A 56,756-nucleotide genomic window follows, 5' to 3' on the forward strand; every position below is an offset into this window, starting at 1 on the left:
TTCGCCAAGTACTCCGGGTTGTCCTCTGTGATCGGAGACTTTCAGAAGTCGATGGTTCCGAAGGGGTTCGACTTCGCCAAGTACTCCGGGTTGTCCTCTGTGATCGGAGACTTTCAGAAGTCGATGGTTCCGAAGGGGTTCGACTTCGCCAAGTACTCCGGGTTGTCTTCCGTGATCGGAGACTTTCAGAAGTCAACACTCCTGGGTTCGAACAGCACGTTCGGGATGAACGTTCCGAACCTGTCGATCTTCCAGCCCTCGGCAACTGCGTCGAAGATCGCCGAACTGTACGCGCCCCTGGCAGCTAGGGCCGAGGCGCTCCGCAAGGCGTATCTCCCATCCGCAAATCTTTACGGCGTCGAGGGGCTTTCGATGACGCAGACGGCGGAACTCGCAAGGAACGAGGGCATCTGCCTGCTCCATGTGCCGCGCGCTGAAATCGTCAAGGAACTCATTGATGCGGAAGACCTCCTCGCTCGCCGCCAGGTGCTTAGGGACCGTGCTGTCGATATCTTCGACGACTGCACGGCCCAGCTCGACGTATGTGTGAGTCTTGAGCTGAGCGGTTTTGTACCGGCAATGCGCGAATCGATCGATGCGGCGCGAGCCGGATTTATGATGCCCGCACAAGCGCTCGCCACCAGTGTGTTCGACTCGGTCCTCAACCTCGTGTACGACAAAGAGACATACACGATGGTCAAGTCGTTTAGCAGGCGCAAGGAGCCGACGGCTAGCCTGGACGATTTGGATCTTCGCAGCCGCCTGGTCTTCTCGGCACTCTGGCAGGTCTACATGCGGTTTATGCCACACAAGGGCGACCCCATCCCAGAGTCGCTCGCGCGGCACGGTAGTGCCCACGCCGTCGATCCGTTGCAATACACGCCGACTAATACCGTGCACGCGATCATGCTCGGCACTTCGCTACTCCGATACACCAACGATCTCCAAGTCAACGAGGAACTGGAGACTGCGTAAGCCGTGTGACCGGATTGCTACCGGTCGCGCAGCGATGAAGCCGCGCCGGGAGACGACCCGAAAGAGCCCGTCTGACCGGGGCATATGCTTCGGTCAAACGGGCTCTTTATCGCTCACGCGTTGCTACCAGCTACGCCTGCATCCCTGGTGCGTCCTGCATCCTCGTTAAGGCGATCCAGGCCTGCTCGATCGGCTCCGGTCCCGAGGAAGTGCAGATACCGGTTCGTGGTCGCGATCGACTCGTGACCGCACCACGCTTGCACCGTTCCGGGGTCCACACCGCGAGCCAGCCAGAGGCACGCGGCAGTGTGCCGCAGATCGTGCAAGCGTCGCTCCTGCCCGGTCTTCTCCCAACCGAGAGTACGGAGCGTGTTCGACCGCCAGAGTTGCGCGCCGGTCGACGCCGTGAACAGCAGGTCATGCGGAGCCTTGTCCTTGGCCAGCTCGCGCACGATGGGCAGCACACGATTCGCCAGCGGTACCCGGCGCAGCCTGCGACCCTTGGTCGCCTTCACCGGCACCCCCTCGGGCTGGTTGCGCCGGACCATGAGGCCGGGCGTCGGAACCTCCATGAGGTTCGCCACCTGCATGGCGCGCAGCTCGCCCCAGCGCAGCCCGGTCCAGCCCTTGACGAGCAGGATGTCGGCAAGGCGCTCGTCCTTCATCTTCCACGTGAGATACGCGGCCTCAAGCCCGTTCTCCGTGAACGGGTCCATCTCGTCAATCTCGTCGGACCCCTTGGGCACCTTGACCCCAGTGACGGGGTTCGTCGCGATCAACTTCTCCCGCACGCACCAGGAGAAGAACACCGACAGGCTTGCCCGGTACCGCACAACTGAGGACTCCTTGAGCCCACCCGCCAGCAGCTTCTCGAAGGATCGGGCGACTTCGCGATCCTTGACGGACGAGAGGTGCACGTTCTGCATGCTGGCGGGCATCAGGCGTGTCAGGTCGGCGTCCGCCGTGTACGTCTTTTGGGCGACGGTCACGCGGCGGATCTTGAGCCAGCGGTCGAGCGCGGACCGGACCCGCTCCTTTCCGGCCCGAGGGTCGATGCCGCCCGCGAGTGCGGCTTTCTCCCGACGCAGCCAGTCCTGGGCCTCGGTCTTGGTGTCGAAGACTTGAGACGCGACGTCGATTCGGCCGTCCTTCAGCTTGGCGCGCCACCGCTTGCCGTGCTTCGCGACGCTCATGCCGCCACCTTCTCCAGCCAGGCCGCGACGTCGGCGCGGCGGTAGCGCGGCAGCGTGGGAGAGAGCCACGTCACGCGGGGTCCCTTGCTGGCCATGCGCCAGCGGCAGACGGTTGAGGGGGCGACCTTCAGCCAGGCGGCGACCTCTTCGGTCGTCAGGTACTCGTCGGGATCCATGTGGACTCCAATCCCCGTGACGGGCGCAAGACTCTTCTTTCGGGTCCGAACCTCGGTGGTGATGCTCACGGTGGTTGCTCCTTGCTCGCAGCGTCCGGTGGCTACTTCGATAGGTGCTCTGAGGGGGTTAGCCCTGGCATGTGCCAGGGCTAACCCGCCATGGCTAAATCTGGTGTCTGACCTGCGGTTTTAGGCCTGGTGGTTTAGCCCTGGTAGCCCTGGCAAATGCCAGGGCTAAGGCTCACTGGCGGCGACGGAGCATCACCTTGCTCTGGCCTCGGTACTCGTCGTCCGTGCGCTCGATCAGCCCACGGGCGATGAGCGTGTCGGCGGCGGCCTCGAAGTAGTCACGGAGGTTCTTGCCCAGGGCCGACCGGACCGCACTGGCGGGCGTGGGCTCGACGTCGAGGCGGGCAAGGATCTTCTGCGCGGTGCGCCGGACGACGGCGTCGTCCTGGTGCTCGTCGAACGCGGCCCGGGCCTCGGCCCGCTCACGTACGGCTTGGACGGCGTCGGCGCGCAGGGCGTCACGCATCCTTGTGCGGGTGCGGTCCGAGACATCCATGACGTAGTCGGCGAGCTGCCAGTCACCCTCGGTGACGTCGAGGCGTCGGGCCAGGAGCGCGAGCAGGGCGGCGACCTTGAGCCGCACGAGGGACTGCTGTCCGTTGTCGTCGGTCAGCTCCTCGCGCAGCCGCTTGCGGCGCTCGTCCTGGAGTAGCGCCTTGATCGGCGCGGCCACGTTCAGGAGGATGCGGCGGTGCTCGGTCGCCAGCACGGGCGAGGTCCAGGTGAGCGGTTCCGGTGTGGGCGGCAGCTCGTCGGGTGCTCCGGGGTCGGTGGCGGGCATCCACAGGAACCGCTGAGGCGTGCCGCCTGCCGCGTCGTCCAGCAGCGGCCCCGCCTTGCGGGGCTGTACTCCGGCGACGAGGGCCGCGCGGTAGGAGTGCGCGGGGACGATCTTGCGGCGGGTGGCGTCGGCGTTCTGGAAGCCCAGGCCCTCCCCGGTGAACATCTTGCGGACCTCACTGGCGAGGGTGGATGCCTTGCGGCCGACGAGGGCGGTGAGGGTGTCCACCTCGGGCACGTCGAACCACACGGAGTGCACGGCGGGTGTGTCTTCGCCGTCGTCGTCGGTGTCGGTGAACACGTGCGCCATACCCTCACCCGAACCGAGCGGACGCTCGACGATCAGGCGGCCTCCGCCCGGCGGGACGTTCAGCACACCCTCGGCGGCGCGGGTCGCGACGCCCTTGCCGACGCCGGACGGGGCGACGAGGCCGACGAACAGGTTGAGCGAGGCGACGGCGCTGGAGTCGTTGCCCAGGGGCGGCAGGACGACCACGGGCGGCACCGACAGCGCCACGCGGGCCAGGGTGCAGCCCAGGACGGCCCAGGGTGAGGCCATGGCGGCGCGGGCGTACTGGCGCACGGCGGCCAGCTCGGGGCGCGCCTCCCAGAACACCGACTCGGGGTCCAGGTCCTCGGTTCCGGTGTGGAGCTCGGGGGTCGTGGCGGTCATCGGGCTACCTCCTCGGTGTCGAGGCGACGCCAGGTCGCCAGGGGCGTGCCGTCGTCGTCGGTCATCGCGGCGGCGCCGTCGGCTACCTCGTCGGTGAGCCACGCGACGTCGGACACGGTCCGGGCGTAGAGCCGCTCGACCTTGGGGAAGATCCACCGCCAGGTGATGCGGCGCATGACGAACGTGTCCAGGTCCACCACGGCGAGCAGGTCGCCCACGGGGCTGGTCTCGACGCGCACGGGGTAGGTCCCTGCCTGGGCCTCGGAGAGCTCGAGCCGTCGGCGCTGTCCGTCCTGGGCGGGCCAGTAGCACCAGCTCGTGTGGGTGCGGTGGACGTCGAGAACGAACTCCTCGACGCGGCGGGCGGGCAGTGCCGGCACGGCGGCCAGGTGGTGGGTGGTGTGCTTCATGGTCGTGTCTCCCTCGGGGTCAGGCGGCGGCGTGGACGGAGTACAGGGCGGGCGGTGTGGGCCAGGTGGCCAGGCAATCGGCGGGCGTCGGCAGCGGCTTGGCCTCGCCCCAGGGCCGGGGGCGGGCGAGGTTGGGGCGGACGGCGTCGGACATGGCGCGGAAGTGGCGGAACCTGGCGGCGGCCTCGTCGTCGGCCAGGCGGCGGCCCTCGGGGATGCCGTCGGCGTGCCCGGCGTCGTACCCCTCGGCGTGCCCGGCGGCGCGGCCGTCGTGCCAGCCGACGTTGTGGCCGGTGGTGTAGCCGTGCAGCCATGCGGCGATGACCTGGCGGGAGTAGGCGCGACCGGCGGGCGGGGTGCTGGTCATGGCGGGTCTCCGTTCCTGTTCTGCTGCCTGTTTTTGGCATGGGTGGGGTAGGGGCACGGCGGGTAGCGGTAGCGGCCCGCCGTGCCCTCAGAACTGCGTGAGGTGGGGGTTTCGGGGTGCGCCGGGAGGGGGTGCTACCCCGCTACTTCGTTGGAATCACGCCGTTTTCGGCGGTAGCGGAGCCGCTACCGGTAGCGGGGCCTCCGCTACCGTTCGCCGGGTGCTCGACCAGTGCGGCGGGGGTGGGGTGGGCTACCTCGGCGGGCATCGGCCCGACGGCGATCCGGGCCATGAGCGAGACCAGCGCGGCGGCGAACGCGATGACCGCGACCACAGCGGCGAGCGACGCGACCACGTCCAGCCCGAGGGCCGTGGCGGCGATGGTGAGGCCCATCGCCACGACGAACACGGTGCCGGTGCGGCGTACGGCTCGCTCGACGGCGGCCACGAGCTGGCGAGCGTCGCGCACGAGTTCGGCGTACTCGGTCGGGCTGAGGTTGTCGTTGCGGTTCACGGTTCCTCCTGCGGGGTGGCGGGTGGTGCGGGTCAGGCGGCGGTGTGCCAGTGCTCGGGCAGCTCCTCTCCCTCGGCGGTGTAGAGCCGTTCGGCCCATGCGGTCTCGAATGCCTCGACGGTGAGCCGGGGGTGAGCCGCCCAGAACTCGCGCAGCTCGGGCGAGGCGTACGCGGCGGCGAACGATCCTCCGGCGAGGAACAGGCGCTCCTCACTGACTCCGGCGGCCCGGCCGCGCGCGTTGAGCAGGACACCGTTGGTGGCGCGGTAGGCGGCGGCGATGTGGGCTTCCAGGTAGTCGCCGTACTCGGACCGCATCGCGGCCCACTCCCGGGCGGCGCGCTGGAAGATCGGGGACATGTCACGCCGCCTCGGTGTCCGTGTCGGTGGCGCTGTCCGTGCCCGGGCGGGCGTCGGACAGCAGGCGGCGGGCGGTCCGGTCGGTCACATGGTGGCCCTCGGCTGCCAGGGCGGACAGCGCGTCACGGGCGGTGGCGTCCGGGTTGGCGGAGAGCAGCCCGGACACGATGTCCAGACGGGCGGCCCGGTCACCGTTCGACACCGGGCGGACGGTCCGGGGCTTGCTCGGGCGGACAGCGGCCCGGACGGTGGCCCGGACACGGGGCGTGTCCTGTCCGGCCGCCGGGGTGGCGGACAGCCGGTCAGCGTCCGCCTCGGTGTCCGTGATGATGTCCGCCAGTTCTGCCCGGACAGCGTCGGCGGCGCGGTCGGTGTAGTCCGGCCCGGACACGACCGGCCCGGCCAGGTGCCCGGCCACGCGGTTGTTCGCCTCGACGTGTAGGCGGGCCACGTCGGTGACCGCGTCCGCGACGGCGGACAGGGAGTCCATCCACTCGGCGGTCTGTGTCCGCATCTGGGCGGGCGGTACGGACTTGAGTGCGACCGCGCGGGCGGTCCGGCGGCGGGCCTCGGCGCGCTCGATGGCGCGGCGGGCGGCGGGGGTGCCGTCGTCGGCGGCGTGCGCCCGGACAGCGTCCTCGGTGGTGAGGAACAGGGCGTGCATCCGCATGGACTGGCGCATGCCGGACCAGGTCGCGCCGGTCGCGAGGTGGCGGTCACCGATCAGGGCGAGGTGCCACATGAGGGCGGCGAGCAGCGGCACGATGAACCGGAACAGGACCGCGCCGACCGGGTGGCCCATGTAGAGCTCGTGCCACGCGGCGAACACGCCGGACGCGGACGACAGCGCCCACGTGAGCGTGAGCAGGGTGCCGCCGGGCCGGTTGTCCCGGGCTGCCTCACGCGCCAGGAGAGCGACGGTGACGAGCGAGAGCTCGAACACTCCGGCGGTGGTGTACGCGGTGCCCTGGTCCATGCCCAGCACGTCGCGGCCGAACCCGACCATCGCGAGGTAGGCGGACAGCGTCGAGATGACGGCGACGGAGACGGCTCCGCCCAGGACTAGGCGGCGCGACCCGCGCCGCGGTGCATCGGTGGTGGTGTGCGTGGTGCTCATGGTCAGTCCTCCTCGGTGGTGGTGTCGGGCAGTGCGATGACGTCGCCAGCGGCCTTGACGACCTCGGCGCGCACGAGGCCCTTGCGGACGTTGTTCGCGCCGGTGCCGTGCTTGACGTTCTTGGCGGTGACGCCGTGGCGCTTGGCGGCGGCGTTGACCTGGGCGGCGTCCCAGCCCGCGTAGAGGGTGGGCTTGTGCTCGGCCAGGCGGGCGGCGAGCTCGTCGGACCAGATCTTCCCGTTGGCCCACTCGGGGTCGTTCTCGGGCCAGACGGCGAGCAGGTGGTCGAGCACGGTGGAGTGGTCCAGGTCGGCGGGGATGTCCCCGGCGGCCATGCCGGTCAGGAGGCCCTTGGCCTCGCGGATGGCGCGGGAGCGCTCGACGATCTTGTCCGAGGACGCCCCGTCCACATTGGCACCCCGTACGAGCTGCGGGTCAGCCTTCTCGCCCGCCAGCAGGGCTACGCCCTTGGCCTCGGGGTCGAGGTCGGTGGCGCGGTGCCCGGCCTTGTACATGCTCGTGCCGAGGACCATGTCGTTGGTGGTCTGGTCACCGACCCGCAGGCAGATACGGATGCTGATCAGCGCCGAGATGGCCGTGGGGATCGCGTCCTTGTTCGGGCGCTGCGTGGCCAGGATGAGGATGATGCCCAGGGCGCGGCCCAGGCGGGTGATGTCCTCGACCAGCGAGGCAATCTCACTGCCGTAGGTCGGGTCCTTGAACGCGAGCTGCGACTCGTCGATGACGAACAGCAGCGGCTTGATGCCGTACCGGTTGGCGAGCTCGTCGGTGACCTTGGACTCGGGTACCTGGTCACGCGGCAGGGACCGGATGAACGCGGAGCGGCGGCGCACCTCCTCGCGGACGTTGCGCAGGTCGTCCCGCAGTGCCTTGAAGTCGTCCGGGTCGTCACCGGACTGGCACACGTGGGCTACGGGCTTGAGCGCCAGCAGGTCGCCGGTGCCCTTGAGCTCGTGAATGTGCAGCTCGGTGCGCGGGTCGAGCATCGCCCCGAGGATCAGGACGCGGAGCAGGTAGGTCTTGCCCATGCCGGGCAGGCCACCGACGACGACGTTGTTGTACATGAGGTTCACCGAGACCTGGCGGCCGCGCTGGTCCTCACCGATCGGGAAGGGCTCGAACACGTTGGTCTCGCCCTTGTTGCGGAGCTTCCACTCGACGTCACGCCGCTCGGAGAGCGCCTTGTCTGCGATGTAGAGGTTCAGGCGGCCCGGGTTCGCTTTGTGGTTGTTCTCCGGCCACACCGTGTCCAGCGGGCGGCGCAGCGCGGAGGCCAGGCGGTCCTTGCGCTCGATCACCATGGCCGTGGTCGCCCCCGGCACCAGGTCAACGTGAATCTCGACCCCGCCCGTGGTGGGGAAGATCCGCAGGACCTTGTTCTCAGCGCGGCCCGCCTTGACCTCGCCCATGGAACCCAGACCGAGGGTGAGCAGGGCGTCAGTGACGACGTCCACCGTCAGCTTGGGCACCTCGCCCTCGTGCGCCTCCACGATGGGCTTGGTGACGTTCTTCGTGCCGACGACGCCGAACGCGGTCAGAGCGGCGGTACCGGCCGTGATCGCGGCGGCGGTCAGGGTCTCGGGACCGCCGTAGCTGTACAGGGTCACGCCGCCGACGCCGGAGACCATCCCGGCGGCGGCGAGGCCAGCCAGGCGGGCGCGGACGCCGTCGGCGTGCTCCTTGCGGAGTGTCTTCCACTCGCTCGTGCCGCGCACACCGGCCATGAGGGCGGCGCGGGTGGCCTTGTTCTCGGCGTCGGTCACCCACCGCGACAGGCCACGCACGCACAGCCCGAACCCGACACCGGCCCGGACCAGGAACTTGGGCAGGTACACGAACGGCAGGCGCACTCCGTGGTGGCCGACCCACGAGGCCACGAACTTGGACTCACGCTGGACAGCGGCGAGGAACACCTCGGGCGAGGTGGCCCACTGCGGCAGAACCTGTAGCGGCTCGTGGTCCCCACGGTGCTCCAGGACATGCGGCGCGCGCTCGGCGGCGTCGGACGCCGGGGCGGGCGGGGCGTCGATGACCTCACCCGTGAGGGTGTTGTCCTCGTCGGCCGACGTCGTGCCGGCACTCTGGTCCAGCCCACGAGCGCGGCGCGCGTCGGTGAGGCTGACGACCTCGCCCGGGCCGTTGACGATGGCATCGAGCTCGGCGTCATCGGGGACGTGGTTGCCCGGCGTGGGCTCGTCGTTGGGGGTGGTCATGTTCAGGCCCCCGCCATCTCGTTGGCACCAGAGAACAGGTTGTTGAGCAGGTCGTTGAGGGCCTCGACGCCCCACATGCCGAACGAGGTGGAGGCCAGCGCCAGCCCGAGGCAGACGCCGAGGGTGAGGGTGCCGACCTTGGCGGAGCCGTACTTGACGGCGATGAACGAGACGATCAGCAGGAAGACCAGCAGGGAAACGGTGATCATGTCGGAGCTCCTTGTCAGGCGGTGCGGGTGGCGGGACGGATGACGACCCGGCGGGCCGTCGAGAGCGGGCCACCGGCGGCGTACGCCGGGGCCGTGGACGTGGCGCGGTTGGCGCTGGTCTCGACCGCCGTGCGGAGCGCGACGCCGAGAGCGGCGACGGCGCGGCGGTGAGCCTTGACCGCCACCTCGTCGTGCGACATCGCCAGGCGGCACTCCGCGTCCACCACGGCGACCTCAGCGGCGATGACCGGTTCCTCGGCGGCAATGGCCGCGAGGTCGGTGAACGACGGCTCGACCTCCAACGCGTCGTAAGCGGTGTAGAGGTTCATCGGTTCTCCCCGGTGGTTTCGACACCCTGGACCTCGGCGGCGTCCGCTGCGTCGTGCGCGGCGCGGACGGTGGCCTTCAGTTCCTCGGCACGGACCGACATCTCCAGCGCTTCCCGCCCGACCTCAGCGGTTCCGTCGTCCTCCCGGCCGTGGCCGTGAGTGACGAGCATGCGGGCGGCCCCGGCCAGGTTCAGGCCCGCGTCAAACAGGTAGCGGCGGGCTGAGTCCAGCGCCCCGCTGCGGTACTTCGACATGTCTCACCTCTCGATTGGGCTAGGTTGGCTAGCCATTTGGTCGAACAAGAGGAGGCTTGCACAGCCTGGCTAGCCATGTCAACAGATGAACGGAAGTTGGCTGACTTGGCTGTCCAAGCGGGTATCGTGGAGCGCATGAGCCTTCTCGACCCTGATGACCCGCGCCCGCCCTACCAGCAGGTCGCGGCCGCACTCCGCGCCGCGATCCTCACGCGCACCATCGCGCCAGGCGACAAGTTGCCGTCTCAGAAGGAGCTGGGAGAGCGCTACGGCGTAGCCCGTATGACCGTTCAGCAGGCACTACGCATCCTCAAAGACGATGGGCTCGTGACGTCGCGGCAGGGGAGCGGGATGTACGCACGCGAGCGAACCGAGCGACCCGTCGGGCTCCGGCCACATCTCGAAAAGGCCTTCGAAGTGGACGACGTCCGGATCGACTTCGTGGGCTACACCGCTGAGACGCTCCACGGCGCAATCGCGGAACCGCTCGACAAGATCCGAACCGGCCGCCTCACGCCCAAGTCGATCCACCTCCGCCTCCTGGTGTCCGACATGACCGCCCGCCTGGCGCTACCGGCCGCAACCAGCGGAGACGACGAAGCGAGCACCCACACCCGACAGCGCATGGCGGATATCGGCGCCCGACACATCAGCGCCGTCAGGGACTCCGTGCTCGAACTCGCAGACCTCGAACTCGTCCCCACGGTCACCGTCGAGACCCGCTCGTTCGGTTCCGCGCCGGTCTTCAAGGCGTACGTCATCAACGGCGATGTCGCCTTCTTCGGCTTCTACCCCGTGGTCACACACGAGGTCCGGGTCAACGGAGAGAAGGTCAGCATCTTCGACCCGATGGGCAAGGACGCTGTCCTCTTCCACTACACCGACGATGGCGACCCCGAGTCCATCGAATCAACCTTCGTCACACAGATACGCCAGTGGTTCGACAGCGTCTGGAACAGCGTGGCGACCGAGGTGACCCGGTGACCGATGCCGCGCAGCTCCTCAACGAGTCGGACGCCGTACTCCTCGACTTCGACGGCCCAGTCACCCCGCTCATGCCCGCGCCGGCGAACATGCACGCCGCCGACGCAGCCCGGCAGGCGGTCACCGCCCACGGTGTCGCCTTGCCCGACGACATCGCCGCGACGTCGGACCATCTCGCCATCATCCGCTGGGCTGGAACGCACGCGCCGGAAGCTCTCGCCGACGTCGAGAAGGTGTGCACAGCAGCCGAGCTCGACTCCGCCCGAACCTGCACACCCACCCCCGGTGCACACGCGCTCCTTGCCGCTCTCCACGCCGCTGGAAAGCCGGTCGTCATCGTCAGCAACAACGCCGCAGCACCGATCCGCGCCTACCTCGAACGCCATGGCCTGACGACGTACGTGCGCGACGTTGTCGGACGACCGCACCTCCGGCCGGAACTCATGAAGCCGCATCCGCACACTGTCGAGCGTGCCCTGAAGATCGCGGAAGCCCGCGCCCAGAGGGCCGTCCTTATCGGGGATTCCGTATCTGACATTGAGGTAGCAAGAACAACAAGCGTCGGCTCGATCGGCTACGCCAAGACGCGACAGCGAGGCGTTGAACTACGGGAGGCGGGCGCCGACGCGGTGACCGACGCGATCACCAGCCTCATCGATCGTGGGCATCTGGCCTGATCGAGCGCAGGGTGAACGTTGGTCGGTGCGCATCCGAACGCTGGGATCACACTCCGTCATGGTGGTTCCCTGAGGCATGAACACTCCAACGCCCCATAACGGGCGCCGGGCGCCGATGACCTCGATCCGGCGCGGCGATGCGATCTCGGCTGACGACTACTACCTCTCAAGTTGTGTGAACCAGGCGCGTCTTGCGCTCTACCACCTTGATCGACTGTGGGCCATCGAGGGGACGCCAGCTGACCTCACGGTCTGGCACGAGCGACGAACGCTTGGGGACTTGCCCGTCTGGGCCGAGCTCCAAGGTTTCGTCACGGCCGCGATCATCCTCAACCGGTTCCTCAAGCCCAAGCCGATCCCCCCAAAGGGCGCAACTGGGCCTCGAAAGGCTGAACTAAAGAGCCAGGCCAGCAAGCGCGCCAAGAGACTGAGAGAGCTGCTTGAGGTCGAGGACGACTCGCCGCTGTTCACCATCGAGGCCGTAAGGCACAGCTACGAGCACATCGATGAGCGGATCGACGCCCTCGTGACCGCTGGCGACGTCTGGTCACTCAGCGACTGGTACATCTCCGAAGATCTCTACCTCCTGTCGGTAAGTGAGATCGAGGCCAGGAGCCAGGGGCAGGAGGGCAGGCACGAGAACGTCCGGTACTTTGCGCCGTTCGTTGGCCTGCTCGTGTTCGGCGAGGACGAAATAGACCTGTTCCAAGTGGAGGCTGCCCTGCACGAGCTGCTTGCTGTAAGCGTCGGAGCTACGCAGAAGATCGTGGGGGAGTACCCACCGGGACGCGCGGCGATAGGTACGTTCAAGCCGCAACTGTGGCAGCCTGACCTCTGGCAAAGACGACGCCAGCAGGTCGAGGAGATGCGTGAGATCTACCGCCAGGACGGAAGATCTCGAATGGTCCTGAAGACTGAGCTGAGCACAGTCGACATTCTCGTGCCCAGGATCACCGCGGCCGCGGACGAACAGGACGCCGTGCCGCGGTAGCGGTGTGGATCGATGGTGCACGCCATCCCGGAATCATCGGCGCTGCACCGCATTGGCCCCGGCCGCCCGAAGGATCGACGGCAGACGGCTGAGAGACCTCATGAGTCGTAGTTGCGGACCTCAACCATTCCGGCGTCAATCAACGTAGTGCCGTTCCAGTACCACCGATTGAACGAGTAGGTCGGGTTGTAGGTCAGATTCACGGCCGGGTGAACCTCGGGCGGGCGAACTGGTTCCCAGTCCCGCTCGCCTGTGATTACCGCGCGGACTCCCTGGCTGATGTCCAGGCACGGTTCCTCCACGTTCTCGGGGTAGCAGAACCGCCATTCCCGTTCGTGAGTCCAGTCGCTACGGCCGGGCTGAGGGCCGAGGCTCGTCCGAACCATGAGAGCCTGCCAACCGTCACCGCGAATTGCGCCGGACGCGTCCTGGAATTTCGGTGCGTCGGTGTCGTCCACATAGAGAACCGGCCGCATGCCGGCCTGCCACATCACCGATCGATCGAGAACGACCGCCCAAGGGCTGTAAGTCCCGCGTGTGTTCAAGCCCTGCTTGAAGGCCCACTGGAGTTCGGCAGGGGAGATGTCTGAAGCGCTCACTACGCGATTGGATCCCGACCCCGGCACTTGAAACCCGCGAATCAGGGCGTTGATCGCGATGTTGCTCAGCTTCTCACTGACGGAGAGCTCCTTGACCTGCGCTGGTTCCGGCCCGAATAAGGAACTCCCTCGTGGTCGACCGACGAAGTGGATCAGGAGCGGTTGGATCGGCAGCCAGACCTTCCGATCCGGCACGGCCGGTTCAGTGATGGACACCGCCAGTTGCATGGGCATATGCACATCGTGCCGCCAGCCATTGCCTGGCGCTTGGGAACAGCGCGGTGCAACGCCGTCCGATAGCACGAGATGAGCTCACCGCTATGACGCGCCAGACGCGTTCCGTTTCTGTCGCAGTACAGCGGGAGTGATGATGGGCTGGTGCTTGTGAAGTACCCGGTGACAGGTAGGGCAGACCAGCGCTAGATCCTTCATGGTGGTGACGCTCTCGCCGATCTCGTGCAGAGGGACGACGTGGTGAACGTCGATGACTCCCTCGACGCCGTACGCCTCGGAGGACTCGAAGTCGCAGACCTCGCAGGCGAGGCGGCCGGTCTTCTTGAGTACGCTCTGCTTCTTCTTGGCGACGAGCGCCCGGTCGCGTTCGCGGCGACGGTGCTCACGGAACAGGATCCGGCCCTCTAGTGCCCCGTACTCCTCGTCCTCACCGGTCTCCTCGGGCGCGTCGTCAGACTCGCCGCGGGAGCGGATCAGGGCGACGGCCTGCGCAAGCTCGCCGGGGCGGTGCGCCCACGCGTCCCACACCCTGGCGTCTCCTGCCCCTCCGTGATCCATACCCTGGCCCTCGTGTGCCGGGTCGATCGACGAGAAGTTGTCGAGCTTGAGCGACACGCTCGAAGGGTTGCGGAAAGCGGGGTTCGACCGAACAGCCTCCTGAAAGATCCGGAGCGACCGCAGCTCCTCGCTGAGGGCTGCGACCTTCGCACTGAAGCCCTGGCGGCCCTGTCCCCGGATGTGCAGGTAGAGGTCGAGGGCCAGCATCAACTCATCCACGGACCAGTTAGGCGGCATCGTGGGACGGGTGACCTCGAAGCCGAGCTTGTTGAGGCGGTTCGCGACCGTGCTCTCACCGCCGGAGAACATGTCAGGCGACATGAGAGTGCCGGTCTGGTACAGGTGAGCCACGCCTGTAATTGCCTTCGAGTCGTACCGCTTTCCATCGATCACGATGAAGTAGTCCCTGGCGGGCTTGAAGCCGTACTTGCCGAGGAACGCCTCGCGTCCGCTGGCCTCGAACTCGGCAATCGCCTTGTTCACGGCTTCGGGGTCTGTCAGATCTGCGAGGCTCATATGGCGAACGTATCCGCAGGGTGTGACATCCGCGCTGCAGCACTTCCGCCCAGCCCTGTTGGCGTGCCCCCCGGGTGCCCCCCGAGAGCGCATCTACCCGCATCCGATGCACTCGATGCACCCGGAGAATCGGGCCTGAAATAGCAGGGAATTCGAGCCCCCATCGTTCGCAATGAGAAGGTCGGGGGTTCGAATCCCCCTAGCTCCACCCTTGGAAGGGCCGCTGACCTGCTGTGTTAGCGGCCCTTCGTATTGCCCGGATGCGGGTTCCGAGGACTGCGGACACGGTTCGTGACACGGTTGCGCGGGCGCCGTCTCGGGTGCGTGTGCAGGTGAGACTTGAACCCCTATGACGGCGTAGACGGTACGGGTCGAGACCCTTGTGGCGGCGGTGACTGAGGTGTCGCTGGTGGACACGATCGAGACACGGTTGACTCGGAGGGCAGTGATGCGCCTGGGTTCATCGCATGGGAAAGCGACGTTTGGAGCCAGGGCAACATGGCGTGGTCTTTGTCGAGCGGACCCGGGACGAAGAGATGGGCGGCGCGGGCTCGGTTACGTCTGTTCGACGGCGGCGCGGTGTGGGTAGCGCGGGCCGCGGACTCGAAGGACGCGGCTCGGCTGCTGGTCGAAGCGGATTGTGGGGACCTGCAGGGCTAGAGGACGGCCTCCTTGGCGCTAGGCCGAGGGCTGGTGAGCGGTCGGTCAGCTGTTCAGACGGCCCTCAACGCCGCATGTGCTGACAGTCCGGCGGCCCGACCGGCTCCGTAATGACGAACCCCGAGCTGTGGTTCATCCGCCTGCTCATCCCGAACGCGTCGCCACGTTCGGGTTCGGTCTCGAGGTTCGGCGGCGCCAAGGCAGGGAACCTTCGAGTTCGATTTCGAGCGAGAAACTAAGAAATGTTCGGACCAGCACGATGACTCCGAGCGCGACGGCGCTGTTGAGTGTGGGATCGACCGTGATTGTCATGACAATGTCGGCGATAATGAGGAATTCCAGGCCCAAGAGAATGGCGCGCCCGACGTTACGACGCGCTCCCTCGTAGGCGCGGCGTCCCCCGACCCGCCGGTACGAGACGGCGGCCGAGACGAACGCAGCCACTGACCCCACGACCAAGACCGCAACGCCGCCCACTTCGAATCCGCGCACGACTGCTTCCATCAGGTCGTCCAAGCTGATATCCGCCATCTGCCGAGCGTTTCACGTCAGGGTCGAATCTCCACGGCGACTTGCGGCTACAAGGCGATTCCGTGAGTCGACGACTGCCTCAGCATGGCCGAGGGCGCCTTGCGGTTGCGGCCCGGAACCTTAACGGGGAGTGTGTGGAGCACGTGGTGCAGGTCCCACCCAGGGAAGGGGTCGATCAAATTCGTCCCGATTCTGTAGATGTCGACCGATAACGATTACGAGGGCCGGTTGATGGTCGAGGCCGAACAGGCCCGTCCAGGCGAACCCGCTGGCTCGTGCGGATCAAGGCCTACGCCTACCTGCGTGACAAGTTTTCGGCTTCTAGCCGGCGACTTAAGACATCAAGGGAGCGAGTATGACGACGACGTCCACGTCCGCCCGGGACATTTACTTTAGCTTCTTCATGTTCACTGCCGACCTGCGTCCGGATGACGAGGCCTACAGCCGGATCCTGATCGAACACTGCCGAGCGCTCAAGGACATGGGCTACACCGGCTTCGATGTGCATATCGCGCCGCAGCCGGTCGGCGGCGATCACGCGCTGGAGGTCGCGAGCTACGTCAAGCTGAAGAATCGGTTCGACCTCGCCGGCGTGGGCGACGTTCCGTTCACCATCAACGTCGGGACGACGCAGCGGTTTGACATCACCTCGCCCTATCAGGAGCAACGTGCGCAGGCGCTCGCGTATCTCAAGTCCCGGGTCGACATCGCCGCCATCATGGGCGGTGACTCCGCCATCATGTCAGGGCCGTTCCTTTACCCCTACGGGGTCTTCCCGGACACCGACGACGGTGAGCCGATCTGGAGCGATGCGCTGCAGGACTGGATGGCACAACGGTATGTGACGGCGCGGTCCAGCTTTGCGGAGCTGGTCGAGCATGCCGGCACGAAGAACGTCACGCTCGCGATCGAGCCGGTCAAGAGCTGGGAGACACCTGGGCCGAACATGGTCTCCGAGGTGCTGGACTTCCTCGACAGCTTCGAGAGCCGGCCGGCCGGCGTGGCCCTCGACACCGCGCAGGTCGTCATGGAAAGCCAGGGCCCGCAGAGCTTCCAGCGCAATGTCGCGCGCGCGTCCGCGCAGCACCGACTGCACTTCGTGCACGTCTCAGCGCCCGACCGGGGCGCCGTGGGGGACGCCTGGATCCCGTGGGACCTGCTGCTGCGGGAGCTCGAACCGGTGTTCCGCGGCCCGTACCTCGTTGAGGTCTTCAACGCGATCCCGCCCTTCGACAGTTCCATGCGGATGTCGCGCCGTCGGTTCTGGCGGCCGGGCGAGGACGACCCGACGCCCTATGGCAGCGCCTATGACGTCGCCGCGACCGCGTTGGCCACGTTGCAGAAACAGCTGGCCGCGGCCGCCCAGTACGCGTGACTGTCCATCTCTCCCCAACGCAGGCTCGGAGATCCACCCATGTCGCACTCCCTGTCGGATCCCATCATCGTGGTGGCGAGACGCTCCGCTGATGTCCGCGTGCACACCTTCATCTCCTCGTTCCTGGACAACAACATTGCCAACGCCACGCACATCATCGAGGGCCCGTCCAAGCTGGTCCTGGTCGACGGCCAGTTCCTCGCGCCGTACGCCCGACGCTTCCGCGAGTATGCCGACACCCTGGGCAAGCCGATCGAGAGGCTGTATCTCTCGCATCGCCACCCGGACCACTGGTTCGGGCTGGGAACGGCCTTTCGCGACGTGCCCATCTTCGCGTTGGCCGAGACCGTCGACTTCCTCAAAGCGCACGGCGAAGAATCTCTGGGCGACCACTGGAAGATGGGCGGCTTCGCTCCAGAGATCGTTGTCGTGCCCGACGGGATCGTGCAGCCAGGTGAGGAAACCATCGACGGGATCCGCTACCTCTTCGACGTGGTGACCGACACCGAGATCGACTATCACCTGACCATCAAGCTCCCCGAGCTGGGCGTGTGTATCGCACAGGACCTGCTGTACAGCGGAACTCACCTCTACCTGAGTTCTGGCATGCACCGATGGATCCGTGTCCTGAGCCAGTTGCTGACGGAGGATCATGACTTGTTCCTCGCCGGTCATGGTCTCCCGGCGGACAAGAACGAGGTCGCTCGGAACATCGAATATCTGTCCGCGGCCGCTGCGGCAGTCGCCGACGGAATGACTGGCGCTGATTTCAAGAACTTCATGCTCGCGCGCTATCCCGAACGCCGGTGTCCCGGAATCTTCGACATCTATCTGCCACGCCTGTTCGGCGGCGCGGCTAGTTACTGATCCTTGGCCACCTTCGATGGAGGTTCCGAAGCATGAGTGATCCCTACACGGTCGGGCAGTACATGGTCGACCGACTCCACCAGGTGGGGTTGGGCCATCTCTTCTCCATCGCCGGCGATTATTCCATCCGGTGGGTGAACGGGTACGTGGGCCCTAGCCCGATCACAGTCATCGAAGAGGTCAACGAGCTCAATGCCGGTTATGCCGCCGACGGCTATGCCCGCATCAACGGAATAGGGGCGCTCTGCGTCACCTATTCCGCCGGCGCGTTGAGCGCGGCGAACGCCATCGCCGGGGCCTACGCCGAGAGAGTGCCCGTGGTCCTGATCAATGGCACGCCCGACATCAAGAAGACTCTTGCGTTTGAACAGACCGGTTTCAGCGCGCATCACTTCATCAGCGGGCGCGAGACCGACATGCAGGCCTTTGAGCATCTGACCGCTGCTGCGGTGCGAGTCGACAATCCCGACCTGGCCGGCATGCTGATCGATTACGCACTCACGCAGTGCATCACGGAACGACGTCCGGTCTACATCGAGCTCCTCCAGGACATGATCGACATGGAGTGCGAACCGCCGCGCGGCGAGCTCAGGCCGGCACGGACGATGTCCGACGATGCCAGCCTCGAGGAGTCCATCGCGACGATCACGGCGATGCTCGAGAAGGCGAGCAACCCGCTGATCTGGGTGGGCATCGAGGTCGACCGCTTCGGCCTGCACGAACAGGCCGCGATGCTGCTGCGACAGCTGAACATTCCCTATGTCACCGAGCTCTTGAGCAAGTCGGTCCTCGCCGAGGAGGACGCCCTGTTCGCCGGTGTCTTCGACGGGCAGGCGTCCTCCGCAGAGGTCCAGAGCCTGGTGGAGGGGGCCGACTTCGTCCTGGCACTGGGCGTCTGGCTGACAGATCTCAACACCCTGGGCTGGAGTCCAGAGTTCGAGAAGACGGCCTTCGTGTCGTTCGACACCGTCAAGTACGGCACCTCCTTCTGGGCCCAGGTCGCGCTGGCCCACGCCATCGACGCCCTGATCAAGAGTGGCGTCTCACGGAAGGCGGCGCCGTTCCCAGCAGTGACGCCACCGACCACCGCCCCACCGGATCCTGCTGCCCCGATCACGTATACCGGGTTCTACGACTTCATCCCGCGCTACGTCGACGAGAACACGATCGTCGGCAGCGACGCGAGCCTGAACTACTTCGGCAGTCTGCTGTTGAGGGTCCCCACCGCCAGAGCGTTCTTCGCTCAGCCGTCGTACTCGTCGATCGGCTACATCTCGCCGGCGGCGACGGGCGTCTGCCTGGCCAAGCGCAGGGAGCAACGGGTGATGGTCTTCGCCGGTGACGGCGGCTTCCAGATGAGCGCCCAATGCCTTTCGACGCAGACGCGCTTCGGCCTCGACCCGATCATCTTCGTCATCGACAACGGTGTGTATGGCGTCGAGCAGTGGCTCGCCGACCCGACCGTCTTCCGCACCGACGACCCCTTCTACGACTCCTGTTACCTGCATCCCTGGGAATACAGCAAACTGGCCGCGGTCTTCGGCTGCCAAGGCTGGAAGGCCGCGACCTACGGCGAGCTCGACGACGCCGTCCAGGGGGCACTGGCCAACACGAGCGGCCCGTCCATCATTCAGGTCGTCATCAATGAAAAGTCCCTTCCGGTCAATGCCGAGTGGAAGAAGACATGATGGGATCTGAGGTTGAAGACGACTCGCGGCTGAAGGGGGACGCCCTCGTCGAGGGGCAGTTCAAGCCTGAGCGGATGAACGCTCTGACCGACGGCGTGTTCGCGATCGTGCTGACCCTCCTCGTGCTGGACCTGAAGCTGCCGGAGACAGACGAGTCCATCCTCGCGCTCATGAGCAACGACCGACGGGTGTTCATCGCATGGCTGATCAGTTTCCTGCTGATCGCTCGTTTCTGGCTCGTGCACCACGCGGTGACGGCGCGGCTCCAGCAGTGTCACGTCGGGACCTTGGCCCTGAACTTCGGCGTGCTTGGCTCGGTGTCCCTCGTGCCCTTCTCGGCCGACCTCATCGGGACCGAGCGGATCGCCGAGCCCTGGTCCACGATCGTCTTCGCAGGCAACGTCGGGTTGATGTCGCTCAGCGTCGGCCTGCTGGCCAGGCACGCGCTGCGCGAACCGTACTTGCTTCACCCCGACCAGTCCAGAACGGTGCTGAGCCGTCACCGGTCGCACCACCTCTACGTGCTGCCGACAGTCGCGATGGCCTCGGTCCTGCTCGCCTTCGTGCATCCGTACCTCGCGGTCGGCGTTCTCCTGGCGGAGTTCGTGGTCGTCACCGTCTGGGGTGGCTGGCACTTCCGGACTCGCTCACGTCTCGACCGCACCAGGCCGCACGCCTTCGCGGAAGGATCGTCATGAAGGTCGAGGTCGGCATGTAGCTCTGTTAGCTGGGTGATCGCTCACTTCTCCCCTCCTTCGAAAGGCACCCATGTTTGCCTCCGGAACCGTTCGCCTCGCCGCTGTGCCCAACGCCTGGGTCAACGACGACCTCCCAGAGCTCGGCGCGGGCACCTCCTTCGACCAGATCATCAGCGAGATGGCGCTCGCGGGCTACGAGGGCACCGAGCTGGGCAGCACCTATCCCAACGACGCCGCGACCCTCAGGGCCGCTCTCGACGTGCGGGGGTTGGCTCCTTCGGGGGGCTGGGTCTCCACGTGGTTCGCCTCGAAGGGGGGCGCGTACGAGCAGACCCTGCAGACCTTCCGCGATCAGATCCCGTTCTTCACCGCGATCGGCCTGCAGGACGTCTATGTCGCCGAGGTGACCGGGGCCGTCCACCAGCAGCCCGTCCCGGCCCTGGCGAACCGGCCTGTCTTCGACGACGCGCAGTGGGACGACATGATCCGCGGACTGGGCGAGATGGGCCGGATCGCCGCCGATCACGGCCTGCGCATCAACTACCACCACCACACGGGCACGGGAGTGCAGTCGTCCGAGGACATCGACCGCCTGATGACCGACACCGTGGCCGGCGAGACCTGGCTGCTCCTGGACACGGCCCACCTGCTGGTCGGGGGAGGTGACCCCATGAACGTCCTGGCTCGGCACGAGGGACGCATCGGTCACGTCCACCTCAAGAACCTCCGCCAGCCGGTGCTGGACCGGATGCACAAGGAGGCGTTGAGCTTCTGGGAAGCCCTGCGCCAGGGCATCTTCACCGTCCCGGGCGACATGGAGGGCTGCATCGACTTTGCCCCGCTTCTGCAGAGGCTGGCCGACGACGGCTGGACGGGTTGGCTGGTGGTGGAGGCGGAACAAGACCCGGCCACCGCGCACCCGCTGGAGGCGTTCCGTCTCGCGCGCCGCCACATCGCAGACCTGACAGGGCTCTGACGTGGCCACTGTCGAGAACGATCGGTTGACAGCGACCAACGCCGACGGGGTCCCGTGGCGTCGGTGGGGGCCCTACCTGTCCGACCGACAGTGGGGCACGGTGCGCGAGGACACCTCCCCGGGCGGCGACGCCTGGGACTCCTTCCCGCACGACCAGGCGCGATCGCGCGCCTACGCATGGGGCGAGGACGGCCTGCTCGGCATCAGCGACGACACCCAGCGGCTGTGCTTCGGCCTGGCCGTGTGGAACGAGGCCGATCCCATCATCAAGGAGAGGCTCTTCGGCCTCACCAACAGCGAGGGCAACCACGGCGAGGACGTCAAGGAGTACTACTTCTACCAGGACTCGACTCCGACGCACTCGTTCATGCGTGGGCTGTACAAGTACCCGCACGCCGCGTACCCCTACGACGACCTGCTGCGCACCAATGCCGCACGTGACAAGCAGGCCCCGGAGTACGAGCTCGTCGACACCGGGATCTTCTCCGAGCAGCGCTACTTCGACGTCGAGGTCGTCTATGCGAAGGCGGGTCCTGAGGACGTCCTGGTCACGATCACCGCCACCAACCGCGGACCGGACCCGGCGGTGCTCCACCTGCTTCCGACCCTGTGGCTGCGCAACACCTGGGGCGACGATCCCGATGCGCCGCGGCCCCGGCTGAGAGCTGACGCAGACGCGCGACGCATCGCCGTCGACTGTCCCGAGCTGGGGACCTACGCGCTCGCCTGGGAGGACGACGTCGACGTCCTCGTCACCGAGAACGAGACCAACTGGGCAAGGATCGCCGGCGGCACGAACGCGACGGCGTACGTCAAGGACGGCATCAACGACGCGGTCGTTACGGGCCGGTCCGACTCGGTGAACCCCGACCTGACGGGGACCAAGGTGGCGCTCCGTCGGCGCGACGTCATCGAAGCCGGCAGGTCGGTGACCATGCGTCTGCGTCTGTCGAACGCGATGCCCGAGCAACCGCTCGGCAAGGACACGGACCGGTTGCTGGAGAAGCGCCGCGCCGAGGCCGACGACTTCTACGCCTCCATTACCCCGCCATCGGTCACCGCGGACGGCGCGATGGTCATGCGGCAGGCTCTCGCAGGGATGCTGTGGTCGAAGCAGTTCTACTGCTATGACTTGGATCGGTGGCTCAGCGAGCGTGAAGTGCACCCGCTGCGCGACGAGGCCGGCCTCGACCACCGCAACGCCCGCTGGTTCCACATGGTGTGCGGTGACATCATCTCCATGCCTGACTGCTGGGAGTATCCCTGGTTCGCGGCGTGGGACCTGGCGTTCCACACCATGACGCTGGCGATGGTCGACACGGCCTTCGCTCGTGACCAGCTCCAGCTGCTGCTGGGCGAGCGCTACCTCCACCCGTCGGGTCAGATTCCGGCATACGAGTGGAACTTCTCGGACGTCAATCCACCCGTGCACGCACTGGCGACCCTCTTCAGCCACGTGGAGGCCGCCGGAGACAGCATCGACGACGACCATGACTTCCTCACCGACATGTTCGGCAAGCTCATGCTCAACTTCACCTGGTGGGTCAACCGGAAGGACGTCAACGGCGCCAACGCCTTCGAGGGGGGATTCCTGGGATTGGACAACATCGCCGTCTTCGACCGCAGTGCCGCCCAGCTGCCCACCGGAGGACGGCTCGAACAGGCAGACGGTACGGCCTGGATGGCGCTGTACTGCCAGACGATGCTCGAGCTCTCGCTGGAGCTAGTGGCCACCGACGCCAACTACGAGGGCATGGCGCTCAAGTTCCTCGAGCACTTCCTGTACATCTCCGCAGCCATGGAACGCGGCGACGGGATGTGGGACGACGAGGACGGCTTCTTCTACGACCAGCTCCGACGCCCCGACGGATCAGGGGAGCGGCTCCGCGTGCGCTCGATGGTCGGCCTGATCCCGCTCTGCGCGGTGACCGTCGTGCCGGCCGACGCCTTCGGGCTCCTCAGCGAGCGGCTGGACGAGTTCATGGGTCGCCATCCCGACCTCCTCGGTCAGCTGTCTGATCCGACTCTGCCAGGCGTTGCGGACCGGAGGCTGTTGACGCTGCTCAACGAGGACCGGTTGCGCAGCGTGCTGGGCGACCTGCTGGACGAGGACGAGTTCCTCAGCCCGCAAGGCATCCGTGCCCTATCGCGTTACCACCTCGACCACCCGTTCTCGATGGAGGTCGAGGGACAGACGTTCGGGGTGGGCTACCTCCCGGGCGAGTCCGACAGCGGCATGTTCGGCGGCAACTCCAACTGGCGCGGACCGGTGTGGATGCCGGTGAACTTCATGGTCATCCGGGCGCTGCTCCAGTACTACCTCTACTACGGCGACGAGTTCACCGTCGAGATGCCGACCGGGTCGGGCAACCACCGCACCTTGTTCGAGGTGGCGCACGAGATCGCGGACCGCCTGGTCTCGATCTTCATCCCTGACGGGGACGGCCGCCGCCCGGTGTTCGGTGGTGTCGAGCTGTTCCAGACCGACGAGCACTGGCGCGACAACCTGTTGTTCTACGAGTACTTCCACGGCGACAACGGAGCGGGCATCGGGGCATCTCACCAAACCGGCTGGACGGGGCTGGTGGCGAAGCTCATCCAGCTCTTCGGCACGCTGGACGCCGCCGAGATGCTGGCGGGTCGGACCACGCACCCTTTCACCACTCTGTTCCGGCGCGACGTCGGCTGACCTCGAAGACGTTCTAGCCGCCTGCTCCACTCTTCGGAACGTGCCGACCTCCTGATCTTGCTCAACCTCCCAAGAAAGGCCTCTCATGCCAGCTCCGATCGACCATGCCGCCGCAGCGCGCACCGCCTACGACGTTCTCGTCGTCGGTTCGGGTGTCAGCGGGGCCATCATCGCCCGATCGCTCGCCGAGCGCGGACTCCAGGTGCTCATCATCGAGGCCGGCCCGGGGGAGGAGCTGTCGGCCGCGGAGTACGACACGCACGTCACGCGGTTCTACGGTGCGGCCGCCAAGGACAACAACTCCGCCTACGAGGTCAACCCGAATGCGCCGATGCCGCGTTCCCCGGACGTGAGGCGACTCCAGGCGGGGCACCCCGACTCGACGAGCTATCTCATCCAGAACGGTCCGTACGAGATGGACAGCACCTACACCCGGGTGCTGGGCGGCACGACGATGCACTGGGAGGGCAAGGCCATGCGCATGCTCCCCGAGGACTTTCAGATGCGCACCCGCTTCGGGCAGGGGTGCGACTGGCCCATCGCGTACGACGACCTCGAGCTGTACTACCAGCAGGCGGAGCGCGAGCTCGGCGTGTCCGCCGACGTGGCCGACCAGACGTTCTACGGCATCACGTTCCCCCCGGACTACGTGTTCCCGATGCACAGCCTGCCGCCGTCCTACCTCGACACCGTGATCGCCCGGGACCTCGACGGCACCGTCGTGCAGCTCGAGGAAACCGACTGCACGATCCTGGTGCGCCCCACGGCCCAGGCCCGCAACAGCATCCCCAACCCCGCCTATGACGGCGGCAAGGGATACGTGCCCGTCGGTGCGGTGAGCACGCACCAGATCGACCAGGGCGACCGCTGCCAGGGCAATATCAACTGCGTGCCGCTGTGCCCTGTCCAGGCCAAGTACAGCGCCCGCAAGACGCTCTCCTTCGGCGTGCGGACGGGCCGTGTCGACATCCTCTCGCAGACGGTCGCCTCCCAGGTGCACGTCGGTGCGGACGGTCAGGTCAGCCACGTGGACTACCAGGCCTACGGCTCGACGACGTCGCCGGAGCACGTCACCGGGTCACTGCGCGCCACCACGTACGTGCTTGCTGCCAACCCCGTCGAGAACGCTCGGCTGCTGCTGGCCTCCGGCCTGCCGAGCAGCAGCGGGCTCGTCGGCCGCAACCTGATGGACCACGCCTACCTGCTGACCTGGGGCCTGCTGCCCGATATCGCGGGGACGATGCGCGGCTCGCAGTGCACCTCGGGGATCGAGGACCTGCGTTCGGGGGATTTCCGCACCCGCCATGCCGCGATGCGTGTCAGCATCCACAACGATGGCTGGTCCTGGCCCACGGGGTCGCCGTACACCGACCTGATCGAGCTGGTCGACGACGCGAATGCCTACGGCACAGCCCTGCGGCGGCGCGTGGCGGACCGGATCTCACGCCAGCTGATGCTGTCGTTCATGATCGACCTGCCGCCGGAGCCGAGCAACCGGATCACGGTCGACGGTCGTTACGTCGACGCGCTGGGCAACCTGCGCCCGGTGCTGTCGTACTCCCTGCCGGACTACACGATGGACGCCGTCGCGGCCAGCCGCCGGGTCTCGCGTCAGCTGTTCCAGCGGCTCGGCGTCGAGGACAGGACCCGCTACGACCCGCTGGACCCCGGCTTCGTGTCCCACCAGGGCGAGGGCTACGTGATCCGCGGCGGCAACCACTGGTCCGGCACCCACATCATGGGCACGGCCAGCCACGACTCCGTCGTCGACAGCCACCAGAGGTCCTGGGACCACCAGAACCTCTACCTCGTCGGATCGGGGAGCATGCCGAGCATCGGCACGTCCAACACGACGCTCACGCTGGCGGCGTTGTCGTTCCGCACCGCGGACCACATCGTTTCTGAGCTGACCACCCGCCCGTCCGTCATGATCGAGGGATGACCTGATGAACCTGCGCCGAATCGCCACCGTCGAGGACCTGCACCAATACCTCTATGTCGCCATGCAGCTGGAGCACGCGACAATCCCGCCGTACCTCACGGCGCTCTACTCGATGCACCCCACGGTGAACGCCGATGCCTACCGGGTGATCCGGGTCGTCGCGGTCGAAGAGATGCTTCACCTGACCCTGGCCGCGAACATCCTCAACGCCGTGGGAGGGACCCCGGACCTGTCTGCGAACGGCTTCGTGCCTGCCTACCCCGCGCGCCTGCCCGACGGCGAGGACGACTTCGAGGTCGGCACGCGCGCCTTCTCCCGCGACACGATCGAGACCTTCCTGAAGATCGAGCGGCCAGCCGTGGCAGGAGGGGACGACTCCCGCTTCGTGTCGCGTGACGGGTCCGCCCGCGCCCTGCTGCCCGCGGTGGACGCCCACGAGGACGATCTCCACTTCTTCAGCATCGGGGAGTTCTACGCCGAGATCGGCGAGGGGCTCGAGCGACTCCACCACGAGATGGGCGAAGACCTGTTCTGTGGCGACCCGGCCCGTCAGGTCGGGCCTGCCTACTACTACTCCGGTGGTGCTGCGATCGTGGAGGTCACCGACGCGTCGTCGGCCGCCGCTGCGATGCGCGTCATCAGCGAGCAGGGCGAAGGCCTGGGTGGCGGGATCTTCGACGAGGAGGGAGAGCTCGCCCACTACTACCGGTTCCAGCAGCTGCTCCTGGGCCGCCACTACCAGCCCGGGGACGAGGCCGGCAGCCCGACTGGTCCGGCCCTGGACGTGGACTGGGACGCCGTCTACCCGGTGGTGCCCGACTCGGCCCTCGACCACTACACGGAGCCCGGCGAGCTGCAGGACGCCGTGACGGCCTTCAGCCGGGCGTACGGCGACTTCCTCACCCGGCTCACCGAGGCGTTCAACGGCCGACCGGACCTGCTGCTGCCGGCCGTGGTCGATATGTTCCACATCAAGGACCTCGCCTCGCAGATCGTCCGCAACCCGATGCCCGGCCGACCGGGAGTCAATGCGGCCCCCGTCTTCCGCGGCCTCGTCCCGGTGGAGGTGGCCTGAGATGAACGACAAGTTCCACGAGGCGTTTCTCGACCTCTCGTCGACCCTGACGGGCTATTCGCGCTTCCGTCTGCTCGGCACCGGCCAGGCTGATCCCTACCTGTCCACGACGCGTGAAGCCGTGGGGGAGGAGGTCCTGGCTGAGCTGCTCAACGCGTTCACGGACGTGCACCGCGACGCCGGCGACGACGAGGAGGCGCTGGACACCGGACTCCGGGCCCGCATCCTCAGCGACCGTCTGCTCGGCCCGGTCGCGCGCAACGTGATCAAGATGTGGTTCGTCGGCACGTGGTACGAGCTTCCGCAGGAATGGCGTGACGTGCAGGCCACCCGCGGTCACGACAGCACCCACGTCGTCTCCCCGGCGTCGTACACCGAGGGCCTCCTGTGGCCCACCATCGGCGCCAACCCGCCCGGAGCCAAGGCGCAGGGCTTCGGCAGCTGGGCGGCACCACCCACGATCGACGCCCCCTGATGCGCGTCAAGGGACTTGACCACCACGTCACCAATGACGCGAGCGGGTCGTCACGTTGAGCGAGGAGCGCCCGGCACCGCAGCCGCCCACCGGCGGGCTGCACCTCGGCGAGTGGGGTGCCGAGCTCGCGGGCACGGCCGTCCTGGTCTTCACCGCCCTCTCGACCGCCACACTGCTGTTCCATCCGGGATCGGTCGTCCAGGACTGGCTCCCGTCCGAGTCCGCACGTCGGCTCCTGCTCGGCATCGTGTTCGTGGTCATCCTCGCCTCGATCGCGAGGAGCCCGACCGGTCGTCTTAGTGGCGCCCATCTCAACCCCGCGGTGACGCTCGCATTCTGGATCACCGGGCACGTGCACCCGCACGACCTCTTCGGCTACTGGACGGCTCAACTCATCGGAGGCGCGTTCGGCGCGTTCGCGCTCCGCCTCGTCTGGAGGCAGACGGCAGCGGGCATCGAGTACGGCGCCATCGTTCCGGAGGTGGCCCCCTGGGCCGCCGTGCTGGTGGAAGCCTTGATGGTGGGTCTCGTCATATGCGCGATCTTCGTGTCCGTCTCCACGCCTGCCCTGGTTCGGTGGACCCCGGTCGTCGCCGGCACGGTCGTGACGCTGAACTTCTGGCTGGGCTCCCCGTTCACCCACGCCGGCCTGAACCCGGCGCGGACCCTGGGACCCAATCTCGTGGCGGGACAGTGGCAGGACTGGTGGGTGTACTTCGTGGGGCCGCTCGCTGGGGCGGCGCTCGTGGCGCTGGTGTGGCGGACGACCCCGCGAGTCATCCTCACCGCGAAGCTCTTCCACGACTCCGACTACCGCTCGGTCCTGCGCACGCATCTGCCGGCCCGGCGCCCCGCCACCGCGAAGCCGCCCGGGGACTCACAGCCTCAGTTCCACGTGCAGCAGTGAGACGAGCGGCTCATCTCAGCGCTGCTGTCGCTCGAGGGCCTCGTTGAGGTACAGCGCGCTGTTGACGAGGGCGAGGTGCGTGAAGGCCTGCGGGTAGTTGCCCAGGAACCGCCCCGATGGGTCGAGCTCCTCGGCGTACAGGCCCAGATGGTTCGCGTAGCCGTGCAGCTTCTCGAAGAAGAGTCGCGCCTTGTCGACCTGACCGGACCGGGCGAGGCACTCCACGAACCAGAAGGAGCAGATGCCGAAGGTGCCTTCGGCGCCTTCCAGGCCGTCCGACGCGGCCTCGTCCGGGCGGTAACGGTAGACGAGCGCGTCGTCCACCAGCTCCCTCTCGACGGCGTCGAGGGTGGACAGCCAGCGCGGGTCACGGGGGGCGATGAAGTCGACGAGCGGCATCATCAGCGCCGACGCGTCCAGCGTGTCGGAACCTTTCGACTGGACGAACGCTTGCTTCTGCTCGCTCCAGAAGCCGGTGTAGATCTCGTTGTGGATGTCGTCGCGGACCTGGAGCCAGTGGGTCAGGGGAGCGGGGAACGACCGCCGCTGCGCGATCCGGATCGCCCGGTCCAACGCCACCCAGTCGGTGAGCCGCGAGTACAGGAACTCGCGCTGCCCGCCACGGACCTCCCAGATGCCCTCGTCGGTGTCCCGCCAGTGGTCGCAGACCCAGTCGGTCGCCACCGACAGGTCCTTCCACAACGCGTAGGAGATCGGCTCGACCAGCTCGTCGTAGAGGTTGACCGCGTAGAGCAGCTCACCGTAGATGTCCAGCTGGGTCTGGTCGTACGCCCCGTTCCCGATGCGCACCGGAGCGGAGTCCCGGTAGCCGCTCAGATGGTCCAGGGTCTCCTCGGTGAGGTCGTGCCGGCCGTCGATGCCGTACATGATCTGCAGCTTCCCCGGGGTGTCGGACTCGTCGAACCGCTGCTCGATCCAGCGCATGAAGCTGCGGGCCTCCTCGGTGAAGCCGAGGCGGATGAGGCTGGCCGCGGTGAACGACGCGTCCCGGACCCAGGTGAACCGGTAGTCCCAGTTGCGTTCGCCGCCGATCTCCTCGGGGATGCCGAAGGTGCCGGCCGCGGCGATGGAGCCGTACTTCTGCGAGGTGAGCAGCTTCAACGTCAGCGCCGAGCGGCTGATCATGTCCTGCCACCGTCCGCGGTAGGACATCGTGGTGTTCCAGCCGCGCCAGAACTGCATGCTGTGCTGCAGCGCCTTCTCGGCGTAGTCGGAGGCTTCGGCCGGGCTCCGCTCCTCGCTCTCGACGGTCTCCAGGATGAAGTCGACGCTCTCCCCGGACTGCAGAGTGAAGTCGGCGACGGCGTCACCGTCCACGACGTCGACGGGGATCGCGCAGAGCAGCCGCAGCGTCGGGGTGCTGTCGTCGTCCGGGATGAACCACACCTCGTCGCCCTTGGCCTTCGCGCGGTGACCGACCCGGGCGTAGTCGAAGCGCGGCGCGCACTCGAGATGGAGGTCGACGGGGCCCCGGACCGCGTGCACCCGCCGAATGAGGATGTGCGTGTGTCGCATCTCCCCGACCGGCATGAAATCGGTGATCTCGACGACCCCATCGACGCTGAGGAAGCGCGTCAGGAGCACGTTCGTGTCCGGCAGGTACATCTGCTTGTACCGAGATCCGTCGACGGCAGGGGCGATCTTGAACCGTCCGCCCAGGTCGTCGTCGAGCAGAGCGCCGAAGACGGTGGGGGAGTCGAAGTGTGGGAAGCACATGTAGTCGATCGACCCGTCCACGCCGGCCAGAGCCACCGTGTGCAGGTCGCCGATGAACCCATAGTTTTCGAGCGGTTGGTAAGCCACGAATGTCCTGTCCTCGAGCACGGGTTGCGCATTCGACACGCCGGGCCTTCACTGGCTATGGCAGTGTCCACGGCTCGGGAGCTTTGGGTAGTGCTGTTTGACAGTAACATCTGATTTACATTCGGTCTTATGGTGAAGGAAATACTGCGACCAGGGAGAGCCAGGCCACGCGGTTGTCAACCGACAACGCCCGCGGTTGACCGTCACTGCCTGCTGCGCGAAGATGGCCCATGAGACGCGGAAATCCGCAGCATTCTGCCTTTTGCGCCGTCTCATCAGCGCTATCGCACAAACCTGCCGTGATTCCTCCGGGAGGCTAGAAGATTCGAACCGGTCTGCAAAGGTCGGGGGGTTCGAATCCCCCTGGCTCCACAGACGGAAACCCCGCTTTACCAGGGCAGATGCTCCGGTCAGGCGGGTTTCTTCGTTGCCTAGGAGGCGTCTTCCTCGGATCGCGGCCCCCCGGCGGCCCCCGTGTCGTCGGATACCCCTTCGTTGAGGCGATCCAGGCCGCCTTGTCCGCTCCGGTCCCGAGGTAGTGCAGGTATCGGTTCGTGGTCGCGATGGACTCGTGGCCGCATCACGCCTGCACGGTTCCGGGGTCTATGCGCCGTGCCAGCCATGGGCACGCGGCGGTGTGCCGTAGGTCGTGGAGACGGCGGCCTCCGCCGGTCCCGATGCTTTTGGAGGCGGAGAATCTCGACGTGGTGGAGAACGCCAGCGTCGCATGGGTCGCCGTGGCAGACCTCGGTAAGTTCATTCCGGAGAGCACCATCTACCCGCCCATTCTCGAAGTGCTGGGAGGTACGCATGTCTGAGGCAGTGACGGAAGAGAAGCCCGCCATCGCAGCGGCGATCATCGTGCAGGATGGGAAGCTGCTGATGGTTCAGCGGCGCGTTTCGGAGGGCTCGCTCTCGTGGCAGTTCCCTGCCGGGGCCGTCGAGTCGGGGGAGACGTTCGAGCAGGCCGCCGTTCGTGAGACGGCCGAAGAGGCTGGGCTCACCGTCCAGGCCGTGAAGGTGCTGGGGGAGCGCGTGCACCCGAACACCGGTCGGCTCATGGGCCACGTCGCGTGTGACGTCGTCAGCGGTGAGGCGTACGTCGCCGACACCGAAGAACTGGCGGATCTGGTGTGGGCGACGCCGGACCAGTTCTCCGAATACGTGCCCTACGGCTTTGCGCCGGCCGTCCAGGACTACCTCACCACGAACGTCGGCTGACGGTAGCGCCCCCGCTACCAGTAGCGGGGCTCTCCGCTACGTGCGCTACCAGTTCCCACTGCACGCGGGGCGGTCTGGCGCAGTGCTCGGCGCGGTTCGTGCGTCAGTCGGCCGCCGGTAATCGGCGGACCTCCACCTCGACCCGGTCAAGGAGGTCGTGCTCCTCAATGGTGAAGCTTCCGCCGTTTGAGAGCAGGCGGTGCTGCTCAGCCTCGGCAGCCTCAGTAGGTTTGCGTGCATGACCAGTGACGACGTTGCCCGCCAGGACCTGACGGTCGACGGCGATTGGCGAGAGAACAAGTTCTTCCAACGTCGACCCTCCACCGAAACTCTGGACTGGGTGGCCGCTTCCATGGGTCAAGGTCGTCGCGTCGTCGGCCACAGTCGGCTGACCGGCGGCGTCAACTCTGCTGTCCATCGCCTGACAGTTGAGCGACACGACACGCGAACGTTCGTGGTGTTGCGGCAGTACCCGGCGGGAAGCATCGCGCTTCGGACCGCCATGGAGGAGGAGATTGCCAACCTCAAGGTGGTGGCAGGCAGCGGGCTTCCGGTCCCGACGATCTTGGCCACTGACGTTGCCGGCGCTGCTACCCGCGGAGCGCCGTCGCTGCTGATGACACGGCTACCTGGCCATGTTCACCTCAACCCAGCGGAGCACCGACTGTGGATCGAGAGGATTGCCGAGTTCGCTGCCCGGCTCCATTCCGTTGACCTCCCAGCCCCGACCTTCCGAGCTTGGGCAGACTCATGGATCACGCCTCTTGGCCAGTTTCAGGTTCCAGTCGGCGCGCACAAACCTGCGGTCTGGAAAGCCGCCTTCGATGCCTTGGAGTTACCACCACCTGAGGATGATGCCGTCTTCCTGCACTGCGACTACCTGCCCGTAAATCTGCTGTGGTCGCGCGGGAAGATCACCGGACTCACCGACTGGAATAGCGTCCATCGAGGGTCTCGCGCAATCGATGTCGGACAGTGTCGGCGGTACCTGGCGTCGCTCTACTCACCCGAGTGGGCAGAGGAACTCCGCTCGCTCTACGAATCGATCGCGGGTGTCCCTCTTCACCCGTGGTGGGACTTGTACAGCCTCCTTCACCACGACGACAACGCACCGCAGTCAATCTCCCGCCAGGTTGCTGGGCGCCACCCAGTCGACGTGTCGGGCATGACAGCTCGTGTCGAGATCGCCGTAGAACAAGCATTGCAGCGCCTCGGCTGAACACGGGCGCCACTACCTGACGACCTTCACGACGTTCTTGAGTCGGATTATGGCCGGCCCCCCGGCGGCCCCTGCCGTCGCATCCGCGACGGCCGGACGCACGGCATGCCCCATCGGCGACGGCGCCGCTCGCCGTTGCCTTGTTGGGCAGCAGTGTGGTCAACGCCGTCTTCGAGGAGATGGGATGGCGTGTTGTCCTACCCGGGCTGAGGTCCGAGACCGGCCGTCGTATCGTGTGGCTGGGCGTCGTCTCTCTGTGCTTCGGGCTGAGTCATCTGCACGGGCTGCCGGGTGGACTAGTCGGTGTGGTGGCTGCGAGCCTCTTCGGTTTCGCGATGGCGATGGAGCGAGAGTGGTCGCGGGGCAGTCTCGTCGCGTGCGTGGTCGCCCACGTCCTGGCCGATGTCGCCCTGTTATGGAGGTTCTATGCGTGACATGGCGGCCCGCGCGCTCGCGGGCACTGTCGGTGCACTCGCCGCGCGGGAAGGCGTGAGTGCTCACCTATGTGAAGGATCGGGCGCCGATGGTGTTGTCTGGGGATCCGACGGTCTCACCGTCCGCCTTGCTGCGCGGGGCGAAGACGAGATCTGGGTCCTCGCAGGGGCGTGTATCTTCGTCAGGGTCGTGGCCGACAGCGAAGGCGGCTTCGATGACGTCGAGCCGCTCGTGCTCGCGATCCTCGACGGGTGCGCACGAGAGTTCCTCGTGGACTTCGGCTCCGGTCCGGTCCCGGCGGGCTGGGAGATCACCGTGGGTGAGGGCGGTCTCTTCGCCGGAGGCGCCGACGCCAGCCAGGCCGGTGCGACTGTGGTGCTCCGGGGTCATCTCGCCAACCTCGCCGGCTGACTCCGGGCTTCCGCGTAACTCGGGCGCGGTGTGGGGAGTCCTGGACCACCGTCGCGCATTGCGATTCAAGTCGTGGTTCCTGACACGATTGCGGCCCCGAACGAGTTCGTGCCACGGATGTGCCACGCATTAGCCCTGTGCCACGCACATGCCACGCACCGAACGAGCCTGGACGGGCCCGGTTGCGCACCAATGCGCAAGGGTGCCAGACTCGACGGCGAGCCCCATCAGCCGCAGGATCTCAACGATTTTGCTGATCGCGGGCTCGCCCCGAGAACTTGAACCACGCGGTCCGATAGCGGAGCGAGGACTCGGCACCCCGAGAGAAGGTCGGGGGTTCGAATCCCCCTAGCTCCACAGACGGAAACCCCGCTTGACCAGGGCATACGCTCCGGTCGAGCGGGGTTTCTTCGTTGCCTAGGAGGCGTCTTCCTCCGAGCGCGGCCCCCTGGCGGCCCCCGTTCGTCTATACCTGGCAGGGCCCGGTCGAGCGTGTACGACTCCATACTGCGCAAGGTCGAGGACATAGCGACGCAGCCGCCGGGCATTTGAAGACTTGACGACCTGCGCAGCAACCGTGCAAGGTCTGGCCTTGAGCCGAGGGCGGCGCGTCCTTCCGGCCCCCTCTTCGCCTCACGAGAGGGAAAAGTCCCCATGGCATCATTCCTGAGCCGCCTGCGTCCCCGGTGGCTCGTGCCGGTCGTCGTCGGCCTCGCGGTCGTCCTCGGTGGCGCCGCCGCTCTCGCGCCGACCATCGCCGGCAACATCGCGGGCAACGACGGGTCGGTCGATCCCAGGTTTGACGGCGCCCTGATCAGCTCGTCGCCGGAGGCGAGCGCCAGCGCCAGCGCGTCCGCGACGGCCAGCCCGAGCCCGAGCCCGAGCCCCAGCCCCTCGGACACCGCCGCGGCTGAGGCCGCCGAGGCGGAGGCAGCCGCCGCGGCCGAGGCGGGCAGCAGCAGCCGAGGCTCAAGCGGCGGCGGCGGCCGCGGTGTCCGTGGGGCCCCGTCGCCCAGCGCAGGAACGCCGGTCGCGCCTCCGGCGCAGGCCGAGGTCTACTCCTCGTGCAACACGTTCGGGGAGTACACCCAGGGCAGCTGGACGATCTACAACAACGTGTGGGGCAACCAGGGCAACACCTCGCAGTGCCTGCACGTCAACAGCATGAACTCGTGGTACGTCGACTCGACCCAGTCCGGGGGCGGCGTGAAGTCGTACCCGAACACCTCGGTCAGGCCGCACACCCCCCTGGCCGAGATGCAGTCGGCGACGTTCACGTACAACACGTCGTCGGCCCCCACCAGCAGCGGAGACTGGTGGAACTGGACGAGCGACATCTGGTCCACCGGCAACCAGGACGAGGTCATGATCTTCACGAGCTGGTACCCAAAGGGAGGTGGTTGGGGGACGAAGATCAGGTCCGACGTGACCATCGGCGGCGTCCTCTATGCGGAGGTCTGGCAGGCGAACCCCGGCTGGAACGTCCTGCAGCTCGTCCCTGCCTCACAAAGCAATAGCGGCACCGTGGATGCCCTGGCGGTCTGGAAATGGGCCGCGTCGGAAGGCCTCCTGGTCAACACCGACTTCGACACGATGCAGTTCGGCCTCGAGATCACCTCGACCAGCGGTCAGCAGAAGAAGTACTCGCTGAACGAATACCACGCCCGGTGGACCAACACGTCCGGCGGCGCGTCGGGCATCTAGTCCGGCGGCGGTACTGGCGAGCTTGTCGGCCCCCCGGCGGCCCCGCCGCCGCACGGGGCCGGGCTGGACGCACCGCATGCACGCGGAATGCGCTGAAGATTCGCCACGGGAGACCCTGGGCCGTCTTCGGAATGAGAAGGTCGGGGGTTCGAATCCCCTAACTCCACCCGGTGATGACGCGGGACATCGTTCATAGATGTCTCGCGTCATCGTTTGTATCTGAGGGCCCGGCCATCGGCCGGGCTCTCTGCTCGTCGGGGCTGTGGGGGCCAGGGCTGGCTTGGATGTCCGCTTCCAGAACACGCCTGGGCCTGGTTCTGGGCCCATAAGCATGCGTGATGGTGTTCTGGAAGCGGACCTTGCCCGCGGCGGCCGGCCGGTGCGGCTCGGCGCTGAACCGCAAGGTCGTGGTCCGCGTCCCGGGGCGAATCGCAGGTCACGTGTCGATCCGGGCCCTGAGCGACGTGCTTCTTTCGGCTCGGCATGCGCGGCCATGATCATCGTGCGGGTCGGCACCGGCCTACACCGACTGATCGCCCCGCAACCTGCGGCTCGACGCCAGCCTGCGCGGCCGCCTGCCTCGACCCGCCGATATCAACGATGTCCCGACTCAGATATCAACGATGTCGCGAACCAGCACACGGCGACCACGACGTTCGACACGCGGGTGACCGCACGCGTCACGGGCTCGGCCGCGCGGGCCGCGAGCTGCAGGCTGGGCCAGCTGGGATACCGGATGGTCGCCGCGCCGGTGAGCCTCCGGGTCAGCGACGTCACCGGCCCTCTGATCGGCGGTGAGCTCGATCGCGCCCGAGAATGGGGGATGGCCCTCGGTGCGGAGGTCGCGGCGCGCCGGCTGAGCAGGCCGATTTCCTGACCCCCGCGGCGGAAACCTCTGAGCCTGCCGGTCGCGGCCGGGTGACAGGGGTGAGGGTCACGGATAGACGGGACCTTTGGCCGCTGCGAGATCCGCCGCCGAGAGGATGATCGTGGTGTGGCATTTCCGCGCCAGCCCAGCCGGTCGCCCTTCGCGTCGCCGTCCGTCGGCGCGCCCGTCGGTACGCCGTTCGACCCGTCGGTGCGCGAGGTGCACGACGTGGCCGGCGACCTCGGCGTCGACCCGGCCGTCGGGCTGAGCGACGCCGAGGCCGCGCGCCGCCTGGCCGCGGAGGGCCCGAACGAGCTGCGGTCCAGGCCGCCCGTGCCGCTGTGGCGCCAGGTGCTGGAACAGCTCCGCGACCCGCTCGTGACGCTGCTGCTGGTGGCCGTGGGTATCTCGGTCGCCGTCTGGTGGATCGAGGGTGCTGAGGGCGTGCCCGTGGACGCGGTGGTGATCGCCGCGATCGTCCTGCTCAACGCGGTGCTCGGGCTGGCCCAGACCCGCAAGGCGGAGGACGCCGTCGCGGCGCTCCGGTCCATGACCGAGGCGACCTCCACCGTGCTGCGCGACGGCCGTCGGGTCACCGTGCGGTCGGCCGAGATCGTGCGCGGGGACGTGCTCGTGCTGGCCGAGGGCGACGCCGTCGGCGCCGACGCGCGCCTGCTGAGCGCGACGGCCCTGCGCGTCCAGGAGTCGTCGCTGACCGGGGAGAGCGAGACGGTCCTCAAGGACGCGGCAGTGCTCGCGGCACCGGCGCCGCTGGGCGACCAGCTCGACATGGTCTTCAAGGGCACGGCGATTGCCCTGGGCGTCGGCCACGCCGTCGTGGTGGCGACCGGCATGGGCACCCAGATGGGCGCCATCGCGCAGCTGCTCGACGCCACCGAGGAGGAGGTCACCCCGCTGCAGCGGGAGATCTCGCGCGTGAGCAAGATGCTCGGCCTCGCGGTGATCGGCATCGCCGTCGTGGTGATGGTCGCGACGGCGCTGGTCAACGAGGTCCGCACGGCGGCCGACCTCGTGACCGTCCTGATCCTCGGCGTATCCCTCGCTGTGGCAGCCGTACCCGAGGGGCTGCCCGCGATCCTGTCGGTGGTCCTGGCCGTCGGGGTGCAGACGATGGCCCGTCGCAACGCCGTCGTCAAGAAGCTGCACTCCGCGGAGACGCTCGGCTCGGCGTCGGTCATCGCATCGGACAAAACCGGCACCCTGACCAAGAACGAGATGACCATCCAGCGGGTCGTCACGGCGTCGGGCGAGGTCACCCTCACCGGCGTGGGCTATCGGCCCGACGGCGAGGCGCGTACCGGCGGGGACAGTGTCGGCCGGCCGCTCACGGACGAGGGGCTCGTCCGTGAGGTGGCTATGGTGCTGGGCGGCGGCTCGCTGGCCAACGACGCCCAGCTCGTCGAGCGCGACGGTGCGTGGGAGGTGCAGGGCGACCCCACCGAGGCCGCCTTCCTCGTGGCGGCACACAAGCTGACCGGCACGGTGGACCGCGTGGCCGAGTTCGAGCGCCGCGGGCAGGTCCCGTTCACGTCCGAGCGCAAGATGATGTCGGCGCTCGTTGACCCGCCGGGCGACGGCGCCTGGGCGCTGGTCACCAAGGGCGCGCCCGACGTCCTCCTGCCGCGCTGCACCGACGTGCAGGTCGGCGACGGGACCGTCCCGCTCGACGACGCGCGGCGGGCGGCGGCGCTCGACGCCGTCGAGCGGCTGTCCCGGGAGGCCTACCGCACCCTCGGCGTCGCCTACAGGCGGGTCGCCGAGGGCACGGGTTCCCAGGGGCTGGAGGAGCACGAGTCCGACCTGGTCTACCTGGGCGTGGTCGGCATCATCGACCCGCCGCGGCCCGAGGTCACGGCCGCGGTGGCCGAGGCCCATCGGGCCGGCATCCGGGTCATGATGATCACGGGAGACCATCCGATCACGGCCACCCGGATCGCGACCGACCTGGGCATCGTCGAGCCGGGAGCCCGCGCCGTCAGCGGCACCGAGCTGGACGCCCTCGACGCCGAGGGCCTGCGCGAGGCCACCCGGACCGTCTCGGTGTACGCCCGCGTGGCACCGCGGAACAAGCTGCAGATCGTGGACGCGCTCCAGGCCGACGGGCACGTGGTCGCCATGACCGGCGACGGCGTGAACGACGCCCCCGCCCTGAAGACCGCCGACATCGGCGTGTCCATGGGCATCACCGGGACGGAGGTGACCAAGGAATCGGCCAAGATGATCCTCGGCGACGACAACTTCGCCACCATCGTCGCCGCCGTCCGCCAGGGCCGGATCATCTTCGACAACATCAAGAAGTTCCTGCGCTACCTGCTGTCGTCGAACATGGGCGAGGTCTGCACAGTGCTCCTCGGCGTGGTGCTTGCCGGGATGCTCGGCCTGGAGGGCGCGGCCGGCGGCGAGGCCGTCGTCGTACCGCTGCTGGCCACGCAGATCTTGTGGATCAACCTCGTCACTGACTCCGCGCCGGCCCTGGCCATGGGCGTCGACCCGGCAACCGACGACGTCATGGCCCGGCCCCCGCGCGGGACGCACGAGCGGATCATCGACGCGCGCATGTGGACCGGCGTCCTGAGCATCGGGCTGGTCATGGGCGCGGCCACCCTGCTGACCATCGACATCTTCCTGCCGGGCGGCCTGGTCGAGGGCACCGACTCGCTCACGGTGGCCCGTACCGCCGGGTTCACCACCCTCGTCCTCGCGCAACTCTTCAACGTGCTCAACTCCCGCTCGGAGACCACCAGCGCGTTCCACCGGATGTTCGTGAACCGCTGGCTCTGGGGAGCGATCGGCCTGGGTGTGGTGCTCCAGGTCGCGGTCGTGCAGGTGCCGTTCCTCCAGGTCGCCTTCGGGACCGCTGGGCTCGACCTCGCGCACTGGGGCGTCACGGTCGCCATAGCTTCGTCCGTCCTGTGGTTCGACGAGCTCCGCAAGCTGGTCTGGCGGGTGCGACACGGCGATCCGAAAAGCCACTGAACGGCGTCTCGACGACACCTGGTGCCGTCGGTCCTCAAGCCCCGGGTCGTTGGTCCCTGGTGCGACCGCCCGCGCGCGAGGAACGCTGGAAGCCTGCCGCCGTCCGACGGCGGGCGCGGCACCGATCGACAGGAGCACCGTCATGACTCACACCTGGAACGTCACCGTCGACCTCTTCGACGCGGACGACATCGAGCGCGACGGCACGCTCACCGCCGCCCACGCGGTACTGACCACGTCGAGCGGGACCTCGCTCGAGGGCTACGGGCGTGCACGTCGCAACCCGGACGATCCCGAGGTCCCGGAGATCGGCGAAGAGCTCGCCGCTGCCCGCGCGCTGCGCGACCTCGCCGACCGGCTGCTGCGAGCGACGTCGGACGACATCGCCGCGATCGAGCACCGCCCCGTCCACCTGCACCCATGACGGGTACGGATCAACGTCACGTCAGCGGGCGCGGACTCTGGATATTCGCCCGTGCGCACCCCTCGGAGGGGCGGATCCCCAGCACTCAACGGGCGTTTGGGGCCGGCGGGCACGCAGTGGTCCCGCTGGTTTCGCCGGACGGGACCTGCGGCGGGACTCAGGTTGTCGCGGCGCCTAGCGTGCGGCGGGGCGAGCGCTCCGGCGTCGGGACGTTCCCCAGCCGCATGAGCATCTGCGGGAAGGCGCTGAGAGACAGTGCCTGGCGCAGGTCGTGGCGCGTCGTCGGGTTCTCCAGGACGGTGGTCGCGAACGACGCGCGGACGAAGTAGGTGGCGGCGACCAGGAGCGCGTGCTCCAAGGCCTGGCCGGCTGCGATCCACTCCCGGGGGGAGTCGCCGGCCGTGGTCAGGACGGCCAGGGTCGAGTGCCGCTCGAACAGCTCCCGGCCTCGGCTGGCGTGGTACCGGCGCACCGGCGCGTCGTCGTTGCTCGGCGCGCGCCCGAGAAGCCTCTCGGGTATGCCGTCGTCGCGTCCCGGCCAGGAGGTGGTCCATGCCGCCTCCTCGTCGCGGGCGGCCATGTCTTCGGCCGCGATGGCTTCTGCCCTGCGCACGAGCCCGATCACCTCAGCGTGCGAGGGGTCCGACGGCTGGACCGTGTGCAGGCTGGCCCCTTCGGCGTCGGCGGCCCGCTGGATGGCGACCAGGACGTCCGTGAGGAGCGGCTGGTCGTCGAAGGGGACGCGGGACGTCACGCGGTGCCCGATCGCCACGGACAGCTCGAGCTCGTCCGCGTTCGGGTCGTCGCCCGGCTCGAGGGCGACCTCGGCGACGAGCAGGTCGTCGTCGGGATCGGGCAGCACCGTGACGACCGCGGTCAGCGACTCGCGCCGGGCGGCCACCCGGGCGTTGAACAGGAAGGCTCCGCAGCTGATGAACATCTCACGGCCCTGGGGGTCGTTGTGCCGCAGCCGTCTCGACCGGTCGGCACGGAGCGTCAGGGTGGTGCCCGTGACCGCCACCTGCCACGGCTGGGTGTTCAAGACGCTCGGAGCGTCTCCAGCGGCTCTCAGGATCCTCTCGATCCGTGCGTCGACGACGTCCATGGCTCTTCTCCCTCGGTCCTCATTCACGCGGCGTCGGCCCGGCCCGTCGGGTCCGGGATCGCCGCGATTCCGGCGGGGGCCGATTCGTGCTCTCTGTCCAGGACACCACCCTCTCCCGGAGCCCGGGAGGGCAGGTGGTCCTCGCTTCGCCTGACCTTCGTCCCGCACAGGACAGACCAAGGCCCCTACGATCGGATACCCCCGCTTCGCCGGTCCTGCGGAAGGAGACGACGTGATGACACCGCGCCGCGCCGTGCTGGACCGCGATGCCACGAGGGATCGCGGGGCCGGCATCGCGGCCGTCTCGGCGAGCCGAAACTGCGGACCGGTGCTGCGCGCCGCCGGGGTGGACGGCCTGGTCGACGTGCGGGTGGACGGCCTCGACGCGGAGCTGCTCGGGCTGGCGGGCAAGCCGGACCCCGCGCTCTTCGTGGAAGCCGCGCATCGCCTCGGCGTCCCGCCCGGCCGATGCGCACTGATCGAGGACGCCTTGGTCGGCATCGAGGCCGGCCACCGGGGTCGCTTCGGACTGGTGATCGGTGTGGACCGGCACGGCCGGATCAGCAAGGACATGTCGGGCAGGGGAGCGCACATCGTGGTCGGCGACCTTGCTGACCTCGACGTGGTCGGGAGGCACGAGGGAACCCGTTGACCTGTCGGGTGTCAGCCTCCGCGCCGTCGCAGCTCTGTCGCGTCCAGGACGTTCAAGCGCTGGGTGTACTCGTTCTCGTCGATCTCACCACGGGCGTAGCGCTGGGACAGCACCTGCCGCGCCGACTGCACCGCACGCGCCGACTCGCTCGGCTCGTCGGAGCCCTTGGAATAGCGGGCAAGCAGCAGCGCACCGACGACGATCAGGCCCACGAGCAGGCCCACGAGCAGCAGCCCGCCGACAAGCATGACCAGGCTGCCCCACAGGCCCATGCCGTAGTTTCCGTACATCATCGTTCTCTCCTCGCTCGGTCAGTGCCCGCCGGTCAAGTGACCGGATGACGATGTGCGTGGACGACCAGGACCGGGCACCGCGCCCCGCGTACGACGGCGTCGGTCACGGTGCGCAGCAGGCGGCCGGCGACTGCCGAGTGGCTCCGCCCGCCGACGACCAGGATGTCGTTCTGGTTCAGGCCGTGGAGCAGGGTGGCGACCAGGTCTCCGCGGCGGGTCACCACGGTGTAGGTGACTTCCGGGTACTTGTCCGACCAGCGGGCCAGCCGATCGGCCAGGCCGACCGCTGCGGCCTCCTGCCACGACGCCGCCACGGGGTCCATGTCGAGCAGGGCAGACGAGATCGGGTCAGTTCCGCTCACGTGCAGCACCTCGAGCGGGCACCCGCGTGCGTCCGCCTCCGCGAATGCCGTTCCCAGGACGTCCGGTTCATCGACGGCACCCACTCCGACCCTGATCCTGCGGGGTTGGGCGGTCGCTGCGCCGGCCGGTACCACCGCGACCGTGCCGGGCGCGGCCGCCGCCAGTGCTGAGGAGGTGGACCCGAGCAGCGCGCGGTCGAAGGCGCCGAGCCCGCGGCGCCCCACCACGATGATGTCGTGGGTGTTCGACAGCTGGGCAAGGACGCGGGCGGCGTTTCCGGGCAGGACGAGCGTCTCGACGTCTCTGCCTCCTGGGCGCCATCCGCCGAGCCGTTCTCGCGCAGCCCGGGCTGCGTGGCGCGCCTGTTCGTGCGCGTCCTCGATGAGGTTGCTGATCTCCGGGCCGGCCTCGGGCGGCACGGGGTGAGCGGCCACCACCGTCAGACGAGCCCCGTGCACATCGGCGGTCAGGGTCGCCCAGTTCAGCGCCGCCAGGCTCACGTCCGAGCCGTCGACTCCTACGACGACGCTCCGGTACCAGGTGCTGTCCATGATCGTCCTCCTCCGCTCACCGCCAGGACACCAGCCGGCCGTGGCTTCGTGGCAGGGGCGGGCGGCCCCGAAGCGCGGGACGAAGGTCCCCCGGGCGACCTTCGCCCCGCCCCGGGAGGACCAAGGCCCCTACAGGCCAGGCGGCGGCGCCCTGAGGCTGGAGCCATGAGCGAACGAATCGTGATCCTCGGCGGTGGTACCGGCGGCACGCTGTCGGCCAATCGTCTGCGCCGGATGCTGGACGAGGACGTGGAGATCACCCGGCGAAGCTGGCGGCGAAGATCGCTGGCATCCCCTGGAGAGACGAGGGCAGGGGCGAAGGTCCCCCGCGCGGCGGTGAAGGTCCCGTGGACCTGTGACCGTCGGCCCTGCCAGGGACGTGGTCGTGCTCGGCAGGCTCGAGGGAGCGACTCAGGACCAGCGCACAGAGCGAAGGAGTCCCATCATGAGCGCAACCAGGCACACCTCTCCGGTGGTCGTCGCAGTCGACGGAAGCGAGCGCAGCGCGGGCGCTGTCCGGTACGCGATGCGCGAGGCCCGTATCCGGGGCTGCTCCGTCCGGCTGGTACATGTCGCACCGACGTCCCTCCCCGAGGGCGGTTTGTGGCCCTCGGCTGCGCGCGACCTCGAAGATCTCCGGAGCTCAGGGGAGCGCATCCTGGACAGGGCTGTGGCCGAGGCGCGCGCCGAGGCGTCCGACGTCAGGTTCGAGTCGCTGCTCGGCCGAGGAGCACGGGTGCCCGAGCTGGCCGCGGCAGCGGCGGAGGGCGGTCTGATGGTGCTCGGGCGGGAGACCCGCCGAGGGGTGGAGCGACTGGTCACCGGAGCGACCACCGCCGGAGTCGCCGCCCGTGCGGTAGTCCCCGTGGTGGTCGTTCCGGCGGACTGGCGGGAGAGCCACCATGGGCGGATCGTCGTCGGGATCAAGTCGTTCGTGAGCGACGGCGAGCTGCTGGCCTGCGCGTACTCGATGGCGTCCGCGCGGCACGCAGTTCTGCGCCTGGTGCATGCGGTCGAGGTCCCCGATCTCGCCGCCGACCTCGGCATTGCTGACTCCTACGCGGGCGAGTCCGTCAGTACGGGCACGCGGACGCTGGAGGCCGTCGCGCGCGAGTGGCGGGATGCCTTCCCGGACGTCGAGGTGGAGACGACCGTCGTCGTGGGCCGTCCGGCCGACGTCCTGGTCGACGCCGCGGCCGACGGGGACGTCTTGATGCTCGCCCGACCCCACCGTGATCTGCAGCACCTGGCACGTCTGGGGCGGACGCCGCGGGCAGTCCTCGGCGTCTCGGACACGCCGGTCGAGGTCGTTCCGTCGAAGCGCGAACCGACTACCGCATCGCTCGTGCTCGAGAGCTCGGGGGAGATCCTGAAGGACTAGGTGTTCGACCCGGCCGGTCCGTGGCCCGGAACCGGGAGTGTGGCGACGCAGGGACGGAAACGCAACCGGTATCGGGAGAGGCAATGGAAACGGTCGAGACACACGTCGGAGAACCTCCCGGCCTCTCATCGTCCCAGGCGGCTCATCGCCTCCAGGAGCTGGGACCCAACGTCGTTCCCAAGCCCCGGCCGCCGTCCCCGGTGCGGCTGCTGCTCGGGCAGATGGTCCACTTCTTCGCTCTGTTGCTCTGGGTCGCCGCGGTCCTCGCCTGGGTCGCCGACATGCCCGAGCTCGCCGTCGCGATCGCGGTGGTCGTGGTCGTCAACGGCGTCTTCGCCTTCCTGCAGGAGTACCGGGCCGACAAGGCCGGGCAGAAGCTGCTCGAGCTCATGCCGGCCCTGGCGACCGTCCTTCGCGACCGGCACCGCCGGCAGATCCCCGTCCACGACATCGTCGTCGGGGACCTTCTCCTCCTGGAGGCGGGCGACGCGGTTGCCGCGGACGGCCGGCTGGTCTCGGTGACCGGGCTCGCCCTCGACGAGTCGATGCTGACCGGCGAGAGCACCACCACGCACCCCTCGCCGGACGGGGTCGTCCACGCCGGAACCTACGTCGTGGAGGGCGAGGCGGCGGTCGAGATCACTGCCACCGGCCCCGCCACCGAGCTGGCCCACATCATGGCCCTCACCCGCACGGCGAGCCGTCCGCCCAGCCCGCTCGCGATCCGGCTGCGGCGCGTCGTGCGGGTGATCGCCGGGCTCGCCATCGCCGTCGGCGTCGCGTTCTTCGCCGTCTCCCTGGTGCTCGGCATGCCGCCCTCGGACGGGTTCCTCTTCGCCGTCGGTGTCATGGTCGCCCTGGTCCCGGAAGGGCTGCTGCCGACGGTGACGCTCTCCCTGGCGCGGGGTGCGCAGCGGATGGCGTCCCGCAACGCGCTCGTGCGCCACCTCGAGTCAGTGGAGACGATGGGCTCCACGACCTTCATCTGCACCGACAAGACCGGCACGCTCACCCGCAACGAGATGTCCGTCGTCGAGGTGTGGACACCCCAGGGGACGGCGTCCGTCGTCGGGCACGGGTATGCGCCGACCGCACGGATCACCGCCGGGGCCGGAACGCTCCCCGCCGTCCGCGACGTCGCGCTGGCCGCCGCGCGCTGCTCGACCGGACGGATGGTCCGCAGCGGTGAGCAGTGGACGGCGCACGGCGACCCGATGGAGGTGGCCCTGCACGTGCTCGCCCTGCGCGCCGACGTCGACGTACCGGCCGAGGAGACCGCGCGGCCCCTGCTCCGGCGCCTGCCGTTCGACGCCCACCGCCGACGCATGTCGGTGCTCGCCGGCGACGTCGTGTATGTCAAGGGCGCCCCGGACTCCGTGCTCGCGCTCACCTCCGCGGGTGACGACGCGGTACAGGCAGTGGCCGAGCTGGCCGCCAGGGGCCTGCGGGTGCTCGCCGTCGCCCGACGCGCCGCCACCGCGGACGACGCCGGCGCGCCCGCCGTCGACGTCGAGCAGCATCTCGAGCTGCTCGGCCTCGTCGCGCTGGAGGACCCGCCCCGCGACGACGTCCACGCCGCGGTCGCCGCCTGCCGCACGGCAGGCATCAAGCTGGCCATGGTGACCGGCGACCACATCGGGACGGCGACGGCGATCGCCCGAGAGGTAGGGCTTCTCCGGGACGGGCCGGTCCTGGAAGGTTCCGACCTCCCCGCGGACGACGACGCGCTCGGCGAGCTGGTCGACCGGGACGGCGTGGTGATCGCCCGGGTCACGCCGGAGGACAAGCTGCGGATCGCCCGCGCCCTCCATGCCCGGGGACATGTCGTCGCGATGACCGGCGACGGCGTCAACGACGGGCCGGCGCTGCGCGAGGCCGACATCGGCATCGCCATGGGGCGCAGCGGCTCCGACGTCGCGCGCGAGGCCGCGGATGTCGTGCTGCTGGACGACAACTTCGCGACCATCGTCGCCGCCGTCGAGCTGGGCCGCGCGACCTTCGCCAACATCCGCCGGTTCCTGACCTACCACCTGACCGACAACGTCGCCGAGCTCACGCCGTTCCTGATCTGGGCCCTCAGCGGCGGCAGCCTCCCGCTCGCCCTGACCGTGCTGCAGATCCTCGCCCTCGACATCGGTACCGACCTGCTGCCCGCGCTCGCCCTCGGCGCGGAACCGCCCAGCCACGCGACGATGCGGCAGCGGCCGTCGACCGGTGCGCTGATCGACCGCGCCGTGCTGGGGCGAGCCTTCGGCGTCCTCGGCCCGGTCGAGGCGGTGGTCGAGATGGCGGCGTTCTTCGTGGTCCTCGGCCTGGCCGGCTGGGTCGTCGGTGCCGAGCCGTCGACCCAGACGCTGGCCGCGGCGTCCGGGGCTGCCTTTGCCGCGGTGGTGCTGGGGCAGCTCGGCAACGCCTTCGCCTGCCGCAGCGAGTACCGCTGGGTGGGTGCGCTGCGGATGACCGGCAACCCGATGCTGCTCTGGGCTGTCGCGGTCGAGCTCGTCCTGCTCGCCGTGTTCCTGGCGCCCCCGCTGTCCGGCCTGCTCGGCGGCAGCCCGCCACCCGCCGCCGGCTGGGCAGTTGCGCTCGCCGCGCCCGTCGCCGTCGTCCTGGCGGACGCCGCCGCCAAGGCCGTCCGAGCGCGCAGCCGCTAGTGCGGCAGAAGCTGAACTCGCGACGGGACTTTCGACGCGAAGAAGGCGGACACGCTCGGTCTCGACGCGGGGCCGTTCAGCGAGGCCGTCGTCCGCGAGCGGGAGGCGACCCGGCCGCCGTCGGCCGAGCTGACCGAGCGCGTGCGGAACCAGTTCCGGGGGCACGGCCTGACGACGTACTGACCGACTTCCCGGAAGTCGAGGTGGAGACGTCGAGGACTGATGGCGGCCGGTCGGCGCGGCGACTCCACCTGGTGATGTTTTCGCCGCGCCGACACCCAGGGTGCGTGGCGTGGTTGAGTGGGTATCCGGGCAGGTTCCCTCTTACCCGCGGAAGGTGGTGGCACCCGTGAGCCGCACGCCGGTTCCCCAGCCCGGTGTCGACCGGATGACTCCGTTCGCCGAGCATCCTGTGGTCGTGGGAGTGGTCCCTGGGCAGCACGACCTGGTAGCACTGACCGCGATGGCGTGGGCACGGGCGGCGCGGGCGCCGATCGTGTACTTCGCTTTCGCCGACACCTCCCGGTATGTGGTCGAAGAGCACGCCGACGGGTATGTGCTGCACGCTCCGATCGACCCTGATGTCACGGACGACGCCTGGAACGACGTCGAGAGAGGACTGCGGGACCAGATGGCCGGTGTGCTGGGCGCGTCGCCGGTGCCCTGGGAGGTGCGGTATCTCGCGGGCCGGCCGGACCGGGCACTGACGCATCTCGCGCGGGCGGTCGACGCGGCCGTCATCGTGGTGGGGACACGAGCCTCAGGCAGCATCTCGCGCGTGCGGGAGCTCGTCGAAGGTTCGGTGGCGATGCACCTGGCACATCACCAGCACCGGCCCGTGCTGACGGTGCCGCTCGCCGTCGTCGACTGGAAAGAGATCCGCGCCCCATGGGAGCAGTGACCGTGCACCCGCCTGCACGACCCACCGTCTGGACCAAGGTCCCGTAAACGTGGGGCTGGCGGGCTCGGCCGGTGCGCGCATGGCTGACTCAGTCCCCGGCCGGAGTCGGGCGCTCGGCGCGCTCCCGGATGCCGCGGAGCATTCGCTCCGACATGAAGAAGCTCACCATCTCGACGGGCTCGGCGAGCGCGGCCGCCCATCCGGCGAGGTACGCGAAGCGCTCGCGCACGATGAGGCGGGTGACGGTAGGTGCGTGCTCGATGAGCACGAAGGCCCAGGTGAAGTCGTACGGGGCCGCGGCACCAGTGCCGTCTGGACCGACGGCGCCGCGTAGCACGAGGTGGCGCCCATCGTCGACGGCGACGACCTTCAGTGCCACGGGAGGGGCGAGGCGGACTTCGTCGCCGACGGCGCGGACGCGGAGCTCGGGCACGATGACGTTCGAGCTGTGGATGTCGCAGCCGACGAGGTTCTCGAGCCAGTCGTATGTGTAGAAGCCACCGCGATTCTGGCCGAGCTGCGCGACCCACGGCCACACGCGCGAGCTCGGGGCGTTGATCGTGATCGCCCGGGTGGCCATCAGGTCGGGCGCGGGCAGGGCGTCGTCGCCGGGCAGCGGCATCCGGAGCTCCTCGTCGCTCGCGCCCCACCGAAGGGACACGCGCCGCACGGCCCACGTGGCTGCGATCGCAGCCGCCGCAGCGACAACGCCGAGCACCGACCGCCGTCCCGAGGTCATGTCCTCTGTCGCGTGATCACGGCCTGGCCGAGCGAGCCCCCCCACGCGCGAGCCCGATCGAGCTCGCCGTCCACGAGCACGTTCTTCGTGGTCACGAGGAAGCACTCGGAATCGGCAACCGGACGTGAATGGAGGCGGCGGAGCCGTCGCTCGATCCCCGCCGATGCATCGCCGGCGAAGATACGTGGGATGTCCACCCGCGTGCCGAATGCGGCCCAAGCGGTCGGCGCGGTCGAGAGGGACTCGATCCACTCCCGCACCCCGGGCTTGGACGCGTCGGGTTCGAGGTCCAGATGCTGTTCCGGATCGGCCGCCCACTTCGCCGCATCCTCTCTCGAAGACGCCTGTGGCAGGGTGTGCGCATGGGTGGGCGCACCGATCACCACCAGGTCGACGGCCAGATCGGGACCCGCCGACACCGATTCCACGCGGACATCGGTGAGGTCCGAGAGGCCGTCGCCGATCGCCTGGGCGATCTGGCGGGTGTTCCCGAACATCGATTCATAGAGCACGATGGCAGTCATCACGTTTCCCTTCCGGAGCGAGCCTTCCTGGAGCGGCCGTCAAGGCGAGCGAGCTCGTTCCGCATTGCTGCCGCGAACGCGGTACCAGGCACATTCCGGGCGTCGAAATGAACCCCGCAGCGAAGGCGGCCGGCGTACGAGATCGCTGCAACACCGAGCCGAACGTTGGCCCCGAGCACCGCGACCGGCCAGATGGCCGTGATGGGCGCGCCCGCGAGCCGCATCGGTTCCGCGGGGCCAGGCACGTTGGTCACGAAGCCGGCGACGAGGTGCTGCCGACGGCCGATACCGTCCATGATGCGCGCACCGAGAGGGCCGCGCATCAGCTCGAGCGTTCCTTGGTCACGCGCGCGCACCTTCTCGGCCCGCGTCTGAGCGGCGATGAGTCGGAGGCGGTCATCTGGTCTGGTCTCAGCGAGCGGGAGCCTCACCAGCATCACCCCGACCTGGTTGCTCGCCGATCCATGCCGCCGCAGAGCGACCGGCGACGAGACCGCAAGCGTCGCGGGGACCCGCTCACCGGCGGCGCGGAGCGTGGCTTCGAAGCCGGCCGCGACTGAGGCGAGCAGCGCATCGTTGACCGTCGCGCCGAACGAACGCGCCCGCGACTCGAGCGCACCCAGATCGACGTCGACGAAAGCCACACCTCGGCTCGGGCTCCGTTCGCCGAGCAACATCGTGGGCGGGACTCCTCGACCGCCGATCGTCGTCAGAACCCGTCGCAGCCCGAACCCGAGCCTCCGAAGCCTGCGCCCTGGTCCCCGGCGTCGCGTGGATTGCCCGTGGTCGGCTGCCACGTCGACGGGAGTGCTTCCCGACTGGGTCCTCGGTTCTTCGGGGTCGAAGAGCTCGTGCACCAGCGCGACTGCCGACGTGCCGTCGGCGATCGCGTGGTGGATCCGCAGGATGAAGGCGACCTCTGCCAGGTTGCCGCCACGCAGGAGCAGGAGTTCCCAGAGCGGACGGTCACGCGCAAGCGGAACGGTCATCAGCTCACCGCATCGTCGTTCGAGAGCCGCGAGGCCCTCCTCGGCCTCGACGAGCCGGACATGGTGCTCCAAGTCGGGTGGCACCTCGGCCCACGCGTGTCCTCGGCCAACGGGGACTGCCACGCGGCGGAGGGCCGGCAGCCGCTTGATCCGCGTCTGCAGGGCGGCGCGCAGGGCCGGGAGGTCAATGGCCCCGTCGTCACCGACGAAGCCACCGTGCGCCAGGAGGCCGGCCACGAGGAACACGTTGACCTGACCCGAGTGATCGAGCACGAGATTGGCTTCGTCGGCCGGTGCGAGTCGCTGCATCGAGGTGCGCACATTTCGACGGTAACCGGCCTGCCTTCGAGGCGACAGGTTCGAAGGTCCCTCTTCACCATGACTGTCGTCGTCCTCGGGTACGCGAGCCGCTGGCTGGCCAGATAGGAGCCCTCGTGCTGCCGGCGCCAGATCGCCATCTGCAGCGCGTCCAGCGCCAGGTCGGTGTAGAGGCTGGTCGCGACCTGCCAGCCCACGATCAGGCGGGATTACACGTCCAGCACGAACGCCGCATAGACCTATCCAGTCGAGGTGCGGACATAGGTCAGGTCCGCGACCCACAGCTGGTTCGGCCTCGTGGCGGTGAAGTCGCGTTCCACGGACGCTGACGCCCAGCGCGGGCCTGGCTCCGGCGGTCGGGCCGACCGTGAGTCACGATCGGCCCGACCGCCAGAGCGTCAGCGGTCTCGGTACCAGTGGTGCCGCGGCGGCAGACCTAGTCGGCCTGGCCGGAGGCGACCTCTTCCGCGGTGAGGTAGCCGGAGTCGACCAGCTCGGACTTGACGTTGTCCTTGGTGATGATCACGGTGGGCAGCAGGTACGACGGCACGACCTTCTTGCCGTTGTCGTACGACTCGGTGTCGTTGGCCTCCGGCTCCTTGCCCTCCAGGTAGGCCTGGGTGGCGGTGACGGCCTGCTCGGCCAGGAGACGGGTGTCCTTGAAGATCGTCGAGTACTGCACGTCGTCCTCGATGAGCTTGGCCGACGCCGCCTCGGCGTCCTGCCCGGTGATGACCGGCATCTTGAGGTCACCCTTGCCGTAGCCGACGTTCTGCAGCGAGGTGATGATGCCGCGCGACAGCGGGTCGGCCGGGGCCAGAATGCCGTCGACGGTCACGTCACCCTTGCTGTACGTGGAGGTCAGCAGGTCGTCCATGCGGCCCTGCGCCTTGTCCTGCAGCCAGCGCTGGATGGCGACGGTGTCGAAGTCGATCTGCTTCGAGGGCACGACCAGCGTGCCATCGTCCAGGTACGGCTGGAGCACCGACATCGCACCGTTGTAGAAGAACCCGGCGTTGTTGTCGTCCGGCGAACCGGCGAAGAGCTCGATGTTGAACGGGCCCTTGGGCGCGTCCGCGGCCGGCTCACCGTTCTCGTCCAGGATGCCGAGGCCGGTCAGCAGCGAGGTGCCCTGCTGCACGCCGACCTGGAAGTTGTCGAACGTGACGTAGAAGTCGACGTTGTCCGAGTCACGGATCAGGCGGTCGTACGAGATCACCGGGATGCCCGCAGCACCGGCGGCCTCGAGCTGGCTGCCCAGCGTCGTGCCGTCGATCGAGGCGATGATGAGCGCCTCGGCACCCTTGTTGATCATCGCGTCGATCTGCTGCTGCTGGGTCGGGATGTCGTCGTTCGCGAACTGGATGTCGACCTGGTACCCGGCCTCCTCGAGCCCGGACTTGACGGCGTCGCCGTCGGCGACCCAGCGCTCGTAGGTCTCGGTCGGCATCGCGACGCCGACCAGGCCGCCCTTGCCGCCGTCGGCGTCGCCGCCGTCAGCCCCACCGCCGGCACCGGCGCCGCCCCCGCCGCACGCGGCGAGCGAGAGGGCCATCGCGCCTGATGCCAGCGCGGCCAGACCACGCACTGCCCATAGCTTCCTTGCCATGACTTCTCCTCTTCGAGTTTTGCCCGGGCTACGTCTCTGCGACCCGGCCGACTTCACATTGTGAACGCAACAGATTGTGAACGCTCACACGTCCGTTGGTCAAAGAAAAAGTCTCCCGGGATTCGTGCTTCCCGGGTCTGAGTGTCGGTTTAGAGCTTCTCGACGTCCGGGATCATGCCGTCGACGTTCCGTGGTGGCTGCGTGTGATACGCGTGCGGATCGGAGCGCCAGTCGTCGTCGAGGTTCGGGAAAGAGCGCCTCTGCGTCGATGGTCACGAACGGACCGACCTGCGTCGGCGGGAGAAGTCAGGCGGACAGCGGCGGGTTCGAGTCGTCGTAGATGCGGGCAGCGCTCAGCAGCCCCGACTCGCCCCGCACGTACACCGCGACGCCTGCCTCGGGCGGCAGGTCCGTCACGCCCCAGCGCACCACGTTGTACTCCAGCGCGCAGGCCCGCCCATCGTCGGTCACCGTGCAGTGCTCGAGCGGGATGCCGCCACCGTTGGAGAAGAACGACGTGAACAGCGCGCGCAGCTCCTGCTCGCCGCGGTGCACGTACTGCCCGCCGGCCGGCTCGCGCACCGTCGCGTCCGGCTCGAAGGCCGCGACCGTGGCCTCGACGTCGCCGGCGGCCAGCGCCCGCTGGTAGTCGCCCACCACTCCGGACTCCGTGGCTGCCTCGTCGGGCTGCAGCAGCGGCGGCCGGTTGGCGTGCGACCCGGTGATCGGCCAGGTGCTGAAGTACATCCGCAGCTCGTGCAGGCCGGCGTCCGACCGCTCGGTGACGATCGCGACCGGGAGCTCGACCCGCCCCTGGCGTGCGTCGTACCGCAGCACCACCTCTTCGACCGTGCGGTGCGGAGTGACGACCAGGTCGACGTCCTCGACGGTGCAGGCGCCCGCGCGCAGCTCCTCGCTCATCGTCTCGATGAACCGCCGGAACGCGTCGCGCCCCTTGACCCTGCCGCGCACCGGGTGGTGGAGCTCTGGCTCGCCCGCGAAGGACCCCACCAGGGCGTCCACCTCGCCCGACGTCACGCCGTCGAAGAACGGGACGGCGGCGAGCGGCGAGGGGCGGTGCTTGGACAGCTCCGCGACGTATTTCGGGGAGAACTGCTCAGGAAGCCAGGGCATCGGACGTTCCTCCATCGGTGTCGGTGTCGGTGTCGGTATCGGTGTTGGCGGCGCCAGGCACTCCCTGGCGGCTCCAGGGCAGGACGACGAGCTTGCCGCGGGCGTCGCCGGACTCCATGACGGTGTGCGCGTCTCGGATGTGGTCAAGGTCGAAGACCCGGTCGACGGGTACCACGGCGCGATCGGCCGCGACGTCGTCGAGGAATCCCTGCAGGACGTCTGTGGGGAGGTCGTCGGCCTCGCCGGAGTAGGCGGTCAGGCGCACTCCTGAGGGCAGGTAGTCGATGGGGTAGAAGTCCTCGACTGTCCACACGTTGGAGAGCATGCCGGTGAAGCAGACGGTGCCATGGACGCGGACGGCGCGCAGGGTGTCGGGCAGTGTGGGGGTGCCGACCAGCTCGATGGCGCCGTCGACGCCGTCGGGGAGGATGGCGCGCACCTGTGCGGCGACGTCGCCGTCGTCGAGGAGGACGTGGTCGACGCCGATCTGGCTCAGCGCATCGTGCTTGTCCGGGCTGCGGGTGGTGGACAGGACTGTCATCCCGAGGCGTTTGCCGAGTACAGCGGCGGCCATGCCGACCGAGGAGGTGCCGCCGCGGACGAGGAGGCTCTGGCCGGGCTGGGCGTCGAGGCCGACGGTCAGGGAGCCGTAGGCGGTCTGGAGCATCTCGGGGACGGCACCGAGCGTCTGCCAGGGCAGGCCGGAGCGGAACGGGATGACCTGGTCGACCGGGACGCAGGTGTACTGGGCGTAGCCGCCGTCGTAGGCGCGGCCCATCCCGCCCATCATGGTCGCGACCTGCTGACCCGGGGCGAACGTGCCGGTGGGGTCGGTATCGACGACGCCCGTTGCCTCGATCCCGAGCACACGTGGGTAGGTGACGGCGTCGCCGGCGAACCCGAGCCGGGTGTGCAGCTCGGACCGGTTGAGCCCGAAGGCCTCGACGCGGATCCGCACCCAGCCGGCCTCGGGCTCGGGTACCCGGAGCTCGCGGATGTGCAGGCTGGTCACGGGTCCGGGTTCGTCGAGCACCACGGCGCGCATGGTGTCGGTCATGGCGTCTCCTTCTGGCTGGTGTTGTCCTGGGTGGTGGCGTGGTCGAGCAGCTCGCGGATCCACGCGCGCTCGGCGCGGCTGGTCGCGCGGGCCGAGAGCAGGATGCCGCGGCGGTAGGGGTCGGTGAGGTCGGCGGCGCGCAGCGGGCGGTCGCCGTCGTAGAAGAAGCTGGCGGGCTGCTCGAGGTAGTCGAGGCGACGGCGCAGGACGGCGTCGCGCTCGGCCGCCTCGGGCAGCAGGGACAGGAACGACAGCACGACGAAGAAGCGGCTGCCGTCGGTGATGTCGTGCCCGTCGGCCCCGCGGAGCCGCTCGAGCATGCGGGTGCGTCCCGCCTCGGTGAGGCGCAGGGTCTGACGGGGGGCGCCGGCGTGGCCGGGCTCGCTCTCGCGCGTGACGAGGCCGCCCTTGGTGAGGCGGGTGATCGCGGGGTACAGGGTGCCGTCACTGATGGTGCGGGCATAGCCGTGCAGCTGCTCCATGCGGCGGCGCAGCTCGTACCCGTGCAGGGGCTCCTCGGCGAGGAAGCCGAGGATCATCAGTTCGATCACGGCCACAGCCTAGTACCTCGATTCGAGTTACCTCGAATCGAGGTGCATGATCTCGGCGAGCCACCGACCCCGTGCGACAGGCCGTCGCTGGCTGTTCCGAGGGTTGACGACCGTTCCTAACGCGCGTAACCTCCCGTACTAACGCGAGTTAGTACGAAGGAGAACGTCAATGTCGACGAGCGATGCCACACGCCGCCGCCCCCGAGATGAGGGGGAGAGGCGCCCACGACGCGGCGCCACGATGGGCGACATCGCGGAACGGGTCGGCGTCTCGCGTACGACGGTCTCGTTCGTGCTCAACGACCGCCCGGACGCCGGGATCCCCGACGAGACGCGGCGCCGCGTGATCGACGCCGCCGCCGAGCTCGGCTACCGCCCGAACGCGGGCGCCCGGGCGCTCGCGGCACGGCGGAGCGACTGGTACGGGATCGTGACGGAGATCGTCACCGCGCCGTTCGCCGTCGACGTGATCAAGGGCGCCCAGGACCGCGCGCTCCAGCAGGGGAAGTTCCTGCTGATCTCCTCCAGCGAGCCCGAGGTGGCCACCGAGGCGGCCGGGATCGAGAAGCTGCTCGAGCAGCGGGTCGAAGGACTGCTCTACGCCGCCACCTGGCATCGGGCGGTCCATGTGCCCGACATCGTGCGCGAGGTCCCCACGGTGCTCGTCAACTGCTTCGACGCCGAGGGTAGCCTCCCCGCCGTCGTCCCGGACGAGGTGGGCGGGGGCCGGCGCGGCACGCAACGACTGCTCGACGCGGGGCATACCCGCATCGGCTTCATCACGCTCGACCCGGCGATCCCCGCGAGCGTGGGCCGTCGCCAGGGCTATGAGGAGGCGCTCCACGACGCCGGTGTCCCGGTGGACCCGACGCTCGTGATCGCGGGCGACGCCACGGCCGACGGCGGCTACGCGGCCGCCGGCGAGCTCCTGGATCGCGCGGACCGCCCGACGGCGATCTTCTGCGGCAACGACCGGATGGCCATGGGGGCCTACGACGCCATCAAGGAACGCGGCCTCGCGATCCCGCGCGACGTGGCTGTCGTCGGGTTCGACAACCAGGAGCTCATCGCCGCGTACCTGCGTCCGCGGCTCACCACCATCGCCCTTCCCTTCCAGGAGATGGGCGCTCGCGGCGTCGACATGCTCGCCGCGCTCACAGCGGGACAGTCGATCGGCACGGAGACCGTGACGATCGACTGCCCGCTGCTCGAACGGTCGTCGGTCTGACGCCAATCAACCCCGGCGACCACAACACCCCCACCCTTCGCCTTCAGCGATGAAGAGAGGAATGCGATACCGATGATTTCACGTTTTCGCCCGGTTCGGCGCGCAGCGCGCGTAGTCGCGCTGGCGCTTGCCGGCGCCCTTGCCCTCGCGGCATGCGGGACGAGCGGCTCGGGCGGTGGCACCGACGAGGGTGCCTCCGATGTGCCGCTGATCGTCCCGCGCGAGGACATGGGGACCTTCGTGCGCAACTTCAACCCGTTCTCGCCGAACGTCGCTCCCATGACCCAGCAGGCGGTCTACGAGCCGATGTTCGTCTACAACCCCGCCGACAGCAGCACGACGCCGTGGCTCGCGACCGAGTGGAGCACGTCCGACGACGGCAAGGAGCTGACCTTCTCGCTGCGCGACGGCGTCCAGTGGTCCGACGGAGAGCCGCTGGTGGCCCAGGACGTCGTCACGACGTTCGACCTGCAGAAGGAGGTTCTCGGCGGCCTCGAGTATCTCGACAAGGTCGAGGCGGTCGACGACGCCACCGTGGTCTTCCACCTGAACAAGGTCTACTCGCCGGCCCTCTACGAGATCGGCCAGCAGATCCTCATCCCGGACCACGTGTGGTCCACGGTGGACGACCCGGCCAAGGAGGCGAACGAGTCCCCGGTCGGCACCGGGCCGTACACGGAGGTGGTCAGCTTCGAGAACCAGTCGTTCGATCTCGGGCCGAACCCGAACTACTGGCAGCCCGACAAGCAGAAGATCCCGTCGATCCGCATGCTCGCGTTCGCGGGCAACGACGGCGCGAACCTGGCCGCCGCCAACGGCGAGGTGGACTGGGCGCCGCAGTTCATCCCCAACATCGAGCAGGCGTTCGTCGCCAGGGACTCGGAGCACAACCACTACTGGTTCCCGCCGACCGGCTCGATGGTCAACTGGCAGCTCAACACGACGAAGGCGCCGTACGACGACACCCGAGTCCGCAAGGCGCTCAGCATGGCGATCGATCGCGAGCAGATCGTCGACGTCGCGATGCAGGGCTACACCTACCCCGCGGACTGCACCGGCCTGTCCGGTGCCTACGACCCGTGGCGCGACCCGGATCTGGCCGACTCGTGCGAGTGGACCCAGCATTCCGTTGAGGCCGCCAACGCGTTGCTCGACGAGGCCGGCTACCCGCGCGGCGGAGACGGGAACCGCACGCTCAAGGACGGTTCTCCGTTCACCGCCACGATCTCGGTGGGGTCCACGTCGTCCGACTGGCTGTCGGTCGCCGAGATCATCTCGCAGAACCTGGCCGAGATCGGTGTCGAGGCCTCCGTCGACTCGCCTGACTGGTCCGCCGTGGTGGCGGGCTACGAGGACGGCTCCTTCGACAGCGGCATCGTGTGGAGCAACAACGCCCCGACTCCGTACCAGTTCTACCGCGGTGTCATGTCGACCGCGACGGTCAAGCCCGAGGGCGAGAAGACTCTCGAGAACTACCACCGCTTCGGCGACAAGCAGGCGGAC

At 68.4% G+C, this 56,756-nt stretch carries 54 protein-coding genes (1 of these 54 cut by a window edge); 28 read left to right on the plus strand and 26 right to left on the minus strand.

Going from position 1 to position 56,756, the window contains the following annotated elements; translation table 11 throughout:
• Nucleotides 1–975 (plus strand): hypothetical protein (locus ACFT2C_RS09765; protein WP_377206842.1); only part of this gene is annotated, 975 nt, incomplete at its 5' end.
• Between the two features lie 113 nt (nt 976–1,088).
• Here ACFT2C_RS09765 and ACFT2C_RS09770 read toward each other — a convergent pair.
• The 12 genes from ACFT2C_RS09770 to ACFT2C_RS09825 form a co-directional block, all read right to left on the minus strand.
• Nucleotides 1,089–2,168: a tyrosine-type recombinase/integrase gene (locus tag ACFT2C_RS09770; protein ID WP_377206843.1), complete on the minus strand. Its 1,080-nt coding sequence runs from the start codon at nt 2,166–2,168 to the stop codon at nt 1,089–1,091.
• On the minus strand, nt 2,165–2,413 hold the full coding sequence (locus ACFT2C_RS09775; RefSeq protein ID WP_377206844.1) for a helix-turn-helix transcriptional regulator: 249 nt from the start codon (nt 2,411–2,413) through the stop codon (nt 2,165–2,167). The genes ACFT2C_RS09770 and ACFT2C_RS09775 overlap by 4 nt, the downstream gene beginning before the upstream one ends.
• Before the next feature lie 172 nt (nt 2,414–2,585).
• Entirely contained in the window at nt 2,586–3,866 is a 1,281-nt protein-coding gene (locus ACFT2C_RS09780; RefSeq protein ID WP_377206845.1) for a hypothetical protein, read from the minus strand.
• Nucleotides 3,863–4,276, minus strand: coding sequence for a hypothetical protein (locus ACFT2C_RS09785; protein WP_377206846.1), 414 nt, complete (start codon nt 4,274–4,276; stop codon nt 3,863–3,865). Before ACFT2C_RS09785 ends, ACFT2C_RS09780 begins: the two co-directional genes overlap by 4 nt.
• A 19-nt stretch (nt 4,277–4,295) precedes the next feature.
• On the minus strand, nt 4,296–4,643 hold the full coding sequence (locus ACFT2C_RS09790) for a hypothetical protein (RefSeq protein WP_377206847.1): 348 nt from the start codon (nt 4,641–4,643) through the stop codon (nt 4,296–4,298).
• Nucleotides 4,644–4,785: 142 nt separating this feature from the next.
• A complete protein-coding gene (locus tag ACFT2C_RS09795) occupies nt 4,786–5,157 on the minus strand; it encodes a hypothetical protein (RefSeq protein ID WP_377206848.1) in 372 nt (123 codons plus the stop codon).
• 32 nt (nt 5,158–5,189) lie between these two features.
• Nucleotides 5,190–5,516: a hypothetical protein gene (locus ACFT2C_RS09800; protein ID WP_377206849.1), complete on the minus strand. Its 327-nt coding sequence runs from the start codon at nt 5,514–5,516 to the stop codon at nt 5,190–5,192.
• A gap of 1 nt (nt 5,517) precedes the next feature.
• Nucleotides 5,518–6,633: a hypothetical protein gene (locus ACFT2C_RS09805; RefSeq protein ID WP_377206850.1), complete on the minus strand. Its 1,116-nt coding sequence runs from the start codon at nt 6,631–6,633 to the stop codon at nt 5,518–5,520.
• 2 nt (nt 6,634–6,635) lie between these two features.
• Complete coding sequence (locus ACFT2C_RS09810; RefSeq protein ID WP_377206851.1) at nt 6,636–8,867, minus strand: FtsK/SpoIIIE domain-containing protein; 2,232 nt, start codon at nt 8,865–8,867, stop codon at nt 6,636–6,638.
• 2 nt (nt 8,868–8,869) lie between these two features.
• The gene (locus ACFT2C_RS09815; protein WP_377206852.1) at nt 8,870–9,076 is read right to left on the minus strand and encodes a hypothetical protein; all 207 of its coding nucleotides are present in this window, start codon (nt 9,074–9,076) and stop codon (nt 8,870–8,872) included.
• Between the two features lie 14 nt (nt 9,077–9,090).
• Nucleotides 9,091–9,405 (minus strand): DUF6284 family protein, encoded by a 315-nt coding sequence (locus ACFT2C_RS09820; protein WP_377206853.1) that lies wholly within the window; start codon nt 9,403–9,405, stop codon nt 9,091–9,093.
• Complete coding sequence (locus tag ACFT2C_RS09825; RefSeq protein WP_377206854.1) at nt 9,402–9,659, minus strand: hypothetical protein; 258 nt, start codon at nt 9,657–9,659, stop codon at nt 9,402–9,404. The genes ACFT2C_RS09820 and ACFT2C_RS09825 overlap by 4 nt, the downstream gene beginning before the upstream one ends.
• 135 nt (nt 9,660–9,794) lie before the next feature.
• On the opposite strand from ACFT2C_RS09825, the gene ACFT2C_RS09830 reads away from it, so the two are divergent.
• The 3 genes from ACFT2C_RS09830 to ACFT2C_RS09840 all read left to right on the plus strand — a co-directional run bounded on the left by ACFT2C_RS09830 (nt 9,795) and on the right by ACFT2C_RS09840 (nt 12,311).
• On the plus strand, nt 9,795–10,643 hold the full coding sequence (locus tag ACFT2C_RS09830; protein ID WP_377206855.1) for a GntR family transcriptional regulator: 849 nt from the start codon (nt 9,795–9,797) through the stop codon (nt 10,641–10,643).
• A complete protein-coding gene (locus ACFT2C_RS09835; RefSeq protein WP_377206856.1) occupies nt 10,640–11,320 on the plus strand; it encodes an HAD family hydrolase in 681 nt (226 codons plus the stop codon). Before ACFT2C_RS09830 ends, ACFT2C_RS09835 begins: the two co-directional genes overlap by 4 nt.
• 115 nt (nt 11,321–11,435) lie before the next feature.
• Nucleotides 11,436–12,311, plus strand: coding sequence for a hypothetical protein (locus ACFT2C_RS09840; protein WP_377206857.1), 876 nt, complete (start codon nt 11,436–11,438; stop codon nt 12,309–12,311).
• Between the two features lie 98 nt (nt 12,312–12,409).
• Here the strand turns inward: ACFT2C_RS09840 and ACFT2C_RS09845 are convergent, their stop codons facing one another.
• The 3 genes from ACFT2C_RS09845 to ACFT2C_RS09855 form a co-directional block, all read right to left on the minus strand.
• Nucleotides 12,410–13,144 (minus strand): hypothetical protein, encoded by a 735-nt coding sequence (locus tag ACFT2C_RS09845; protein WP_377206858.1) that lies wholly within the window; start codon nt 13,142–13,144, stop codon nt 12,410–12,412.
• Nucleotides 13,145–13,228: 84 nt separating this feature from the next.
• Complete coding sequence (locus ACFT2C_RS09850) at nt 13,229–14,218, minus strand: HNH endonuclease (RefSeq protein WP_377206859.1); 990 nt, start codon at nt 14,216–14,218, stop codon at nt 13,229–13,231.
• 804 nt (nt 14,219–15,022) lie between these two features.
• Entirely contained in the window at nt 15,023–15,409 is a 387-nt protein-coding gene (locus ACFT2C_RS09855; RefSeq protein ID WP_377206860.1) for a DUF1622 domain-containing protein, read from the minus strand.
• Between the two features lie 355 nt (nt 15,410–15,764).
• Here ACFT2C_RS09855 and ACFT2C_RS09860 point away from each other — a divergent pair, with 355 nt between their 5' ends.
• The 10 genes from ACFT2C_RS09860 (at nt 15,765) to ACFT2C_RS09905 (ending at nt 28,101) form a co-directional block, all read left to right on the plus strand.
• On the plus strand, nt 15,765–16,784 hold the full coding sequence (locus ACFT2C_RS09860; protein ID WP_377206861.1) for a sugar phosphate isomerase/epimerase family protein: 1,020 nt from the start codon (nt 15,765–15,767) through the stop codon (nt 16,782–16,784).
• Between the two features lie 39 nt (nt 16,785–16,823).
• Entirely contained in the window at nt 16,824–17,651 is an 828-nt protein-coding gene (locus ACFT2C_RS09865; RefSeq protein ID WP_377206862.1) for an MBL fold metallo-hydrolase, read from the plus strand.
• Nucleotides 17,652–17,683: 32 nt separating this feature from the next.
• Entirely contained in the window at nt 17,684–19,339 is a 1,656-nt protein-coding gene (locus tag ACFT2C_RS09870; protein ID WP_377206863.1) for an alpha-keto acid decarboxylase family protein, read from the plus strand.
• Complete coding sequence (locus tag ACFT2C_RS09875; RefSeq protein WP_377206864.1) at nt 19,339–20,037, plus strand: TMEM175 family protein; 699 nt, start codon at nt 19,339–19,341, stop codon at nt 20,035–20,037. The genes ACFT2C_RS09870 and ACFT2C_RS09875 overlap by 1 nt, the downstream gene beginning before the upstream one ends.
• A 70-nt stretch (nt 20,038–20,107) precedes the next feature.
• On the plus strand, nt 20,108–21,013 hold the full coding sequence (gene iolE / locus ACFT2C_RS09880) for a myo-inosose-2 dehydratase (protein ID WP_377206865.1): 906 nt from the start codon (nt 20,108–20,110) through the stop codon (nt 21,011–21,013).
• 1 nt (nt 21,014) lies between these two features.
• Nucleotides 21,015–23,702, plus strand: a complete 2,688-nt coding sequence (locus ACFT2C_RS09885; protein WP_377206866.1) for a glucosidase — start codon at nt 21,015–21,017, stop codon at nt 23,700–23,702.
• An 85-nt stretch (nt 23,703–23,787) separates the two neighbouring features.
• Nucleotides 23,788–25,644, plus strand: coding sequence for an FAD-dependent oxidoreductase (locus ACFT2C_RS09890; RefSeq protein ID WP_377206867.1), 1,857 nt, complete (start codon nt 23,788–23,790; stop codon nt 25,642–25,644).
• Nucleotides 25,645–25,648: 4 nt separating this feature from the next.
• On the plus strand, nt 25,649–26,719 hold the full coding sequence (locus ACFT2C_RS09895) for a ferritin-like protein (RefSeq protein WP_377206868.1): 1,071 nt from the start codon (nt 25,649–25,651) through the stop codon (nt 26,717–26,719).
• 1 nt (nt 26,720) lies between these two features.
• Nucleotides 26,721–27,194 carry a hypothetical protein gene (locus ACFT2C_RS09900; RefSeq protein WP_377206869.1) on the plus strand — a complete coding sequence of 158 codons (474 nt, stop codon included), beginning with the start codon at nt 26,721–26,723 and terminating at the stop codon, nt 27,192–27,194.
• A 55-nt stretch (nt 27,195–27,249) separates the two neighbouring features.
• On the plus strand, nt 27,250–28,101 hold the full coding sequence (locus tag ACFT2C_RS09905) for an MIP/aquaporin family protein (protein WP_377206870.1): 852 nt from the start codon (nt 27,250–27,252) through the stop codon (nt 28,099–28,101).
• Between the two features lie 15 nt (nt 28,102–28,116).
• Here the strand turns inward: ACFT2C_RS09905 and ACFT2C_RS09910 are convergent, their stop codons facing one another.
• Complete coding sequence (locus tag ACFT2C_RS09910) at nt 28,117–29,925, minus strand: glycoside hydrolase family 15 protein (protein ID WP_377206871.1); 1,809 nt, start codon at nt 29,923–29,925, stop codon at nt 28,117–28,119.
• Between the two features lie 810 nt (nt 29,926–30,735).
• Between ACFT2C_RS09910 and ACFT2C_RS09915 the strand changes: the two genes are divergently transcribed.
• The 8 genes from ACFT2C_RS09915 to ACFT2C_RS09950 all read left to right on the plus strand — a co-directional run bounded on the left by ACFT2C_RS09915 (nt 30,736) and on the right by ACFT2C_RS09950 (nt 39,204).
• Nucleotides 30,736–31,146: an NUDIX hydrolase gene (locus ACFT2C_RS09915; protein WP_377206872.1), complete on the plus strand. Its 411-nt coding sequence runs from the start codon at nt 30,736–30,738 to the stop codon at nt 31,144–31,146.
• Between the two features lie 238 nt (nt 31,147–31,384).
• Nucleotides 31,385–32,365: a phosphotransferase family protein gene (locus ACFT2C_RS09920; protein WP_377206873.1), complete on the plus strand. Its 981-nt coding sequence runs from the start codon at nt 31,385–31,387 to the stop codon at nt 32,363–32,365.
• 140 nt (nt 32,366–32,505) lie between these two features.
• Nucleotides 32,506–32,799: a CPBP family intramembrane glutamic endopeptidase gene (locus tag ACFT2C_RS09925; protein WP_377206874.1), complete on the plus strand. Its 294-nt coding sequence runs from the start codon at nt 32,506–32,508 to the stop codon at nt 32,797–32,799.
• A 190-nt stretch (nt 32,800–32,989) separates the two neighbouring features.
• Nucleotides 32,990–33,211, plus strand: a complete 222-nt coding sequence (locus ACFT2C_RS09930) for a hypothetical protein (RefSeq protein ID WP_377206875.1) — start codon at nt 32,990–32,992, stop codon at nt 33,209–33,211.
• A 654-nt stretch (nt 33,212–33,865) separates the two neighbouring features.
• On the plus strand, nt 33,866–34,915 hold the full coding sequence (locus ACFT2C_RS09935) for a hypothetical protein (RefSeq protein ID WP_377206876.1): 1,050 nt from the start codon (nt 33,866–33,868) through the stop codon (nt 34,913–34,915).
• 493 nt (nt 34,916–35,408) lie between these two features.
• Nucleotides 35,409–35,792: a hypothetical protein gene (locus ACFT2C_RS09940; RefSeq protein WP_377206877.1), complete on the plus strand. Its 384-nt coding sequence runs from the start codon at nt 35,409–35,411 to the stop codon at nt 35,790–35,792.
• A 117-nt stretch (nt 35,793–35,909) separates the two neighbouring features.
• Nucleotides 35,910–38,780 (plus strand): cation-translocating P-type ATPase, encoded by a 2,871-nt coding sequence (locus ACFT2C_RS09945; protein WP_377206878.1) that lies wholly within the window; start codon nt 35,910–35,912, stop codon nt 38,778–38,780.
• Between the two features lie 142 nt (nt 38,781–38,922).
• Nucleotides 38,923–39,204 carry a dsRBD fold-containing protein gene (locus ACFT2C_RS09950; RefSeq protein WP_377206879.1) on the plus strand — a complete coding sequence of 94 codons (282 nt, stop codon included), beginning with the start codon at nt 38,923–38,925 and terminating at the stop codon, nt 39,202–39,204.
• A 157-nt stretch (nt 39,205–39,361) separates the two neighbouring features.
• Here the strand turns inward: ACFT2C_RS09950 and ACFT2C_RS09955 are convergent, their stop codons facing one another.
• Entirely contained in the window at nt 39,362–40,309 is a 948-nt protein-coding gene (locus ACFT2C_RS09955) for an Acg family FMN-binding oxidoreductase (RefSeq protein ID WP_377206880.1), read from the minus strand.
• 235 nt (nt 40,310–40,544) lie between these two features.
• On the opposite strand from ACFT2C_RS09955, the gene ACFT2C_RS09960 reads away from it, so the two are divergent.
• Nucleotides 40,545–40,961 carry an HAD-IA family hydrolase gene (locus ACFT2C_RS09960; RefSeq protein ID WP_377206959.1) on the plus strand — a complete coding sequence of 139 codons (417 nt, stop codon included), beginning with the start codon at nt 40,545–40,547 and terminating at the stop codon, nt 40,959–40,961.
• Nucleotides 40,962–40,972: 11 nt separating this feature from the next.
• On the opposite strand, the gene ACFT2C_RS09965 is transcribed toward ACFT2C_RS09960, so the two are convergent.
• Together ACFT2C_RS09965 and ACFT2C_RS09970 are read right to left on the minus strand one after the other, a co-directional pair.
• Nucleotides 40,973–41,254, minus strand: coding sequence for an SHOCT domain-containing protein (locus ACFT2C_RS09965; protein ID WP_377206881.1), 282 nt, complete (start codon nt 41,252–41,254; stop codon nt 40,973–40,975).
• A 32-nt stretch (nt 41,255–41,286) separates the two neighbouring features.
• Nucleotides 41,287–42,168 (minus strand): universal stress protein, encoded by an 882-nt coding sequence (locus tag ACFT2C_RS09970; protein ID WP_377206882.1) that lies wholly within the window; start codon nt 42,166–42,168, stop codon nt 41,287–41,289.
• A gap of 445 nt (nt 42,169–42,613) precedes the next feature.
• Between ACFT2C_RS09970 and ACFT2C_RS09975 the strand changes: the two genes are divergently transcribed.
• The 3 genes from ACFT2C_RS09975 to ACFT2C_RS09985 all read left to right on the plus strand — a co-directional run bounded on the left by ACFT2C_RS09975 (nt 42,614) and on the right by ACFT2C_RS09985 (nt 47,104).
• Nucleotides 42,614–43,549: a universal stress protein gene (locus tag ACFT2C_RS09975; RefSeq protein WP_377206883.1), complete on the plus strand. Its 936-nt coding sequence runs from the start codon at nt 42,614–42,616 to the stop codon at nt 43,547–43,549.
• Between the two features lie 83 nt (nt 43,550–43,632).
• On the plus strand, nt 43,633–46,203 hold the full coding sequence (locus tag ACFT2C_RS09980) for a cation-translocating P-type ATPase (RefSeq protein ID WP_377206884.1): 2,571 nt from the start codon (nt 43,633–43,635) through the stop codon (nt 46,201–46,203).
• A gap of 349 nt (nt 46,204–46,552) precedes the next feature.
• The gene (locus tag ACFT2C_RS09985) at nt 46,553–47,104 is read left to right on the plus strand and encodes a universal stress protein (RefSeq protein WP_377206885.1); all 552 of its coding nucleotides are present in this window, start codon (nt 46,553–46,555) and stop codon (nt 47,102–47,104) included.
• Between the two features lie 88 nt (nt 47,105–47,192).
• Here ACFT2C_RS09985 and ACFT2C_RS09990 read toward each other — a convergent pair whose 3' ends face one another.
• The 7 genes from ACFT2C_RS09990 to ACFT2C_RS10020 form a co-directional block, all read right to left on the minus strand.
• Nucleotides 47,193–47,843: an SRPBCC family protein gene (locus ACFT2C_RS09990; protein ID WP_377206886.1), complete on the minus strand. Its 651-nt coding sequence runs from the start codon at nt 47,841–47,843 to the stop codon at nt 47,193–47,195.
• Nucleotides 47,840–48,367: a flavodoxin family protein gene (locus ACFT2C_RS09995; protein ID WP_377206887.1), complete on the minus strand. Its 528-nt coding sequence runs from the start codon at nt 48,365–48,367 to the stop codon at nt 47,840–47,842. Before ACFT2C_RS09995 ends, ACFT2C_RS09990 begins: the two co-directional genes overlap by 4 nt.
• Complete coding sequence (locus ACFT2C_RS10000) at nt 48,367–49,665, minus strand: wax ester/triacylglycerol synthase domain-containing protein (protein ID WP_377206960.1); 1,299 nt, start codon at nt 49,663–49,665, stop codon at nt 48,367–48,369. The genes ACFT2C_RS09995 and ACFT2C_RS10000 overlap by 1 nt, the downstream gene beginning before the upstream one ends.
• Before the next feature lie 445 nt (nt 49,666–50,110).
• Nucleotides 50,111–51,283, minus strand: coding sequence for a multiple monosaccharide ABC transporter substrate-binding protein (chvE, locus tag ACFT2C_RS10005; RefSeq protein WP_377206888.1), 1,173 nt, complete (start codon nt 51,281–51,283; stop codon nt 50,111–50,113).
• Nucleotides 51,284–51,589: 306 nt separating this feature from the next.
• Nucleotides 51,590–52,417 carry a nuclear transport factor 2 family protein gene (locus ACFT2C_RS10010; protein ID WP_377206889.1) on the minus strand — a complete coding sequence of 276 codons (828 nt, stop codon included), beginning with the start codon at nt 52,415–52,417 and terminating at the stop codon, nt 51,590–51,592.
• A complete protein-coding gene (locus ACFT2C_RS10015) occupies nt 52,401–53,474 on the minus strand; it encodes a zinc-binding alcohol dehydrogenase family protein (protein WP_377206890.1) in 1,074 nt (357 codons plus the stop codon). The genes ACFT2C_RS10010 and ACFT2C_RS10015 overlap by 17 nt, the downstream gene beginning before the upstream one ends.
• Nucleotides 53,471–54,025 (minus strand): PadR family transcriptional regulator, encoded by a 555-nt coding sequence (locus ACFT2C_RS10020; RefSeq protein WP_377206891.1) that lies wholly within the window; start codon nt 54,023–54,025, stop codon nt 53,471–53,473. The genes ACFT2C_RS10015 and ACFT2C_RS10020 overlap by 4 nt, the downstream gene beginning before the upstream one ends.
• Nucleotides 54,026–54,194: 169 nt before the next feature.
• Between ACFT2C_RS10020 and ACFT2C_RS10025 the strand changes: the two genes are divergently transcribed.
• Nucleotides 54,195–55,253, plus strand: a complete 1,059-nt coding sequence (locus ACFT2C_RS10025; protein WP_377206892.1) for a LacI family DNA-binding transcriptional regulator — start codon at nt 54,195–54,197, stop codon at nt 55,251–55,253.
• 72 nt (nt 55,254–55,325) lie between these two features.
• Nucleotides 55,326–56,756: the 5' portion of an ABC transporter substrate-binding protein gene (locus ACFT2C_RS10030; protein ID WP_377206893.1), read on the plus strand. It continues 246 nt past the right edge of the window; only the first 1,431 of its 1,677 coding nucleotides appear in the window; it begins with the start codon at nt 55,326–55,328; the stop codon falls past the right edge of the window.

It is taken from the genome of Promicromonospora sp. NPDC057138, assembly GCF_042670845.1.
Classification (GTDB): Bacteria; Actinomycetota; Actinomycetes; order Actinomycetales; family Cellulomonadaceae; genus Promicromonospora.

Excerpts from the sequence above, each read along its gene's own strand:
- ACFT2C_RS09770 (WP_377206843.1), bottom strand. The coding sequence starts at position 2,168 with ATGAGCGTCGCGAAGCACGGCAAGCGGTGGCGCGCCAAGCTGAAGGAC.
- ACFT2C_RS09780 (WP_377206845.1), bottom strand. The coding sequence starts at position 3,866 with ATGACCGCCACGACCCCCGAGCTCCACACCGGAACCGAGGACCTGGAC.
- ACFT2C_RS09785 (WP_377206846.1), bottom strand. The coding sequence starts at position 4,276 with ATGAAGCACACCACCCACCACCTGGCCGCCGTGCCGGCACTGCCCGCC.
- ACFT2C_RS09790 (WP_377206847.1), bottom strand. The coding sequence starts at position 4,643 with ATGACCAGCACCCCGCCCGCCGGTCGCGCCTACTCCCGCCAGGTCATC.
- ACFT2C_RS09800 (WP_377206849.1), bottom strand. The coding sequence starts at position 5,516 with ATGTCCCCGATCTTCCAGCGCGCCGCCCGGGAGTGGGCCGCGATGCGG.
- ACFT2C_RS09805 (WP_377206850.1), bottom strand. The coding sequence starts at position 6,633 with ATGAGCACCACGCACACCACCACCGATGCACCGCGGCGCGGGTCGCGC.
- ACFT2C_RS09810 (WP_377206851.1), bottom strand. The coding sequence starts at position 8,867 with ATGACCACCCCCAACGACGAGCCCACGCCGGGCAACCACGTCCCCGAT.
- ACFT2C_RS09815 (WP_377206852.1), bottom strand. The coding sequence starts at position 9,076 with ATGATCACCGTTTCCCTGCTGGTCTTCCTGCTGATCGTCTCGTTCATC.
- ACFT2C_RS09820 (WP_377206853.1), bottom strand. The coding sequence starts at position 9,405 with ATGAACCTCTACACCGCTTACGACGCGTTGGAGGTCGAGCCGTCGTTC.
- ACFT2C_RS09825 (WP_377206854.1), bottom strand. The coding sequence starts at position 9,659 with ATGTCGAAGTACCGCAGCGGGGCGCTGGACTCAGCCCGCCGCTACCTG.
- ACFT2C_RS09830 (WP_377206855.1), top strand. The coding sequence starts at position 9,795 with ATGAGCCTTCTCGACCCTGATGACCCGCGCCCGCCCTACCAGCAGGTC.
- ACFT2C_RS09840 (WP_377206857.1), top strand. The coding sequence starts at position 11,436 with ATGACCTCGATCCGGCGCGGCGATGCGATCTCGGCTGACGACTACTAC.
- ACFT2C_RS09845 (WP_377206858.1), bottom strand. The coding sequence starts at position 13,144 with ATGCCCATGCAACTGGCGGTGTCCATCACTGAACCGGCCGTGCCGGAT.
- ACFT2C_RS09850 (WP_377206859.1), bottom strand. The coding sequence starts at position 14,218 with ATGAGCCTCGCAGATCTGACAGACCCCGAAGCCGTGAACAAGGCGATT.
- ACFT2C_RS09855 (WP_377206860.1), bottom strand. The coding sequence starts at position 15,409 with ATGGCGGATATCAGCTTGGACGACCTGATGGAAGCAGTCGTGCGCGGA.
- ACFT2C_RS09860 (WP_377206861.1), top strand. The coding sequence starts at position 15,765 with ATGACGACGACGTCCACGTCCGCCCGGGACATTTACTTTAGCTTCTTC.
- ACFT2C_RS09865 (WP_377206862.1), top strand. The coding sequence starts at position 16,824 with ATGTCGCACTCCCTGTCGGATCCCATCATCGTGGTGGCGAGACGCTCC.
- ACFT2C_RS09870 (WP_377206863.1), top strand. The coding sequence starts at position 17,684 with ATGAGTGATCCCTACACGGTCGGGCAGTACATGGTCGACCGACTCCAC.
- ACFT2C_RS09875 (WP_377206864.1), top strand. The coding sequence starts at position 19,339 with ATGGGATCTGAGGTTGAAGACGACTCGCGGCTGAAGGGGGACGCCCTC.
- iolE (WP_377206865.1), top strand. The coding sequence starts at position 20,108 with ATGTTTGCCTCCGGAACCGTTCGCCTCGCCGCTGTGCCCAACGCCTGG.
- ACFT2C_RS09890 (WP_377206867.1), top strand. The coding sequence starts at position 23,788 with ATGCCAGCTCCGATCGACCATGCCGCCGCAGCGCGCACCGCCTACGAC.
- ACFT2C_RS09895 (WP_377206868.1), top strand. The coding sequence starts at position 25,649 with ATGAACCTGCGCCGAATCGCCACCGTCGAGGACCTGCACCAATACCTC.
- ACFT2C_RS09900 (WP_377206869.1), top strand. The coding sequence starts at position 26,721 with ATGAACGACAAGTTCCACGAGGCGTTTCTCGACCTCTCGTCGACCCTG.
- ACFT2C_RS09915 (WP_377206872.1), top strand. The coding sequence starts at position 30,736 with ATGTCTGAGGCAGTGACGGAAGAGAAGCCCGCCATCGCAGCGGCGATC.
- ACFT2C_RS09920 (WP_377206873.1), top strand. The coding sequence starts at position 31,385 with ATGACCAGTGACGACGTTGCCCGCCAGGACCTGACGGTCGACGGCGAT.
- ACFT2C_RS09935 (WP_377206876.1), top strand. The coding sequence starts at position 33,866 with ATGGCATCATTCCTGAGCCGCCTGCGTCCCCGGTGGCTCGTGCCGGTC.
- ACFT2C_RS09940 (WP_377206877.1), top strand. The coding sequence starts at position 35,409 with ATGATCATCGTGCGGGTCGGCACCGGCCTACACCGACTGATCGCCCCG.
- ACFT2C_RS09950 (WP_377206879.1), top strand. The coding sequence starts at position 38,923 with ATGACTCACACCTGGAACGTCACCGTCGACCTCTTCGACGCGGACGAC.
- ACFT2C_RS09955 (WP_377206880.1), bottom strand. The coding sequence starts at position 40,309 with ATGGACGTCGTCGACGCACGGATCGAGAGGATCCTGAGAGCCGCTGGA.
- ACFT2C_RS09960 (WP_377206959.1), top strand. The coding sequence starts at position 40,545 with ATGACACCGCGCCGCGCCGTGCTGGACCGCGATGCCACGAGGGATCGC.
- ACFT2C_RS09965 (WP_377206881.1), bottom strand. The coding sequence starts at position 41,254 with ATGATGTACGGAAACTACGGCATGGGCCTGTGGGGCAGCCTGGTCATG.
- ACFT2C_RS09970 (WP_377206882.1), bottom strand. The coding sequence starts at position 42,168 with ATGGACAGCACCTGGTACCGGAGCGTCGTCGTAGGAGTCGACGGCTCG.
- ACFT2C_RS09975 (WP_377206883.1), top strand. The coding sequence starts at position 42,614 with ATGAGCGCAACCAGGCACACCTCTCCGGTGGTCGTCGCAGTCGACGGA.
- ACFT2C_RS09980 (WP_377206884.1), top strand. The coding sequence starts at position 43,633 with ATGGAAACGGTCGAGACACACGTCGGAGAACCTCCCGGCCTCTCATCG.
- ACFT2C_RS09990 (WP_377206886.1), bottom strand. The coding sequence starts at position 47,843 with ATGACCTCGGGACGGCGGTCGGTGCTCGGCGTTGTCGCTGCGGCGGCT.
- ACFT2C_RS09995 (WP_377206887.1), bottom strand. The coding sequence starts at position 48,367 with ATGACTGCCATCGTGCTCTATGAATCGATGTTCGGGAACACCCGCCAG.
- ACFT2C_RS10000 (WP_377206960.1), bottom strand. The coding sequence starts at position 49,665 with ATGCAGCGACTCGCACCGGCCGACGAAGCCAATCTCGTGCTCGATCAC.
- chvE (WP_377206888.1), bottom strand. The coding sequence starts at position 51,283 with ATGGCAAGGAAGCTATGGGCAGTGCGTGGTCTGGCCGCGCTGGCATCA.
- ACFT2C_RS10010 (WP_377206889.1), bottom strand. The coding sequence starts at position 52,417 with ATGCCCTGGCTTCCTGAGCAGTTCTCCCCGAAATACGTCGCGGAGCTG.
- ACFT2C_RS10015 (WP_377206890.1), bottom strand. The coding sequence starts at position 53,474 with ATGACCGACACCATGCGCGCCGTGGTGCTCGACGAACCCGGACCCGTG.
- ACFT2C_RS10025 (WP_377206892.1), top strand. The coding sequence starts at position 54,195 with ATGTCGACGAGCGATGCCACACGCCGCCGCCCCCGAGATGAGGGGGAG.